At 70.2% G+C, this 57,671-nt stretch carries 44 protein-coding genes, 2 pseudogenes and 1 riboswitch; of the genes and pseudogenes, 20 read left to right on the forward strand and 26 right to left on the reverse strand.

What is annotated here, in order from left to right; genetic code table 11:
* Nucleotides 1-77: 77 nt before the first annotated feature.
* From ACFV9D_RS00005 to metH, 4 genes are all read right to left on the reverse strand, one after another.
* Nucleotides 78-1,661, reverse strand: a complete 1,584-nt coding sequence (locus ACFV9D_RS00005) for an ABC transporter substrate-binding protein (protein WP_385138381.1) — start codon at nucleotides 1,659-1,661, stop codon at nucleotides 78-80.
* 75 nt (nucleotides 1,662-1,736) lie between these two features.
* Nucleotides 1,737-3,326: an ABC transporter substrate-binding protein gene (locus ACFV9D_RS00010; protein ID WP_385138384.1), complete on the reverse strand. Its 1,590-nt coding sequence runs from the start codon at nucleotides 3,324-3,326 to the stop codon at nucleotides 1,737-1,739.
* A 553-nt stretch (nucleotides 3,327-3,879) separates the two neighbouring features.
* Entirely contained in the window at nucleotides 3,880-4,578 is a 699-nt protein-coding gene (locus tag ACFV9D_RS00015) for an HAD family hydrolase (protein WP_385138387.1), read from the reverse strand.
* Nucleotides 4,579-4,775: 197 nt separating this feature from the next.
* Nucleotides 4,776-8,285, reverse strand: a complete 3,510-nt coding sequence (metH, locus tag ACFV9D_RS00020) for a methionine synthase (protein WP_385138389.1) — start codon at nucleotides 8,283-8,285, stop codon at nucleotides 4,776-4,778.
* A 291-nt stretch (nucleotides 8,286-8,576) separates the two neighbouring features.
* Between metH and ACFV9D_RS00025 the strand changes: the two genes are divergently transcribed.
* The 6 genes from ACFV9D_RS00025 to ACFV9D_RS00050 all read left to right on the forward strand — a co-directional run bounded on the left by ACFV9D_RS00025 (nucleotide 8,577) and on the right by ACFV9D_RS00050 (nucleotide 16,048).
* Nucleotides 8,577-9,341, forward strand: coding sequence for an IclR family transcriptional regulator (locus tag ACFV9D_RS00025; RefSeq protein ID WP_385139386.1), 765 nt, complete (start codon nucleotides 8,577-8,579; stop codon nucleotides 9,339-9,341).
* Nucleotides 9,342-9,711: 370 nt separating this feature from the next.
* Nucleotides 9,712-10,500: an MIP/aquaporin family protein gene (locus tag ACFV9D_RS00030; protein ID WP_385138392.1), complete on the forward strand. Its 789-nt coding sequence runs from the start codon at nucleotides 9,712-9,714 to the stop codon at nucleotides 10,498-10,500.
* A 35-nt stretch (nucleotides 10,501-10,535) separates the two neighbouring features.
* On the forward strand, nucleotides 10,536-12,062 hold the full coding sequence (glpK, locus tag ACFV9D_RS00035) for a glycerol kinase GlpK (RefSeq protein ID WP_385138394.1): 1,527 nt from the start codon (nucleotides 10,536-10,538) through the stop codon (nucleotides 12,060-12,062).
* A 6-nt stretch (nucleotides 12,063-12,068) separates the two neighbouring features.
* Nucleotides 12,069-13,673, forward strand: a complete 1,605-nt coding sequence (locus ACFV9D_RS00040) for an FAD-dependent oxidoreductase (protein ID WP_385138397.1) — start codon at nucleotides 12,069-12,071, stop codon at nucleotides 13,671-13,673.
* Nucleotides 13,674-13,785: 112 nt separating this feature from the next.
* On the forward strand, nucleotides 13,786-14,847 hold the full coding sequence (locus ACFV9D_RS00045; protein WP_385138399.1) for an LLM class flavin-dependent oxidoreductase: 1,062 nt from the start codon (nucleotides 13,786-13,788) through the stop codon (nucleotides 14,845-14,847).
* 142 nt (nucleotides 14,848-14,989) lie between these two features.
* Complete coding sequence (locus ACFV9D_RS00050; protein ID WP_385138401.1) at nucleotides 14,990-16,048, forward strand: PAC2 family protein; 1,059 nt, start codon at nucleotides 14,990-14,992, stop codon at nucleotides 16,046-16,048.
* Between the two features lie 44 nt (nucleotides 16,049-16,092).
* Here ACFV9D_RS00050 and ACFV9D_RS00055 read toward each other — a convergent pair.
* From ACFV9D_RS00055 to ACFV9D_RS00085, 7 genes and pseudogenes are all read right to left on the reverse strand, one after another.
* Nucleotides 16,093-16,203, reverse strand: a pseudogene (locus tag ACFV9D_RS00055) (twin-arginine translocation signal domain-containing protein); the annotation flags it as partial.
* A 207-nt stretch (nucleotides 16,204-16,410) separates the two neighbouring features.
* Nucleotides 16,411-16,974, reverse strand: a complete 564-nt coding sequence (locus ACFV9D_RS00060; RefSeq protein WP_385138403.1) for a hypothetical protein — start codon at nucleotides 16,972-16,974, stop codon at nucleotides 16,411-16,413.
* A gap of 16 nt (nucleotides 16,975-16,990) precedes the next feature.
* Nucleotides 16,991-17,902: a carbohydrate ABC transporter permease gene (locus tag ACFV9D_RS00065; protein WP_385138406.1), complete on the reverse strand. Its 912-nt coding sequence runs from the start codon at nucleotides 17,900-17,902 to the stop codon at nucleotides 16,991-16,993.
* Nucleotides 17,899-18,906, reverse strand: a complete 1,008-nt coding sequence (locus tag ACFV9D_RS00070; protein ID WP_385138409.1) for a carbohydrate ABC transporter permease — start codon at nucleotides 18,904-18,906, stop codon at nucleotides 17,899-17,901. Before ACFV9D_RS00070 ends, ACFV9D_RS00065 begins: the two co-directional genes overlap by 4 nt.
* 11 nt (nucleotides 18,907-18,917) lie before the next feature.
* Nucleotides 18,918-20,201, reverse strand: a complete 1,284-nt coding sequence (locus ACFV9D_RS00075; RefSeq protein ID WP_385138412.1) for an ABC transporter substrate-binding protein — start codon at nucleotides 20,199-20,201, stop codon at nucleotides 18,918-18,920.
* Between the two features lie 122 nt (nucleotides 20,202-20,323).
* Nucleotides 20,324-21,832: an alpha-N-arabinofuranosidase gene (locus ACFV9D_RS00080; protein ID WP_385138414.1), complete on the reverse strand. Its 1,509-nt coding sequence runs from the start codon at nucleotides 21,830-21,832 to the stop codon at nucleotides 20,324-20,326.
* Between the two features lie 221 nt (nucleotides 21,833-22,053).
* Entirely contained in the window at nucleotides 22,054-23,097 is a 1,044-nt protein-coding gene (locus ACFV9D_RS00085) for a LacI family DNA-binding transcriptional regulator (protein WP_385138416.1), read from the reverse strand.
* Between the two features lie 309 nt (nucleotides 23,098-23,406).
* On the opposite strand from ACFV9D_RS00085, the gene ACFV9D_RS00090 reads away from it, so the two are divergent.
* The 5 genes from ACFV9D_RS00090 (at nucleotide 23,407) to meaB (ending at nucleotide 31,978) form a co-directional block, all read left to right on the forward strand.
* Nucleotides 23,407-23,853, forward strand: coding sequence for an SRPBCC family protein (locus tag ACFV9D_RS00090; RefSeq protein ID WP_385138419.1), 447 nt, complete (start codon nucleotides 23,407-23,409; stop codon nucleotides 23,851-23,853).
* Between the two features lie 190 nt (nucleotides 23,854-24,043).
* A riboswitch (cobalamin riboswitch) is annotated at nucleotides 24,044-24,264 on the forward strand.
* 162 nt (nucleotides 24,265-24,426) lie between these two features.
* Nucleotides 24,427-26,784, forward strand: coding sequence for a 5-methyltetrahydropteroyltriglutamate--homocysteine S-methyltransferase (gene metE, locus ACFV9D_RS00095; RefSeq protein ID WP_385138422.1), 2,358 nt, complete (start codon nucleotides 24,427-24,429; stop codon nucleotides 26,782-26,784).
* A 213-nt stretch (nucleotides 26,785-26,997) separates the two neighbouring features.
* Nucleotides 26,998-28,806, forward strand: a complete 1,809-nt coding sequence (locus tag ACFV9D_RS00100) for a methylmalonyl-CoA mutase family protein (RefSeq protein ID WP_385138425.1) — start codon at nucleotides 26,998-27,000, stop codon at nucleotides 28,804-28,806.
* On the forward strand, nucleotides 28,806-30,980 hold the full coding sequence (gene scpA, locus ACFV9D_RS00105) for a methylmalonyl-CoA mutase (RefSeq protein ID WP_385138428.1): 2,175 nt from the start codon (nucleotides 28,806-28,808) through the stop codon (nucleotides 30,978-30,980). The genes ACFV9D_RS00100 and scpA overlap by 1 nt, the downstream gene beginning before the upstream one ends.
* The gene (gene meaB, locus ACFV9D_RS00110) at nucleotides 30,977-31,978 is read left to right on the forward strand and encodes a methylmalonyl Co-A mutase-associated GTPase MeaB (protein WP_385138431.1); all 1,002 of its coding nucleotides are present in this window, start codon (nucleotides 30,977-30,979) and stop codon (nucleotides 31,976-31,978) included. The genes scpA and meaB overlap by 4 nt, the downstream gene beginning before the upstream one ends.
* 27 nt (nucleotides 31,979-32,005) lie before the next feature.
* On the opposite strand, the gene ACFV9D_RS00115 is transcribed toward meaB, so the two are convergent.
* Both ACFV9D_RS00115 and ACFV9D_RS00120 read right to left on the reverse strand, forming a co-directional pair.
* Nucleotides 32,006-32,416 carry a RidA family protein gene (locus ACFV9D_RS00115; protein WP_385138434.1) on the reverse strand — a complete coding sequence of 137 codons (411 nt, stop codon included), beginning with the start codon at nucleotides 32,414-32,416 and terminating at the stop codon, nucleotides 32,006-32,008.
* 106 nt (nucleotides 32,417-32,522) lie between these two features.
* Nucleotides 32,523-33,200, reverse strand: coding sequence for a TetR/AcrR family transcriptional regulator (locus ACFV9D_RS00120; RefSeq protein WP_385138437.1), 678 nt, complete (start codon nucleotides 33,198-33,200; stop codon nucleotides 32,523-32,525).
* A gap of 72 nt (nucleotides 33,201-33,272) precedes the next feature.
* On the opposite strand from ACFV9D_RS00120, the gene ACFV9D_RS00125 reads away from it, so the two are divergent.
* Together ACFV9D_RS00125 and thpR are read left to right on the forward strand one after the other, a co-directional pair.
* Complete coding sequence (locus ACFV9D_RS00125) at nucleotides 33,273-34,898, forward strand: FAD-binding oxidoreductase (protein WP_385138440.1); 1,626 nt, start codon at nucleotides 33,273-33,275, stop codon at nucleotides 34,896-34,898.
* Nucleotides 34,899-34,975: 77 nt separating this feature from the next.
* Complete coding sequence (gene thpR / locus ACFV9D_RS00130; protein WP_385138443.1) at nucleotides 34,976-35,560, forward strand: RNA 2',3'-cyclic phosphodiesterase; 585 nt, start codon at nucleotides 34,976-34,978, stop codon at nucleotides 35,558-35,560.
* Nucleotides 35,561-35,620: 60 nt separating this feature from the next.
* On the opposite strand, the gene ACFV9D_RS00135 is transcribed toward thpR, so the two are convergent.
* Nucleotides 35,621-36,124 carry a DUF5959 family protein gene (locus ACFV9D_RS00135; protein WP_385138446.1) on the reverse strand — a complete coding sequence of 168 codons (504 nt, stop codon included), beginning with the start codon at nucleotides 36,122-36,124 and terminating at the stop codon, nucleotides 35,621-35,623.
* A gap of 99 nt (nucleotides 36,125-36,223) precedes the next feature.
* Entirely contained in the window at nucleotides 36,224-36,985 is a 762-nt protein-coding gene (locus ACFV9D_RS00140; protein ID WP_385138449.1) for a hypothetical protein, read from the reverse strand.
* 277 nt (nucleotides 36,986-37,262) lie between these two features.
* Here ACFV9D_RS00140 and ACFV9D_RS00145 point away from each other — a divergent pair, with 277 nt between their 5' ends.
* Together ACFV9D_RS00145 and ACFV9D_RS00150 are read left to right on the forward strand one after the other, a co-directional pair.
* Nucleotides 37,263-37,400, forward strand: a complete 138-nt coding sequence (locus ACFV9D_RS00145) for a hypothetical protein (protein WP_385138452.1) — start codon at nucleotides 37,263-37,265, stop codon at nucleotides 37,398-37,400.
* Between the two features lie 194 nt (nucleotides 37,401-37,594).
* Complete coding sequence (locus tag ACFV9D_RS00150) at nucleotides 37,595-39,136, forward strand: UDP-N-acetylmuramoyl-L-alanyl-D-glutamate--2,6-diaminopimelate ligase (RefSeq protein ID WP_385138455.1); 1,542 nt, start codon at nucleotides 37,595-37,597, stop codon at nucleotides 39,134-39,136.
* A 243-nt stretch (nucleotides 39,137-39,379) separates the two neighbouring features.
* On the opposite strand, the gene ACFV9D_RS00155 is transcribed toward ACFV9D_RS00150, so the two are convergent.
* Nucleotides 39,380-40,033: a TOPRIM nucleotidyl transferase/hydrolase domain-containing protein gene (locus tag ACFV9D_RS00155; protein ID WP_385138458.1), complete on the reverse strand. Its 654-nt coding sequence runs from the start codon at nucleotides 40,031-40,033 to the stop codon at nucleotides 39,380-39,382.
* 319 nt (nucleotides 40,034-40,352) lie between these two features.
* On the opposite strand from ACFV9D_RS00155, the gene ACFV9D_RS00160 reads away from it, so the two are divergent.
* On the forward strand, nucleotides 40,353-41,549 hold the full coding sequence (locus tag ACFV9D_RS00160) for a hypothetical protein (RefSeq protein WP_385138461.1): 1,197 nt from the start codon (nucleotides 40,353-40,355) through the stop codon (nucleotides 41,547-41,549).
* Between the two features lie 93 nt (nucleotides 41,550-41,642).
* Here the strand turns inward: ACFV9D_RS00160 and ACFV9D_RS00165 are convergent, their stop codons facing one another.
* From ACFV9D_RS00165 to ACFV9D_RS00175, 3 genes are read right to left on the reverse strand one after another with little or no spacing between them, the layout of a single operon-like run.
* A complete protein-coding gene (locus ACFV9D_RS00165; protein WP_385138464.1) occupies nucleotides 41,643-42,692 on the reverse strand; it encodes an ABC transporter ATP-binding protein in 1,050 nt (349 codons plus the stop codon).
* Nucleotides 42,689-44,248, reverse strand: coding sequence for an ABC transporter permease (locus ACFV9D_RS00170; RefSeq protein ID WP_385138466.1), 1,560 nt, complete (start codon nucleotides 44,246-44,248; stop codon nucleotides 42,689-42,691). The genes ACFV9D_RS00165 and ACFV9D_RS00170 overlap by 4 nt, the downstream gene beginning before the upstream one ends.
* A gap of 49 nt (nucleotides 44,249-44,297) precedes the next feature.
* Nucleotides 44,298-45,317, reverse strand: a complete 1,020-nt coding sequence (locus ACFV9D_RS00175; RefSeq protein WP_385138469.1) for an iron ABC transporter substrate-binding protein — start codon at nucleotides 45,315-45,317, stop codon at nucleotides 44,298-44,300.
* A 225-nt stretch (nucleotides 45,318-45,542) separates the two neighbouring features.
* Here ACFV9D_RS00175 and ACFV9D_RS00180 point away from each other — a divergent pair.
* Nucleotides 45,543-48,104 (forward strand): annotated as a pseudogene (locus ACFV9D_RS00180) (AMP-binding protein); the annotation flags it as partial.
* 221 nt (nucleotides 48,105-48,325) lie between these two features.
* Here the strand turns inward: ACFV9D_RS00180 and ACFV9D_RS00185 are convergent.
* The 7 genes from ACFV9D_RS00185 to ACFV9D_RS00215 form a co-directional block, all read right to left on the reverse strand.
* Nucleotides 48,326-48,922 (reverse strand): dihydrofolate reductase family protein, encoded by a 597-nt coding sequence (locus ACFV9D_RS00185; protein WP_319194396.1) that lies wholly within the window; start codon nucleotides 48,920-48,922, stop codon nucleotides 48,326-48,328.
* A gap of 94 nt (nucleotides 48,923-49,016) precedes the next feature.
* Entirely contained in the window at nucleotides 49,017-49,226 is a 210-nt protein-coding gene (locus ACFV9D_RS00190; protein WP_385138472.1) for a DUF4287 domain-containing protein, read from the reverse strand.
* Nucleotides 49,227-49,282: 56 nt separating this feature from the next.
* Nucleotides 49,283-49,960 carry a DUF998 domain-containing protein gene (locus ACFV9D_RS00195; RefSeq protein ID WP_385138475.1) on the reverse strand — a complete coding sequence of 226 codons (678 nt, stop codon included), beginning with the start codon at nucleotides 49,958-49,960 and terminating at the stop codon, nucleotides 49,283-49,285.
* A 160-nt stretch (nucleotides 49,961-50,120) separates the two neighbouring features.
* A complete protein-coding gene (locus tag ACFV9D_RS00200) occupies nucleotides 50,121-52,397 on the reverse strand; it encodes a DPP IV N-terminal domain-containing protein (protein WP_385138478.1) in 2,277 nt (758 codons plus the stop codon).
* 118 nt (nucleotides 52,398-52,515) lie between these two features.
* Complete coding sequence (locus ACFV9D_RS00205; RefSeq protein ID WP_385138481.1) at nucleotides 52,516-53,187, reverse strand: DUF4097 family beta strand repeat-containing protein; 672 nt, start codon at nucleotides 53,185-53,187, stop codon at nucleotides 52,516-52,518.
* A gap of 237 nt (nucleotides 53,188-53,424) precedes the next feature.
* Entirely contained in the window at nucleotides 53,425-55,023 is a 1,599-nt protein-coding gene (locus ACFV9D_RS00210; RefSeq protein ID WP_385138483.1) for an MFS transporter, read from the reverse strand.
* Nucleotides 54,987-55,421, reverse strand: a complete 435-nt coding sequence (locus ACFV9D_RS00215; protein ID WP_385138486.1) for a VOC family protein — start codon at nucleotides 55,419-55,421, stop codon at nucleotides 54,987-54,989. The genes ACFV9D_RS00210 and ACFV9D_RS00215 overlap by 37 nt, the downstream gene beginning before the upstream one ends.
* A 65-nt stretch (nucleotides 55,422-55,486) precedes the next feature.
* Here ACFV9D_RS00215 and ACFV9D_RS00220 point away from each other — a divergent pair, with 65 nt between their 5' ends.
* The 3 genes from ACFV9D_RS00220 to ACFV9D_RS00230 all read left to right on the forward strand — a co-directional run bounded on the left by ACFV9D_RS00220 (nucleotide 55,487) and on the right by ACFV9D_RS00230 (nucleotide 57,354).
* Nucleotides 55,487-56,377 carry a LysR family transcriptional regulator gene (locus tag ACFV9D_RS00220; RefSeq protein ID WP_385138488.1) on the forward strand — a complete coding sequence of 297 codons (891 nt, stop codon included), beginning with the start codon at nucleotides 55,487-55,489 and terminating at the stop codon, nucleotides 56,375-56,377.
* 129 nt (nucleotides 56,378-56,506) lie between these two features.
* Entirely contained in the window at nucleotides 56,507-57,034 is a 528-nt protein-coding gene (locus ACFV9D_RS00225) for a LysR family transcriptional regulator (RefSeq protein WP_385138491.1), read from the forward strand.
* Entirely contained in the window at nucleotides 57,001-57,354 is a 354-nt protein-coding gene (locus ACFV9D_RS00230; protein WP_385138493.1) for a hypothetical protein, read from the forward strand. The genes ACFV9D_RS00225 and ACFV9D_RS00230 overlap by 34 nt, the downstream gene beginning before the upstream one ends.
* The last annotated feature ends 317 nt before the right edge of the window (nucleotides 57,355-57,671 follow it).

The following is a 57,671-nucleotide window of genomic DNA, read 5'->3' on the forward strand; positions in this document are numbered from 1 at the left end:
TGGGGCACTTTGGGCTGGGGCCCGGCCCCGCTGTAGGCGTGCCGGGCCCCTTCCCTCTGTGCGGCGGGTGGGGCCGGTCAGCCCTTCTTGATCTCCCAGAAGCGGAAGACGGTCGAGGCGTCCAGGGTCCACTCCAGGCCGGTGATGCCGTCGCGGGCGACGGCGTACTGCTTGCCCTGCCAGAGCGGGAGGATGGGCAGTTCGTCGGCGACGACGTCCTGGAGCCTGCCGAAGTCCTGCTCGGTGCCGGCGCGGTCGGCGGCGGCGGAGGTCTTCGGGAGGATGCTGCCGGTGATGGTGGCGTTCTCGTAGTTGTTGCCGAGGACGTTGCCCGCGCCGAAGAAGGGGGCGGTGAAGTTGTCGGCGTCGGGGTAGTCGGGGACCCAGCCCTTGACGTAGACGCCGTACTTGCCGGCGGCGATGTCCTTCTCGTACTGCTCGAACTCGACCGACTGCACGGTGGCGTCGAACAGACCGCTGCTGTTGAGCTGTTCGGCTATCGCCTTGAGCTCCTGGTCGGTGGAGGGGCCGTAGCGGTTCGGCGTGGACCAGAGGGTGAGCTTCACCTTGTTGCTGACGCCCGCCTTGCGCAGCGCCTTCTTGGCTTTGGCGGCGTCGGGGCGATCGCCGTAGGTGTCGAGGAAGGCGGTGTTGTGGCTCGCGACGCCGGCCGGGACGATCGAGTACAGCGGCGTGGCGGTCGACTTGTAGACGTTCTGGACGAGCGCGTCGCGGTCGACGAGGTGGGCGATGGCCTGGCGGACGCCGAGCTTGCCGACGACCGGGTCCTTGACGTTGAAGACGAGGTGCTGGACCTCGGCGCTGGTGCCCTGGATGACCTCGACGCTCTCGTCGGCCGTGGTGGCGGACGCCTCGAGTGCGGCGATGTCGTCGGCGGAGAGGCCACGGTAGGCGACGTCGATGTCGTTGTCGGCGAGGGCCTTGGAGAGGGCGGCGCGGTCGCCGTCGTAGAGCTTGAGGGTGACGCCGCTGTTCCTCGGCTTGGCGCTGCCCCGGTAGTCGGCGTTGACGGAGAAGACGGCTTCGGTGTCGCTGATGGACTCCAGCTTGTACGGGCCGGAGCCGACCGCCTTGCCGTCCGTGCGCAGCGCGTCCGCCGTGTACTCACGGTGGTCGACGATCGAGCCGGCGCCGGAGGCGATCTTGCTGGGGAACGTGGCGTCGGGGGTCTTGAGCCGGAAGACGACGGTCAGGTCGTCCGGGGTCTCGATGGAGTCGATCGAGGAGAGCAGCGGCGCCGGGCCGGCCGGGTCGTCGATCTTCAGCGCACGGTCGAAGGAGAACTTGACGTCCTTCGAGGTCAGCGGGTTGCCGTTGGAGAACTTCAGGCCCTCGCGCAGGGTGCAGCGGTAGACCTTGCTGCCCCCTTCGAAGTCGCACTTCTCGGCGGCTTCCGGTTCGGGCTCGGTGGTGCCCTTGGGGAAGCTGAGCAGGGACTGGAAGACGTTGTTGAACAGCAGCCAGGAACCGGGGTCGTAGCCGGCGGCCGGGTCGGTGGCCAGGACCTCGTCGGACATGCCGACGCGGACGTTGTCACCGGAGCTCGCGGCGCCGTCGCCCTGCTCCGTGCCGCAGCCGCTGAGCAGGGCGGCGGACAGCCCCGCGGCGAGGGGGGCCGTCAGCCACTTGTTGTGCTTCACAGAACGTGCCTCTTGATCTCTTGCCAGACCGGCGCGCGCCTGTGCGCGGCCGGAGTTACCGAGCTGGTTGCGGGGTCAGGCGGTGCCGCGGCCGAGCTCCCAGAGGAGCAGGTCCGAGGAGTTGTTCAGCGCCCATTCGACGCCGGTCACGTCGTCGCGTGCGGCGACGTACTGCTTGCCCTGCCAGAGCGGCAGGACGGGTACGTCCTTGGCCACGATCTTCTGGATCTGTCCGAAGACGGGGCTCACGGCGGTGCGGTCGGCCGAGCGGCGCGACTGCGGGATCAACTGGTCGCGGACGGACTTGTTGACGTAGGGGGTGTTGAGGAAGTTGTCGGCGTCGAGGAAGGGGGCGACGTAGTTGTCCGGGTCGGGGAAGTCGGGGAACCAGCCGAGGCCGTAGACGGGGTAGTCGCCGCGCTTCTGCGCGGGCCGGAAGGTGGACCACTCGGCGCCCTGGACGGTGACGTCGAAGAGTCCGGTGGCGTTGAGCTGGTCGCGCAGCGCCTCGAACTCCTTCTTGGTGCCGGAGCCGTAGTGGTCGGTGGTGTAGTGGAGGGAGATCTCGACCGGCTTCTTGATGCCGGCCTTGCTCAGGATTCCGGCGGCCTTGGTGGCGCTGGGTTCGCCGTAGCTGTCGAAGAAGGCGGTGGAGTGGCCCGTGACGCTGGAGGGGATCAGCGAGTAGAGCGGCTGGGCGGTGGTGCCGTAGACCGTGTTGATGAGCGCGCCGCGGTCGACGACGGCGGCCATGGCCTGCCGGACGGCCTTGTCCTTGACGGAGGGGTCGGCGGTGTTGAAGGCGAGGTAGCGGATCTCCAGGCCGGGGACCTCGGTGAGCTTGATGCCCTCCTTGGGCTTCTCGGTGAGGTCCTTGACCTGTTCGAGCGACATGGCGCGGGTCATCATGTCGATCTCGCGGTTCTCGAGCGCCTTGCCCATGGCGTCCGCGTCGGCGAAGGAGCGCAGTTCGATCTTGTCGTTGCGCAGGGTGATGTCGCCCTTGTACTTCGGGTTCTTGGTGAAGACGGCCTTGACGATCTGCTCGCCGCTGCGCTCGGTCTTCATCGTGTACGGGCCGGAGCCGTCGACGTCGAAGCCGGCGCGGAGCTCCTTGGCGCTGTACTTGTTCTTGCTGAGGATGCCGGCGACCGGGGTGGAGAGCTTGTACGGGAAGGTCGCGTCGGGGGTCTTCAGGTGGAAGACGACGTCGCGCTGACCGTTGGTCTCGACGGTGTCGATGTTGGCGAGGAGGGCGGCCGTGCCGTTGTCGGACTTGATCGCCAGCACGCGTTCGACGGAGAACTTCACGTCGTCGGCGGTGATGGGGGTGCCGTCGGCGAAGGTGAGTCCTTCGCGCAGCGTGCAGCGGTAGCTCTCGCTGGCGCGGTCGCTGAAGCGGCAGCTCTCGGCGGCCTCGGGTACGGGCTCGCCACCGCCGCGGGGCACGTGCATCAGGGTCTGGACGGTCTGCCGCAGGATGTTCCAGGCGCCGGTGTCGTACGCGAAGGCCGGGTCGAGCGGCGCGGGGGCTTCGGCGGTGGCGAGGAAGTGGTCCGTGGTGCCGACGACGATGGCTCTGGACTCGTCCGAACCGCCGCAGGCGACGAGCAGCGGGGCGAGCAGACCGGCGACGGCCGGCAGGGCCAAGGTCTTGCGGTTCATCCTGGACGTTCTCCTCATCCGGCACTGGGGTACAGCGGGTACGGACACTCCGCCGCTGCGCCCGGTCGGGGCGGGGATCGGGCCGGGATGGTGTGCGATCGGTCCTGTGTTCGCGGCGACATGGATGGGTCGCCGGTGCACGCGGATGTGCGGCGAAGTACTCGCGAAAGATTAGTGGGCGAGGCCCTATTGCCAGGACCGGGGGCGACCGGCCGCGGATGCGCATAGTGATCATGAATACGACGGGGTCGATAGTCATGCGGAGGAATGATTCGTCAGGGACTACGCGAATCAGGACACACGGGGAGGCCGGAATCACCGCGTTACGGACACCTGACGCAGGACGGCCACCCGCCGCTCGGCACGCTGAGTGACCAAGGTCACGTGCGCACCTTTTCGGCGGGTGGCCGAATCATTTCGAGACCGCGGTCACGGAAAATGCACGAATGAGTGCCCTGCGTCTCCGTAAGGGCCGCCGGGAAGAAATTCCCCGCGAAAGCTCAGGGCCCGGAAAAGCTCGCGCCGCTGCAAAGCTCAGGAAAAGCTCAGACGATCACGGGCCCGCGATCAGCGTGCGCAGGAAGGGAACGTTCACGTCCTCCAGGGAGCGGACCACGACCCTGCCCGCGGAGGGCGCGATGGGCGCGACGGAGGGCACGGCGACCACCCGGCAGCCGGCGGCCTCGGCGGCCGCCACGCCCGTCGCCGTGTCCTCGATGACGGCGCAGAGCGCCGGCTCGGCGCCGACTCCGCTCGCGGCGGTCAGATACGGCTCGGGATGGGGCTTCGTGCGGATCACCTCGTCACCGGCGACGGTGAGGGTGAAGCGGTCGCGGCCCAGGGAGGCGAGGATCCGGTCGATGATGCGCCGGTGCGAGGCGGAGACCAGAGCCGTCGGGATGTTGTGGTGGGCGAGCTCGGCCAGGAGCCGCTCGGCGCCGGGCATCAGCGGCACGCCCCGGTCGATGCGCTGCTCGAACTTCTCGTTGAGCAGGACCGTGAGCTCGGCGATGGTGATGTCGGCGCCGGTGGCCTCGATGAGATAGCCCGCGCTGCGGGTCATGGGGCCGCCGACGACGATGTCGCGCCATGCCTCGTCCAGCCGGTGCCCGAGGTCGGCGAAGACCTCCACCTCCGCGTCCCACCAGAACCCCTCGGTGTCGACGAGGGTCCCGTCCATGTCGAGGAAGACCGCCTGCAGGGCGGAGCTTCCGTTGGTGCGGAACAGGGACGCGGGGACCGTGCTGGTCATCCGGCACACCTCCATGGAGGGACGAGAAGGCCGGCCTCCCTCCCCGGTACGGGGAGGGTGACCGGCCTGCACTGGACCGACCAGTGTACGTCTCGATCACCGGGAACGCAGGGATATACGTCCTGACATGCGCCGAACGGTGTCGCCGGACGGTCGCGGGGCGACGCCCCGCGATCTCAGCGTGTCACCATGCGGTCTTAGCGCGCGTTGAAGTACTTCGCCTCGGGGTGGTGGATGACGATCGCGTCGGTGGACTGCTCGGGGTGGAGCTGGAACTCCTCCGAGAGCTGGACACCGATCCGCTCGGGCTGGAGCAGCTCGGCGATCTTCGCCCGGTCCTCCAGGTCGGGGCAGGCGCCGTAGCCGAGCGAGAAACGCGCACCGCGGTACTTGAGCGCGAACATGTCCTCGACGTCGGCCGGGTCCTCGCCGGCGAAGCCGAGCTCGGCGCGGACACGGGCGTGCCAGTACTCGGCGAGGGCCTCGGCCAGCTGGACGGAGAGTCCGTGCAGCTCCAGGTAGTCGCGGTAGGAGTCGGACTCGAAGAGCTTGGCGGTGGCCTCGCCGATCCGGGAGCCGACGGTGACGACCTGGAGGCCGACGACATCGGTCTCGCCGGACTCCTCGGGGCGGAAGAAGTCCGCGAGGCACAGACGACGGCCGCGGCGCTGGCGCGGGAAGGTGAAGCGGGTCCGCTCGTTGCCCTGCTCGTCGAGGATGATCAGGTCGTCGCCCTTGGACACACACGGGAAGTAGCCGTGGACGACGGCCGCCTCCAGCAGGTTCTCGGTGTGGAGGCGCTCCAGCCAGCCGCGCAGCCGGGGACGGCCCTCGGTCTCCACCAGCTCCTCGTACGACGGTCCGTCGCCGGCCCGGTTCTGCTTGAGGCCCCACTGCCCCTTGAACAGGGCGCCTTCGTCGAGCCAGCTCGCGTACTCCTTGAGCTGGATGCCCTTGACGACGCGGGTACCCCAGAACGGCGGGGTCGGCACCGGGTTGTCGGTGGCGACGTCCGAACGGCCGCCTTCCTCGGGCTCGTTGACCTCGAGCGACGTGGCGCGCTGGGCGACCCGGCGCTGCTTGAGCTCGGGCAGCGCCGCTCCGGGGACGCCTCGCTTCACGGCGATGAGGGCGTCCATCAGGCGCAGGCCCTCGAAGGCGTCGCGGGCGTAGCGGACTTCGCCCTGGTAGATCTCGTGGAGGTCCTGCTCCACGTACGCCCGGGTGAGGGCGGCGCCGCCCAGGATGACCGGGAAGTCGGCGGCCAGGCCGCGCTGGTTCAGCTCCTCCAGGTTCTCCTTCATGATCACCGTGGACTTCACCAGCAGGCCGGACATGCCGATGACGTCGGCGCGGTGCTCCTCGGCGGCGTCCAGGATCGCCGAGACCGGCTGCTTGATGCCGAGGTTGACGACGTTGTAGCCGTTGTTGGAGAGGATGATGTCGACGAGGTTCTTGCCGATGTCGTGGACATCGCCCCGGACGGTAGCGAGGACGATCGTGCCCTTGCCGTCCGCGTCCGTCTTCTCCATGTGCGGTTCCAGGTAGGCGACCGCCGTCTTCATGACCTCGGCGGACTGGAGCACGAACGGCAGCTGCATCTGGCCGGAACCGAAGAGCTCGCCCACGACCTTCATGCCGTCGAGCAGCGTCTCGTTGACGATGTCGAGGGCGGGGCGCTCCTGCAGCGCCTCGTCGAGGTCGGCCTCCAGGCCGTTCTTCTCGCCGTCGATGATGCGGCGCTTGAGCCGCTCCTCCAGCGGCAGGGCGAGGAGCTCCTCGGTCTTGCCGGCCTTCATCGACTTGGTGGTGGCGCCCTCGAAGAGGGCCATCAGCTTCTGGAGCGGGTCGTAGCCCTCGGAGCGCCGGTCGTAGATCAGGTCGAGGGCGGTGTCGACCTGCTCCTCGTCGAAGCGGGCGATCGGGAGGATCTTGGAGGCGTGCACGATGGCCGAGTCCAGACCGGCCTTGACGCACTCGTCGAGGAAGACGGAGTTGAGCAGGATGCGGGCGGCCGGGTTGAGGCCGAAAGAGATGTTGGACAGGCCCAGCGTGGTCTGGACGTCCGGGTGGCGCCGCTTGAGCTCGCGGATGGCCTCGATGGTGGCGACGCCGTCCTTGCGGGACTCCTCCTGCCCGGTGCAGATGGTGAAGGTGAGGGTGTCGATGAGGATGTCCGACTCGTGGATGCCCCAGTTGCCGGTCAGGTCGTCGATGATCCGCTCGGCGATGGCGACCTTGTTCTCGACGGTGCGGGCCTGGCCCTCCTCGTCGATGGTGAGCGCGATGAGCGCGGCGCCGTGCTCCTGGGCCAGTCGGGTGACCTTGGCGAAGCGGGACTCCGGTCCGTCGCCGTCCTCGTAGTTGACGGAGTTGATGACGGCACGGCCGCCCAGCTTCTCCAGACCGGCCTGGATGACGTCGACCTCAGTGGAGTCGAGGACGATCGGCAGGGTGGAGGCGGTGGCGAAGCGGCCGGCGAGCTCCTCCATGTCGGCGACGCCGTCGCGGCCGACGTAGTCCACGCAGAGGTCGAGCATGTGCGCGCCCTCGCGGATCTGGTCGCGGGCCATCTCGACACAGTCGTCCCAGCGGCCGTCCAGCATGGCCTCGCGGAACTTCTTCGAACCGTTGGCGTTGGTGCGCTCACCGATCGCCATGTACGAGGTGTCCTGGCGGAACGGGACCGTCTGGTAGAGCGAGGCGGCGCCGGGCTCGGGGCGCGGCTCGCGGACGGTCGGGGTGAGGTCGCGGACCCGCTCGACGACCTGGCGCAGGTGCTCGGGGGTGGTACCGCAGCAGCCGCCGATCAGGGAGAGTCCGTACTCGCGGACGAAGGTCTCCTGGGCGTCGGCCAGCTCGGCCGGGGTCAGCGGGTAGTGCGCGCCGTTCTTGCCGAGGACGGGGAGTCCGGCGTTGGGCATGCAGGACAGCGGGATACGGGAGTGCCGGGCGAGGTAGCGCAGGTGCTCGCTCATCTCGGCGGGGCCGGTGGCGCAGTTCAGGCCGATCATGTCGATGCCGAGCGGCTCGAGCGCGGTGAGCGCGGCGCCGATCTCGGAACCGAGCAGCATGGTGCCGGTGGTCTCCACGGTGACGGAGACGATCAGCGGCACGTCGACGCCGAGGGCGTCCAGGGCGCGGCGGGCGCCGATGACGGACGCCTTGGTCTGCAGCAGGTCCTGGGTGGTCTCCACCAGGAGCGCGTCGGCGCCGCCGGCGAGCATGCCCTCGGCGTTCTGCTGGTAGGCGTCGCGCAGGGCGGTGTAGGGGGCGTGGCCGAGGGTCGGCAGCTTGGTGCCGGGGCCCATGGAGCCGAGCACCCAGCGCTGCTGTCCGGTGGAAGCGGTGAACTCGTCGGCGACCTCGCGCGCGATCCGGGCACCGGATTCGGAGAGCTCGTACACCCGCTCGGGGATGTCGTACTCGCCGAGCGCGGCGAGGTTCGCTCCGAAGGTGTTGGTCTCGACGCAGTCGACGCCCGCGGCGAAGTACTCCTGGTGCACGGAGCGGACGATGTCCGGCCGCGTCACGTTCAGGATCTCGTTGCAGCCTTCGAGGTTCTGGAAGTCCTCGAGAGTGGGGTCCTGTGCCTGGAGCATGGTGCCCATGGCTCCGTCGGCCACCACCACTCGGGTCGCGAGTGCCTCGCGGAGGGCTGCGGCGCGGGTCCGGCTGTCGGCGGAAGGGGTTGGCGACGAGGCCATGGATGAGCTCCCTGGGATGCGACGGCTGTCGGCTTTGCACTCTCGGTGGAGGGTGCACGGGGCCCAGCGTAACCGTGTGCACGCCGGGGTGGACATGGCGTCCCACGGGCCGGACGGCATCCTGTGTCGCGGGACTCCCGATCGCGCGTGTTCGTGACCGACACTGTCAAGGTAAAGAGTGGTCGGCATCGACCGATAGTGTTCAGCATTGTCGAACAGCATGATCCACGGGATCCTGTCCGTAAGATCCACGGGACCGCCGGGATCGTGGACAGGGAGAAGGGCCGGGCGATGGCGAAGAACATCCAGTCGCTTGAACGAGCGGCGGCGATGCTGCGACTGCTCGCGGGCGGCGAGCGCCGGCTCGGCCTGTCCGACATCGCCTCGTCACTAGGCCTGGCCAAGGGCACGGCGCACGGCATCCTGCGCACGCTGCAGGCCGAGGGCTTCGTGGAGCAGGAGTCGGCGTCGGGCCGCTACCAGCTGGGCGCGGAGCTGCTGCGGCTGGGCAACAGCTATCTGGACGTGCACGAGCTGCGGGCGCGGGCGCTGGTCTGGACGGACGACCTGGCGCGCTCCAGCGGCGAGAGCGTCCACCTGGGCGTCCTGCACCAGCAGGGCGTGCTGATCGTGCACCACGTCTTCCGGCCGGACGACAGCCGCCAGGTCCTGGAGGTGGGGGCGATGCAGCCGCTGCACTCCACCGCCCTGGGAAAGGTGCTGTCGGCCTACGACCCGGTGGCCCACAGCGAGGGCCTCGAGGTGCCGCGCGAGAGCTTCACCCCCCGTACGGTCACGGACCTCGCGGAGTTCGAGTCCCTGCTCGACATGACGCGCGCCCGGGGCTGGGCCGCTGACGTGGAGGAGACCTGGGAGGGGGTGGCCTCGGTGGCCGCCCCGATCCACGACCGGCGCCGGATGCCGGTGGGCGCGGTGGCGATCACGGGCGCGGTGGAGCGGGTCTGCAGCGAGGGAGAGCTGCGCTCTGAGCTGGTGGCGGCGGTACGGGACTGCGCCCGCGCCGTCTCCCGCGATCTGGGCGCGGGGCGCTTCTAGCGGTCGTCGGGCCCGATTCGCAGGGCAGCCCCAGGACCCGCGAGGCCGCCCCTGAGGCCCTCCCCCGTCCCCCACGACCCGGCCCGGTCGCCCGATGGCGGCCGGGCCGTTCGCGTGTCCCCACGCGCGCGTGCGGAACCCGTCGGTAACGATCGGGTCATGCGGGACGCAATCGGCCACAGAACCCTTGACGTGCTGTTAACCAGGGGGCAAAACTTCCGTTCATCGGTCGGCATTGTCGAACACCTACCGGCAATACGCGCTAGAGTGTGGCAGTGCCAAGGGCCGGCAACGCCCTCATATGAGGGCGCGGACCACCGGAGGGACCCGGGGTTCGCCTTCCCCTGGACGAAGGACAAAGGAGTCGCGGGTGTCCAGCTCCGACATCTTCATCGGCGAGTTCATCGGTACCGCCGTACTCATTCTGCTCGGCGGCGGTGTCGTCGCCGCCGTGGTGCTCAAGCGCTCGAAGGCCCAGAACGCCGGATGGCTCGCCATCACGTTCGGGTGGGGCTTCGCGGTCATGACTGCCGTGTACATGACGGGTACCCTCTCGGGCGCCCACCTGAACCCCGCCGTCACGGTGGGCATCGCGATCAAGGACGGGGACTGGAACAACGTCCCGGTCTACTTCGCCGGCCAGATCCTGGGCGCCATGCTCGGCGCGTTCCTGGTCTGGGTCGCGTACTACGGACAGTTCCAGGCCCACCTCACGGACCCGGAGATCATCTCCGCGCCTCCGCACGAGGAGGGCATGGTCGACCAGAAGGCCGCGCCGAACGCCGGTCCGGTGCTCGGCGTCTTCTCGACCGGGCCCGAGGTCCGGGTCGTCTGGCAGAACCTGGCCACCGAGATCATCGGCACGGTCGTGCTGGTCCTCGCGGTGCTCACGCAGGGCCTCAACGACAGCGGCAAGGGCCTCGGCGTCATCGGCGCCCTGATCACGGCCTTCGTCGTGGTCGGCATCGGCCTCTCGCTCGGCGGCCCGACCGGTTACGCCATCAACCCGGCGCGTGACCTCGGCCCGCGCATCGTGCACGCCTTGCTCCCGCTGCCGAACAAGGGCGGCTCCGACTGGAGCTACGCCTGGATCCCGGTCGTCGGCCCCCTGGTGGGCGGCGCCATCGCCGCGGGTATCTACAACATCGCGTTCGCCTGAGCCGTCCTTCCACCCAGACTTCCTTGGAGCACACCGTGACCGACGCACACACCGCCGGCCCGTTCATCGCCGCCATCGACCAGGGCACCACCTCGTCCCGCTGCATCGTCTTCGACAAGGACGGCCGGATCGTCTCGGTCGACCAGAAGGAGCACGAGCAGATCTTCCCGAAGCCGGGCTGGGTCGAGCACGACGCCGCCGAGATCTGGGCCAACGTCCAGGAAGTCGTGGCCGGCGCCATCGACAAGGCCGGCATCACCTCCGCCGACGTCAAGGCCATCGGCATCACCAACCAGCGCGAGACCACCCTGCTCTGGGACAAGAACACCGGTGAGCCCGTCCACAACGCCCTCGTCTGGCAGGACACCCGCACCGACGCCCTCTGCAAGGAGCTCGGCCGCAACGTCGGCCAGGACCGCTTCCGCCGCGAGACCGGCCTGCCCCTCGCCTCGTACTTCTCCGGCCCGAAGGTCCGCTGGCTGCTCGACAACGTCGAGGGCCTGCGCGAGCGCGCCGAGCGCGGCGAGATCCTCTTCGGCACGATGGACTCCTGGGTCATCTGGAACCTCACCGGCGGTGTCGAGGGCGGTCACCACGTCACCGACGTCACCAACGCCTCGCGCACCATGCTGATGAACCTGCACACCATGGGCTGGGACGAGAAGATCCTGCAGTCCATGGAGATCCCGGCCGCCGTGCTGCCGGAGATCCGCTCCTCCGCCGAGGTCTACGGCACCGTCAAGGGCGGCGTCCTGGACGGCGTCCCGGTCGCCTCCGCGCTCGGCGACCAGCAGGCCGCCCTGTTCGGCCAGACCTGTTTCGCCGAGGGCGAGGCGAAGTCCACGTACGGCACCGGCACCTTCATGCTGATGAACACCGGTGACAAGATCATCAACTCCTACAGCGGCCTGCTGACCACGGTCGGCTACCAGATCGGCGACGAGAAGCCGGTCTACGCCCTGGAGGGCTCGATCGCCGTCACCGGTTCGCTGGTGCAGTGGATGCGCGACCAGATGGGCCTCATCAAGTCCGCCGCCGAGATCGAGACCCTGGCGTCCTCGGTCGAGGACAACGGCGGCGCCTACTTCGTGCCGGCCTTCTCCGGCCTGTTCGCCCCGTACTGGCGCTCCGACGCCCGCGGTGTGATCGCCGGCCTCACCCGGTACGTCACCAAGGCGCACATCGCCCGCGCCGTCCTGGAGGCCACGGCCTGGCAGACCCGCGAGATCACCGACGCCATGACGAAGGACTCCGGCGTCGAGCTGACCGCGCTCAAGGTCGACGGCGGCATGACCTCCAACAACCTGCTGATGCAGACCCTCTCGGACTTCCTGGACGCGCCGGTCGTGCGCCCGATGGTCGCCGAGACCACCTGCCTCGGTGCCGCCTACGCCGCCGGCCTGGCCGTCGGCTTCTGGCCCGACACCGACGCCCTGCGCGCCAACTGGCGTCGCGCGGCGGAATGGACCCCTCGCATGGACGCCGACAAGCGTGACAGCGAGTACAAGAGCTGGCTCAAGGCCGTCGAGCGGACCATGGGCTGGATCGAGGACGAGGAGTAAATCGACATGACCACCCTGCAGAGCGTCCCTGCCCTTGGGACGCGACCGGCTGCCGGTTCCCTGCCGAGCCGCGCCGAGACTCGGGAGCAGCTTTCCAAGGCGACGTACGACCTCCTGGTGATCGGCGGCGGCATCCTGGGCATCTCCACCGCCTGGCACGCCGCGCAGTCGGGCCTGCGGGTGGCCCTGGTGGACGCCGGCGACTTCGCCGGCGCCACCTCCTCCGCCTCCTCCAAGCTGCTCCACGGCGGTCTGCGCTACCTGCAGACCGGCGCCGTGAAGCTGGTGGCGGAGAACCACTTCGAGCGGCGTGCGGTCTCCCGTCAGGTGGCGCCGCACCTCGCCAACCCGCTCACCTTCTACCTGCCCGTCTACAAGGGCGGCCCGCACGGCGCGGCCAAGCTCGGTGCCGGTGTCTTCGCGTACTCCGCCCTCTCCGCCTTCGGTGACGGCGTCGGGCACCTGCTCAGCCCGGCGAAGGCCGCGCAGGACGTGCCCGAGCTGCGTACGGACAACCTCAAGGCCGTGGCCGTGTACGGCGACGACCAGATGAACGACGCGCGCATGGCGCTGATGACGGTCCGCGCCGCGGTCGACGCCGGCGCCGTCGTCCTCAACCACGCCGAGGTCACCGGGCTGCGCTTCACCCGCGGCCGGGTCACGGGCGCGGAGCTGAAGGACCGTACGAGCGGCGACGAGTTCGGCGTCACCGCCCGTCTGGTGCTGAACGCGACCGGCCCGTGGGTCGACCACCTGCGCACGATGGAGGACCCCAACGCGGCGCCCTCCATCCGCCTGTCCAAGGGTGCGCACCTCGTCCTCAAGCGGACCTCGCCGTGGAAGGCCGCGCTGGCGACCCCGATCGACAAGTACCGCATCACCTTCGCCCTCCCCTGGGAGGACATGCTGCTGCTCGGTACGACCGACGAGGAGTACGAGGGCGACCCCGGCCAGGTCGAGGTCACCGAGAAGGACACCGCCCAGATCCTGGACGAGGCCGCCTTCTCGATCCGCGACCAGCAGCTGTCGCGCGATCTGATCACGTACGCCTTCGCGGGCCTGCGGGTGCTTCCGGGTGGCCCCGGCGACACCTCGAAGGCCAAGCGCGAGACGGTCGTCACCGAGGGTCGCGGCGGCATGCTGTCGGTGGCCGGCGGCAAGTGGACGACCTTCCGCCACATCGGCCGTACGGTCATGAAGAAGCTGGAGTCCCTGCCGGGCCACCCGCTGGGCGAGGACTACGAGTCGGTGTCGACGCTGCCGAAGCGGCTGCCGCTGCCCGGCATCGCCAACCCGAACGCGGTCGCGCACCGGCTGCTCGTCGACGGTCCGGCGCCCGGCCCGCGGATGGCCGCCGACACCGCCAAGCACCTGGCGACGCACTACGGTTCGCTCTCCTTCGACATCGCGCGGATGGCGAACGAGAACCCGGAGCTCGGCGAGCGCATCCACCCGGACGCCCCGGAGATCTGGGCGCAGGTCGCCTACGCCCGTGACCACGAGTGGGCCGAGACGGCGGACGACGTACTGCGCCGCCGTACGACGCTGACGATCCGCGGTCTCGCGACGGACGAGATCCGCGGCAAGGTCGAGGACATGCTCGGCAAGTAGCGCCTGACCTTGTAAGGGGCGGTCTCCTTGGGAGGCCGCCCCTTACGCGTGCCCGGAGCCGTGCCATACGGCGGCCATACCGCCGCAACACCGGGCGGGAAGAGTTGCCCGCATGAAGTTTCAGGTGCTCTCCATCATCGGCCACGCCCCCCACCCCCTCACCGGCGAACTCCCGTCCGCCGCCGACCGGCTGGAGGAGGTGCTCACGATCGGCGAGGCCGCCGAGCGGCTCGGCTTCGATGCCTACGCGATCGGCGAACGGCACGCAGGGGCGTTCCTCTCCTCCGCCCCCACGGTGCTGCTCGGCGCGCTGGCCGCCCGTACCTCCCGTATCAGGCTGCTGACCGGTGTCACCGTCGTCGCGATCCTCGACCCGGTCAGGGTCGCCGAGGACTACGCGACGCTCGACCAGATCTCCCGGGGCCGGGTCGAGTTGGTCATCGGCAAGGGCGCGGAGGCCGGCCATTTCGACCTCTTCGGCCTGGACGAGGAGCGGCAGTGGGATCTGCAGAAGGAGAAGTACGAGCTGCTGCGCCGACTGTGGAGTGAGGAAGGCGTGGACTGGGAGGGCGAGTTCCGGTCCCCGCTCAAGGACGTGACCACCGTCCCACGGCCGTACGCCGGAGTCCCTCGCGTCTGGCACGGCTCGGCCACGAGTCTCAACTCCCCCGAACTCGCGGCCAGGCACGGCGATCCGCTGTTCACGGCCAACGCGATCCAGCCGCGCGAGGCGTACGCGAAACTGATCGCCCACTACCGCGAGAAGTTCGAGGAGTACGGCCACGACCCGGCCCACGCGCGCGTGGCGGCGGGTTCGGGCGGCCTGCTGATCGCCGACACGGCCGAGCAGGCGGTTGCGCGGTACAAGGAGCTGTACGAGGCGCGGGTGCGGCAGAATTTCAAGCCGCATCTGGAGGGGAAGGCCGGCTACAACACCCCGTTCCGGACGATCGAGGACGCGATCGAGGACGGTCCGCAGCTGATCGGCTCGCCGCAGCAGATCATCGACAAGATCCTCGGCTGGCACCAGGTCTACGGCCACGACCTGCAGTCCGTCACGGTCGACGGCTTCGGCCTGTCGACCGCCGAGCAGGTCGAGACGCTGCGGCGGTTCGCCGAGGAGATCGCGCCGGTCGTGCGGAGGGAGGCGCCCAGCACCTTGTGGGAGGCCTGAGCCGGGCCGTGTGCCGGGCGGGGTTCGTGGGTAGTCGATCAAGGCCGCTTTCGCTCCCGGTGGTGCACGAGGGCTGCGGACGGACCACCGGAAAGCCGTAAGGTTGGTCCGTACGACAGGAACTTCGAAAAGGAGGCGCTGGGTGATCGAGCTCGAGGGGGTTCCCGAGCTGATCGACCCGGTCATGGTGGCCGCGTTCGAGGGCTGGAACGACGCCGGCGACGCCGCCTCCACCGCGGTCGCCCATCTGGACCGGGAATGGAAGGGCGAGGTGTTCGCGGCGCTCGACGCCGAGGACTACTACGACTTCCAGGTCAACCGGCCCACGGTGTGGCTGGACGGCGGCGTCCGGAAGATCACCTGGCCGACGACCAGGCTCTCCGTGGTCCGGGTCGGCGGCGAAAAGCCGCGCGACCTGGTCCTGGTCCGCGGGATCGAGCCGTCGATGCGCTGGCGCTCGTTCTGCAACGAGATCCTGGGCTTCGCCCATGAGCTGGGCGTGGAGATGGTGGTGATCCTGGGCGCGCTGCTCGGCGACACCCCGCACACGCGGCCCGTGCCGGTCAGCGGGGTCACCTCCGACCCGGACCTGGCACGGACGATGGACCTGGAGGAGACCCGCTACGAAGGCCCCACGGGCATCGTCGGCATCCTCCAGGAGGCGTGCACGCACGCGGGCGTGCCCGCGGTGAGCCTGTGGGCCGCGGTGCCGCACTACGTGTCGCAGCCGCCCAACCCCAAGGCGACGCTGGCGCTCCTGAACCGTCTCGAGGACCTGATCGGCCTGCGGATCCCGCTGGGCGAACTGCCCGAGGACGCGCGGGCCTGGCAGCTGGGCGTGGACCAACTGGCCTCCGAGGACAGCGAAGTGGCGGAGTACGTCCAGACGCTGGAGGAGGCCCGGGACACCGCGGAGCTGCCGGAGGCCTCGGGCGAGGCGATCGCCCGGGAGTTCGAGCGGTATCTGCGGCGGCGGGACGGCGGACCGGGCCCCGGCCAGGGCCCCGGGCTCGCGACGGACGGCGGCGACGCCTCGTATCTGCGGGACACCGGCAGCGGCCGGACGCGGCCGCCGAAGCCGGAGCAGCCGGGTCCGGAAGCAGCGCCGGATTCCGCTCCGGAGGGCTCCGAGCCGGAGACACCCCGCGAGGGATCCGAAGGATCCGGGGACGAGAGCTCCGGGGGCGACGCCGAGGAGTGAGCTGTACGAGAGGGGGGGGGGGCCCGCCCGCCCCCCCCCGCCGCGGCGCCCCCCGCGGCCGGGGCGCCCCCCCGGCCGAGCGCCCAGCTGAACTGGGCGGCGGCACCGGCGACGGCTGCGGCCTTGAGCAGGGACCTGCGAGGGATCGGAGACATGAGGTTCCTTCCATGGACAGGACAGTCGCCGTTCGTCGGCGAGTCGGCGAGTCGATGAGTCGATGCGTGGGCAGGTCGGCGAGTGGGCAGGTCGAGGCGAACTCCGTGGCCGGGGCCGGCCACAGGGGCCGGCCGGCCCGAGGGATCGGAAGCCAGAGGGCGGGTGGGGCCGGTGGGGTCGTGCACCCCGAGCGGTGGCCCCGCCTCTCACGCCATGGCCATGCGCCGTTCGACGGCGAGGGTGGCGGCCACCACCATGCCGAGCGCCGGGGCCGCCAAGGGGGCCGCGAACCAGGCCGAGGCGGCGATCACGGCGAAGCCGCAGACGATCAGCAGGGAGCCGGCGGGGTCGCGCACGGTGCGGCGGCCCGCGGCGGAGAGCAAAGCGCGCCAGGAACTACCCGGGCGCCAGGCCGTACAGGCCCGCAGACAGGTCACGACCAGCGCGAGCATCGCCAGGACCCCGACCGCGCCAACGAAGGGGCCGCCCGGGAGCCCCGCCCGTACGATCGCGATGTCCGCCCGGAGCAGTGCGAGCGCCGCCAGGCCGCCGACACCCACCGCCCAGCCCCTTCGCACGGCGCGCCGGAAGTCGGCCACGAACTCCCGCCAGCCGCCCTCCTCCTCACCGGTCCAGCGGCGCAGATGCGCCGCACCGGCGGCCAGCGCGGCGGGCAGCGTGACCACGGGGACGGACGCGACGGCGATCCACACCCCCACGAGCAGACACTCCGCGAACACCCCGAAGCGCTCCAGTACGTGCGGCTTCACGGCTCCCCTTCCCCCCTCAGCCCTTGAGTCCCGAGGTGGCCATGCCGTCGATGAGATAGCGCTGGAAGGCCAGGAAGAAGGCGAGCACCGGCACCAGCGCGACCAGCGACATCGCGATCATTCCGCCGTAGTTGGCGACGCCGTCCTGGTCGACGAACATCTTCAGGCCGAGCGAGACCGTGTACTTCTCGGGTTCGTTGAGATAGATCAACGGCCCCATGAAGTCGTTCCACGCGTTGATGAACGTGAAGATCGCACTGGTGATGAGCGCGGGCCGGCACAGCGGCAGCACGATCGACCAGTAGATCCGCGCATGGCCGCAGCCGTCCAACCGCGCCGCCTCGTCCAGCTCCTTCGGCAGCGCGCGCATGAACTGCACCATCAGGAAGACGAAGAAGGCGTCCGTCGCCAGGTACTTCCCGAGCAGCAACGGCGTGAACGTGTTGACGAGTTCCAGCTTCTGGAAGAGGACGTACTGCGGGATGAGCAGCACGTGGTAGGGCAGCAGCAGCGTGCCGATCATCACGGCGAAGAGCACCCCGCGCCCCGCGAAGCCGATCCTGGCGAAGGCGTAGGCCGCCAGCGAGCAGGAGAGCAGCACCCCGACGACCGAACCGACCGCGAGGAAGAGGGAGTTGGAGAAGAAGGTCGTGATGGGGATGTCCGCGATGCCGTCGGCCAGCCTGCGGTAGTTGTCCACGATCGGGTCGGTGGGAAAGAGCTCCAGGCTGCCGACGATCTCGTCGTTCGGCTTGAAGGAGCCACCGATCACCCACACCACCGGGTAGAGGACGATCGCGAGGACGGCGAGCGAGGACAGATGCCAGGCGGCCGAGCCGAGCGGCCACCCGCGCCCGGCCGTCGTCGCCGCCCTGGTCGCTGTCGTCGCCACCGTCTCCGTCTCCGGCTTCGTACGGGTCGGGGTCATCGCGACGTCTCCTCGTAGTGCACCCAGCGCCGCTGGGACCAGAACAGCACCGCGGTCACCAGACCGACGGCGAGCAGCAGCATCCATGCCATCGCCGAGGCGAAGCCCATCCGGCTGTTCTCGAAGCCCTGGATGTAGAGGTAGCAGGTGTAGACGAGCGTGGCGTCGGCCGGTCCACAGGCGCTGCCCTGGCCGCCCAGGATGTAGGCGGAGCCGAAGATCTGGAACGAGTGGATGGTCTCCAGGAGCACGTTGAAGAAGAGCACCGGCGAGATCATCGGCAGCGTGATGTGCCAGAAGCGCCGCCAGGGGCCCGCGCCGTCCACCTCCGCCGCCTCGTACAGCTCGCGCGGGACCTGCTTCAGACCCGCCAGGAAGATCACCATCGGGGCGCCGAACTGCCAGACGGTGAGCGCGACCAGGCTGTAGATGATCCGGTCGGGGTCGCCGATCCAGCCGCCGGCTTCCATGCCGAACAGCTGCTGCGTCCGGTCGACGACGGCGTCGTCGGAGAAGAGCGCGCGCCAGACGATGGCGACGGAGACGCTCGCGCCGATGAGCGAGGGCGCATAGAACGCCGCCCGGTAGAAGCCCTGGCCCCGTCGCTTCTGGTTGAGCAGCAGGGCCACACCGAGCGCGGCGGCCAGCTTGAGCGGCGTGCCGATGACGACGTACCAGCTGGTCACCTCCACCGAGGTCCGCCAGCGCGGGTCGGCGAACATGTCGGTGAAGTTCCGCAGACCGATCCACTTCGGGGCGTCGAAGAGGTTGTAGTCGGTGAAGGCGAAGTAGAGCGAGGCGACCATCGGTCCCGCGGTCAGCAGGACGAAGCCGGCGATCCACGGCGACATGAAGGCGTATCCGGCGAGGTTCTCGCGCCGGGCCCGGCGGCGGGCGGGGCCGGACCGCCGGGCATCGCCGCCGCCGCCCGAGGGACCGGCCCCGGCCGTGGAGCCCGGCGCTTCGGACTCGACGGCCGGTGACGACTGTCGTACGTGTGTCACGGTGGGTCCCATCAGGAGCCGAGCGCCGTCTTGGCCTCGGTGAAGTACTGATTCACCGCGTCCCCGACCGAGCGCTTGCCCAGCGCCATGTCCTCCGCGAGACGCAGGAAGGCGGCCTCGCAGAGGTCGGCACCGGCGGGGTGCGGGGTGATCGTCTCCAGGACGCGAGTGTCGACCAACTGCTTCTCGTACGCGGCGATCTGCTGGGCGACCGGGTCGCTGGGCTTGAACGCCTCGTACTGCGCGGTGGTGGCCGGCACGCCCCGGTCGAAGCCCATGATCTTCGCGACTTCGGGGTCGTGGACCATGAAGTCGATGAACTGGGCGACTTCCTTGGGGTGCTTGGTGCGCCTCGAGCCACTGAGCATCAGCGAACCGAGGTACTGTCCCGTCCTCTTGCCGTCGGTCGTCGGGATGGGCGCAAGCCCGTACTGGCTCCTGCCCTCCGAGGTGTAGCGGACGGTGAAGTTGTCCCAGGTGAACTCGGCGGCGGCGAGTTCGGCGGCTACGGCCGACTTCGGCTTGACCTGCGCGACCTTCTTCGGGTCGGAGTGGAGGCCCGCCTTCACCCCGGCGTACCCCTTGGTCCACCAGTCGGTGAGGTCGGCCTCGGTGAAGCCGAGACCGTCCGTGGTGAAGAACGCCTTGCCCTGCTGCCGCAGATAGAGGTCGTAGAGGTACATCACGCCGTACATACCGCTGTCGCCGGCCCGGCCCTGGGTGTCGCGGATCTTGGCGAGGGCGGCGTGGAACTCCTCCCAGGTCCAGCCGGCCTTCGGGGAGACACCCGCCTTGGTGAAGACGGGCTGGTCGATGACGAGGGCCATCGAGTTGCTGCCGACCGGGACGCCGAGCAGCTTGCCGTCGACCTCCCCGAACTTCTCCAGACCGGCGCGGAAACCGTCCAGGCGGAGGTTGCCGGCCTCGACCTGCTCGCGGAGGTCGAGCAGCACGTTCTTCGCCTCGTACTTCCGCAGGAAGCCGACCGCGTTCTGGAAGACGTCCGGCGGGTTGCCGCCCGAGGCCTGGGTGTTGAACTTCTTCCAGAAGTCGAGGTAGGGCTGGAAGTCGGTCTTGACCTTGATCTTCGGGTACTTCTTCTCGAAGAGCGCGATCGACTGGTTGATCCGCTTGGCGCGGTCGTCCGAGCCCCACCAGGCATACCGGATGGTGACCGTCCCGTCCCCGGAACCGCTTCCGCTGCCACACCCTGCCGCGGTGAGGCCGACAGCGGCCAATGAGCCGCCCGCGAGCTTGAGCAGCCCCCGTCGGTCAACCGTGTTGGTGGTACGCACCGTTCGTCCTCCCGCACATTGAAACGTTTTAGGAAAGCGCTTGCTGGGACAACGTATGGACACCCGCGCGTCACGTCAACGGTTGGGACAGGGATGCGTGATGAAAGGATTCAAGCCTGGCGTCAAGCCAGCCTGATGACGTTCCAGGACAGTGGTGCGAGTACGGCGTGCAGGGTGCCGTCCACGAGCGCCGTGCCGTGTACCGGGTGAGGGGCGACCCGCTCGGGGTCGTCGACGGTGTTGCGAGCCTCGGGATCCGCATCGGCGAGCGCGCTGTGCTCGACGATCCGGGTCAGGTCCAGCCCGCGCACGGTCACGTCGAGCGGAAGAGGCTCCGTCTGGCCGCGGTTGACGGCGAAGACGGTCACGCCGCCGTTCTCGTCCCGTACGGCGGTGGCGTGCAGCAGCGGCACCTCGCCGAACCTCGCCGTCTCGTACGTCGGCGCATCCACGCGTACGTCGAGGACCTCGCCGCGCCCGTACCGGGAGGTCAGGGCGAACGGGAAGAAGGTGGTCTGCCGCCAGGCCGCCCCGCCGGGTTCGGTCATGATCGGGGCGATCACGTTGACGAGCTGGGCGAGGCAGGCGACGGCCACCCGGTCGGCGTGGCGCAGCAGGGCGATGAGGAGCGAGCCGAGGACGACGGCGTCGGTGACGGTATAGACGTCCTCCAGGATGCGGGGCGCCTCCTGCCAGTCCTCGACGGGGTGCGGGTTGGGCCGGCGCTGGTACCAGACGTTCCACTCGTCGAAGGAGAGCGTGATCTTCTTCTCGGATTTCAGTCGGGCGCCGATGTGGTCGCAGGTGGCGACGACCGCATCGATGGAGGCCTCCATGTCGACGGCGGAGGCGAGGAAGGAGTCGCGGTCGCCGTCCACCTCCTCGTAGTAGGCGTGCAGCGAGATGTGGTCGACGTCCTCGTACGTCTCCGCCAGGACGGTCGCCTCCCAGGCGGCGAAGGTGTCCATCGCCCGGCTCGAGCTGCCGCAGGCGACGAGTTCGAGTCCGGGGTCGTACTGACGCATGGCACGTGCGGTCGCGGAGGCGAGCCGTCCGTACTCCTCGGCGGTCTTGTGACCGGTCTGCCACGGGCCGTCCATCTCGTTGCCGAGACACCACAGCCGGATCCCGAAGGGGTCCTTGTCGCCGTGTGCGATCCGGCGGTCGGAGAGCTCCGTGCCGGACGGGTGGTTGGCGTACTCCAGGAGGTCGACTGCTTCGGCGACCCCCCGGGTGCCGAGGTTGATCGCCATCATCGGCTCGGCCCGCGGGCCGATCTTCCGGAGGAAGGCGATGAACTCGGCGAGCCCGAAGCGGTTGGTCTCGGTGGACCGCCAGGCGAGGTCGAGACGGCGGGGCCGCTCCTCGACCGGGCCGACGCCGTCCTCCCACCTGTAGCCCGAGACGAAGTTCCCGCCGGGGTAGCGGACGGCGGTGACGCCGAGCTCGCGTACGAGCTCCAGCACGTCGGTGCGCAGTCCGTCCTCGTCGGCGGCGGGGTGGCCGGGTTCGTGGATGCCGGTGTGGACGCAGCGGCCGAGGTGCTCGACGAAGGAGCCGAACAGCCGGGCGTCGACGGCCCCGACGGTGAAGTCCGGATCGAGGGTGAAGCGGGCGGTCGGGTGGGACATGCGGTTCCCTTCCGGAGGCGAGGCAGACCTTTTGTTCGAGATATCGAATGACGCTCGTCACTTCGAACGGGACCGTAAAGTCGAACATCATGCGCGTCAATGCGTCGGGCCGACATTCGGCAGAATCCCGAACCCCGTTCGGCACGGAGAACGACCATGAGGGCGCCCGCTCTTGGGGATCAGGAGGTCGGACGCGCCGTTCTCCGGCGGCCGGTTCGCGCTCAGCGCCTGAGCAGGGTGGACCCGCGGACGACCAACTCGGGCTGGAGCACGACTTGTTGGTGCCGGTGCGCGGCGACGGCGGCAGCGTCTCCGCCCTCCTCGAGCAGCAGGTCGGTGGCCATCGCGCCGAGCACGGCGGCGGGCTGCCGAACCGAGGTCAGGGGTACGGCCGCCGCGGCGGCGAACTCGATGTCGTCGTACCCGACGATCGCGATGTCCTCCGGCACCCGGACGCCGGCCGCGTACATCGACTGGAGCACACCGAGCGCGAGGAGGTCGTTGGCGCAGAAGACGGCGGTCGGCCGCTCCGCCGCCCCCAGCAGCCGCGCCCCTGCGTCCCGGCCGGCGTTCACGTCCAGTCGCTCGCCGCCGATCTCGTGGAGCGCGTCCGGGGGCAGTCCGGCTTCCGCCAGGGCGTGATGCGCGCCGGTGCGGCGGTCCTGGACCTGGAGCAGGTGGGGCGGTCCGCTGACGTAGGCGATCGAGCGGTGACCGAGGGAGAGCAGATGGCGGACGGCCATCGCGCCGCCCGCGACGTCGTCCACGGAGACCGAGCACTCCGCCTCGCCGCCGGCCACCCGGTCCACGAGCACGAAGGGGATGCCGTGCCGCCGGAACTCCCGAAGGTTGCTCCCACTGGGGTCGGCGGGGGTCACCAGGACGCCGTGCACCCGCTGCTCGGCGAAGAGGGAGAGGTACTCGGCCTCGGCGGCGGGGCTCTGGTCGCTGTTGCAGACCATCACACTCAGTCCGGCCGCGCGGGCGGTCCGCTCGGCGCCCTTGGCCAGGTCGACGAAGAAGGGGTTGCCCATGTCGAGGACGAGGAGGGCGAGGATCCGGCTCCGGCCGGCCCGCAGCTGGCGAGCGGACTCGCTTCGGATGTATCCGAGCCGCGCGATGACGTCCCGCACATGGCGGCGCGTGCGCTCGGAGACGAGATCGGGCCGGTTGATCACATTGGAGACCGTGCCGACCGAGACCCCCGCCTCCCGGGCCACGTCCTTGATGCCGGCTCCCCGCCCCGTGCGTGTCGTGCGACTCACCTGGCGCGCTCTCCGTCCCGATCGTCGGCCCCGACCGTCCGCTGCACTCGCTTCACTCGCTACCGATTGGATCGTATCAACGCCGGTTGGGAGCAACACCCTGGGCTGTGTGCGGTCGTGACTCGATCCACAGGTCGCAACACCCCCCAGGTCCCTAAAACGATTCATGCATTCGGCCCCGGGCCGGTGGCCGTAGGGGATTCGCCGCCCATGCCCGGAGCACTCCGTTCGGACCTGTCGGACTGCGCGGGCGGACGGACGGTACAAGGCTGGAGGCCAAGCCCATCCTCCCGAAGGAGCGTGATCGGCGTGGCCCGGAACCGCCGTCTGATCCTGAGCTCGCCGTCCGAGGTCTGGCGCCTGCTGTCCGAAGGCAAACGCTACGGGGAGTGGGTGACGGGCACCCAGCAGGTCCTCGCCGCGGACCCGCACTGGCCGGAGGTGGGCGCACGACTGAAGGTACGCGTCGGTGCCGGCCCCTTGACCCTCGACGACACCTGCGTCGTCCGCGTCTGCGAACCGGAGCGGCGCCTGGAGCTGGAAGCGAAGGCGGATCCCTTCGGGGCGGCACGCATCGCCATGAAGCTGATGCCCTGGGGCGAGAACACCCTCTTCACCCTTGACTGGCATCCTCTCCGGGGCCCCGGCACCCGGATGCACGGTCTCCCCGTGGACTACATCGTCGCCGTCCGCAACGGCATGATGCTGACGAAGCTGGCCGAGATCGCGGTACGCGAACACTCCGCGAAGGTGTGAGCACTCACGTAGCGTCCCCCACCGGTACGGCACGAAGGTGCTGCTGCTCTCGTCCACGGCGAGCGCTCGACCGAGCGGCGGGACCGCGCGCCGAGAGCATTCCAGCGCGGAGCCGCTCCGAGTCCGGGGCGTGTCTCACCTCACCATCCGAATCGTGAACATCACCCGCCCCAGCGCCGAGTGGCCCCCTACGCTGGCCGGTGCAGCTGGTTCGCCCCGTCCGCCAGGCGGGATGCGTCGTAAGAGGGAACCCGGTGGGAATCCGGGACTGCCCCGCAGCGGTGAGCGGGAACGACCGCCGTCATACGCACTGGATCCGGTACGGGTCTGGGAAGCGACGGCCACTAGGTGTCCACCCTTGGGTGGACGTGCCCGCGAGTCCGAAGACCTGCCCGTTGCCCGCGTGCGAACGACTCGTGCGCGGACATTCCGGTGACCTCGTGGGCGGGTCGGCGTACATACCAGGCGGGGACCGGCGCCCATGGCGCGCGAGGTCGATCGTCCGGTACGTCCCCTTCGCGCTCTCGTCCCGTCTCCGGGATCTCAGGGATTCATCTCGCGAAGGAGATCTCCGTGACCACCAAACCCGCAGCAGCGGCAGCACGGGCCACCGTGTACGGCTACCCCCGGCAGGGACAGAACCGGGAGCTGAAGAAGGCGATCGAGGGTTTCTGGAAGGGCCGCGTCACCGCCGACGCCCTCCGGGCCACCGCCGCCGAACTGCGCCGGGCCGCCTGGCAGCAGCTCGCCGGGGCCGGCATCGACGAAGTCCCGACCGGTGACTTCTCCTACTACGACCACGTACTGGACACGACCGTGATGGTCGGCGCGGTCCCCGAACGCCACCGGGAGGCCGTCGCCGCCGATCCTTCCCCGAGCTCTCGACTTCGCTCGAGCAGGGGATGCCCCATGGACGTGTACTTCGCGATGGCGCGCGGCACGCAGGACGTCGCCCCGCTCGAGATGACCAAGTGGTTCGACACCAACTACCACTACCTGGTGCCCGAACTGGGCCCTGACACCGTGTTCCGGGCGGACTCCACCAAGCAGGTCGCCGAGCTGAAGGAAGCCCTCGCCCTGGGGCTGACGGCCCGTCCCGTCCTGGTCGGCCCGGTCACCTACCTGCTCCTGGCCAAGCCCGCGCCCGGCGTGGCCACGGACTTCGACCCGCTGACGCTGCTCGACCGGCTGCTTCCGGTGTACGCCGAGGTCCTCGCCGACCTGCGTGCCGCCGGCGCCCGGTGGGTACAGCTCGACGAGCCCTCCCTGGTGCAGGACCACACCCCGGCCGAGCTGAACGCCGCCACGCGCGCGTACCGTGAACTCGGCACCCTCACGGACCGGCCGAAGCTGCTGATCGCTTCCTACTTCGGCCGCCTGGGCAAGGCCCTGCCCGTCCTGGCCAAGGCTCCGGTCGAGGGACTCGCGATCGACTTCACGGAGTCCGCCGCGGCCAATCTGGACGCCCTCGCCGCCGTCGGCGGTCTGCCCGGCAAACGTCTGGTCGCCGGGGTGGTCAACGGCCGCAACATCTGGGTCGACGACCTGACGAAGTCCCTCGCCACCCTCGGGACCCTGCTCGGCCTCGCCGACCGGGTCGACGTGTCGGCCTCCTGCTCCCTGCTGCACGTCCCCCTCGACGCGTCCGCCGAGCGGGACATCGCACCGCAGATCCTGCGCTGGCTCGCCTTCGCCCGCCAGAAGACCGCCGAGATCGTCACCCTCGCCAAGGGCCTGGCCCACGGTACCGGCGCGATCACCGCCGAACTCGCCGCCAACCGGGCCGACCTCGCCTCCCGCGCGGACTCCCCCCTCACCCGCGACCCCGCCGTGCGCAGCCGTACGGGCGCGGTCACCGACGCGGACACGCGCCGCTCCCAGCCGTACGCCGAGCGGGCCACCGTCCAGCGCACCCACCTCGCTCTGCCGCTGCTGCCGACCACCACCATCGGCTCCTTCCCGCAGACCGGCGAACTGCGCGCCGCCCGCGCCGACCTGCGGGCGGGGTGGCTCGACACGGCCGGCTACGAGGAGCGCATCAAGGCCGAGATCCAGGAGGTGATCTCCTTCCAGGAGAAGTGCGGCCTTGACGTCCTCGTGCACGGCGAGCCCGAGCGCAACGACATGGTCCAGTACTTCGCGGAGCAGCTGACCGGCTACCTCGCCACGCAGCACGGCTGGGTCCAGTCGTACGGCACCCGCTATGTCCGTCCGCCGATCCTGGCCGGCGACATCTCCCGCCCCGCACCGATGACGGTCCGCTGGACGACGTACGCGCAGTCCCTGACCTCCCGCCCGGTCAAGGGCATGCTCACGGGCCCGGTCACCATGCTCGCCTGGTCCTTCGTCCGCGACGACCAGCCGCTCCGGGAGACCGCCCGGCAGGTCGCGCTCGCGTTGCGCGACGAGGTGAACGACCTGGAGGCGGCGGGCACTTCGGTGATCCAGGTGGACGAGCCCGCGCTGCGGGAGACCCTGCCGCTGCGCGCCGCCGACCACGCCGCATACCTGGCGTGGGCGACGGAGGCGTTCCGGCTCAGCACCAGCGGTGTACGGCCGGACACGCAGATCCACACGCACATGTGCTACGCGGAGTTCGGTGACATCGTCCAGGCCATCGACGACCTCGACGCCGACGTGATCAGCCTGGAGGCCACCCGCTCCCACATGCAGGTCGCCCGGGAGCTGGCCTCGCACGGCTATCCGCGCGAGGCGGGACCCGGTGTGTACGACATCCACTCCCCGCGCGTCCCGAGCGCCGAGGAGGCGGCCGAGCTGCTCCGTACCGGTCTCGAGGCCATCCCCGCCGAACGGCTCTGGGTCAACCCCGACTGCGGCCTGAAGACCCGCGGCTGGCCCGAGACCCGGGCCTCCCTGGAGAACCTGGTGGCGGCGGCCCGCACGGTCCGCGGCGAGCTGGACGCGTCCTGACGGGGAGCCTCCCCAGGGCCGGGGCACCCGTCGGGTGCCCCGGCCCGACGCGCGAGCCGCGTTCGCGGCCAGGCGGATGGAGTCGGACGTCCCGGTACCTCCAGATCGTCCCGTAGAACGGATACCTGTGGTGCTGCAAGGTCAACCAGGAGAGGGCAAGGTCACAGCCGTGCGCACTGCTGCTCCTTTGTTCGCCTGACCTAGCATCCGAGCATGACAGTCCTTCCCGACGACGGGCTCAGCCTCGCCGCCGAATTTCCCGACGCGACCCGTGAGCAGTGGCAACGCCTGGTGGCAGGCGTGCTGAGCAAGTCGGGCAAGGACGTCGAGGGCACGGCCGCCGAGGACGCCCTGTCCACGACGTTGGAGGACGGACTCCGCGTCCGTCCTCTGTACGCGGCCGGCGACACCGCACCCGATCCCGGCTTCCCCGGCTTCGCCCCCTTCGTGCGGGCCGGCCGTGCCGAAGGGAACGTCCTCGGCGGCTGGGACGTGCGGCAGCGGCACACGACCGTCGACGGCGACGCAGTGCTCGCGGACCTGGAGAACGGCGTCACCTCACTGTGGCTGGCCGTCGGCGACCAGGACATCCCGGTGTCGTCGCTCGGCAGGGTCCTCGACGGCGTCTACCTCGACCTCGCCCCCGTCGTCCTCGACGCGGGGAGCGAGGTCGACGACGCCGCGCGGGAGTTGCTGCGGCTGTACGAGGAGCGTGGGGTCACCAAGGAGGCGGCGCGCGGCAACCTGGGAGCCGATCCGCTCGGCTTCGAAGCCCGCACGGATCGGTCGTTCGACTTCTCGCCCGTGGCCGGCCTCGCGCGGCGCTGCGCCGAGGAGTACCCGGGCCTGCGGGCGCTGACCGTCGACGCGCTTCCCTTCCACGAGGCCGGCGGTTCGGCGGCGCAGGAGCTGGGCTGCTCGCTGGCGACCGGAGTCGCGTACCTGCGGCAGCTCACCGACGCGGGCCTGAGCATCGAGCAGGCCTGCGGACAGCTCGAGTTCCGCTACGCGGCCACCGCCGATCAGTTCCTCACGATCGCCAAACTGCGGGCTGCGCGCAGGCTGTGGGCCCGGGTCGCCGAGGTGTGCGGGGCGAGCGGTGCGGGCGCCCAGGTCCAGCACGTCGTGACCTCGCCGGTGATGATGACCCGTCGCGACCCGTGGGTGAACATGCTGCGCACGACCGTCGCCACCCTGGCCGCCGGTGTGGGCGGAGCCGATTCCGTCACCGTGCTGCCGTTCGACCACGCGCTCGGCCTGCCGGACGCGTTCGCCCGGCGCATCGCGCGCAACACCTCGACGATCCTCATCGAGGAGTCGCATCTGTCCCGGGTGATCGACCCGGCCGGCGGATCCTGGTACGTGGAGCGACTCACGGACGAACTGGCCCAGGCGGGCTGGGAGTTCTTCCAGTGGATCGAGCGGATCGGCGGTCAGGCGGAGGCCCTGCGCTCGGGCCACCTCGGCCAGGACCTCGCGAACAACTGGGAGGCGCGCAGCTCGAAGCTCGCCAAGCGGCGCGAACCCGTCACCGGTGTCAGCGAGTTCCCGAACCTCACCGAGAAGCCCGTCGTCCGCGAGCCCGCGCCCGAGCCGCCGGCCGGCGGCCTCCCGCGCGTGCGTCGCGACGACGCGTACGAGGCCCTGCGGGCCCGCTCCGACGCCCACCTCGCCGCGACCGGCACCCGGCCGCGGATCTTCCTGGCCACCCTCGGCCCCGCCGCCGCGCACACGGCGCGAGCCACGTTTGCCGCCAACCTGTTCCAGGCGGGCGGGATCGAGGCCGTCACGGAGGGCACCTTCGAGGAGAGCGGGGCGAGCGAGGCATGCCTCTGCTCCAGCGACGCGCTCTACGAGGAGCAGGCCGAGGCCCGGGCCGAGGAGCTCAGGTCGACGGGCGCCGGCCACGTGTTCCTCGCGGGGCGGCCCGGACAGTACGCGGGTGTCGACGCCTATGTCTTCGCCGGCTGTGACGCGGTCGCCGTGCTCACCGCCACCCTTGACCGGATGGGAGTGTCCTGATGTCCGTCCCCGATTTCACCGGGATCGAGCTGGGTACCCCGGCCGCCGACGGCACCGCCGACGAATGGCGGACGGCCGTCAAGAAGGCCGCGGGCGGTGACGACCTGCTCTGGGAGACCCCGGAGGGCATCGCGGTCAAGCCGCTCTACACCGGGCAGGACCTGGAGGGCCTGGACTTCCTGGACACGTACCCGGGCGTCGCTCCGTATCTGCGCGGCCCGTACCCGACGATGTACGTCAACCAGCCCTGGACGATCCGCCAGTACGCGGGCTTCTCCACCGCCGAGGAGTCCAACGCCTTCTACCGGCGCAACCTGGCAGCCGGTCAGAAGGGCCTGTCCGTCGCCTTCGACCTGCCGACGCACCGGGGCTACGACAGCGACCACCCGCGGGTGACCGGTGACGTCGGCATGGCGGGCGTCGCGATCGACTCGATCTACGACATGCGGCAGCTCTTCGACGGCATCCCGCTGGACAAGATGACCGTGTCGATGACGATGAACGGCGCCGTGCTTCCGGTGCTCGCGCTGTACATCGTGGCGGCGGAGGAGCAGGGCGTACCGCCGGAGAAGCTCGCCGGGACCATCCAGAACGACATCCTCAAGGAGTTCATGGTCCGCAACACCTACATCTATCCGCCGAAGCCGTCGATGCGGATCATCTCCGACATCTTCGCCTTCACCTCGCAGCGGATGCCGCGCTACAACTCGATCTCCATCTCGGGCTACCACATCCAGGAGGCGGGTGCGACGGCCGACCTGGAGCTGGCGTACACGCTCGCCGACGGTGTGGAGTACATCCGGGCCGGGCGGGAGGCGGGCCTCGACGTCGACGCGTTCGCGCCCCGGTTGTCCTTCTTCTGGGCCATCGGCATGAACTTCTTCATGGAGATCGCCAAGATGCGGGCGGCCCGGCTGCTCTGGGCCAAGTTGGTGAAGCAGTTCGATCCGAAGAACGCCAAGTCCCTCTCCCTGCGCACCCATTCGCAGACCTCGGGCTGGTCGCTGACCGCACAGGACGTCTTCAACAACGTGACGCGTACGTGTGTGGAGGCGATGGCGGCCACGCAGGGCCACACCCAGTCGCTGCACACCAACGCCCTCGACGAGGCGCTCGCCCTGCCCACCGATTTCTCGGCGCGGATCGCCCGCAACACCCAGCTCCTCATCCAGCAGGAGTCGGGCACGACCCGGGCCATCGACCCGTGGGGCGGCAGCGCCTACGTGGAGAAGCTGACGTACGACCTGGCGCGCCGTGCCTGGCAGCACATCCAGGAGGTCGAGGCGGCAGGCGGCATGGCCAAGGCCATTGACGCGGGCATCCCCAAGCTGCGCATCGAGGAGGCCGCGGCCCGCACCCAGGCCCGCATCGACTCCGGACGCCAGCCCGTCATCGGCGTCAACAAGTACCGCGTCGAGACGGACGAGCAGATCGACGTCCTCAAGGTCGACAACTCCTCCGTGCGCACCCAGCAGATCGAGAAGCTGCGGCGGTTGCGCGCGGAGCGGGACGAGCGGGCGTGCCAGGACTCGCTGGACGCGCTCACCCGGGCCGCCGGGGGCGAGGGCAACCTGCTGGAGCTGGCGGTGAACGCGGCCCGCGCGAAGGCGACGGTCGGCGAGATCTCCGACGCACTGGAGAAGGTGTACGGACGGCACGCGAGCCAGATCCGTACGATCTCCGGTGTGTACCGCAACGAAGCCGGCGAGTCCCCGTCCGTCGAACGCACCCGTACCGTCGTGGACGCCTTCGCCGAGGCCGAGGGACGGCGTCCGCGCATCCTGGTCGCCAAGATGGGCCAGGACGGCCACGACCGCGGCCAGAAGGTGATCGCCACCGCCTTCGCCGACCTGGGCTTCGACGTGGACGTCGGCCCGCTGTTCCAGACCCCGGCCGAGGTCGCGCGCCAGGCCGTCGAGGCGGACGTGCACATCGTCGGGGTGTCGTCGCTGGCCGCCGGTCACCTCACTCTCGTACCGGCGCTGCGGGAGGAACTGGCGGCGGAGGGCCGCGAGGACATCATGATCGTGGTCGGCGGTGTCATCCCGCCGCAGGACGTGCCGACCCTCCTGGAGATGGGCGCCGCGGCCGTGTTCCCGCCCGGGACGGTGATCCCGGACGCGGCGTACGACCTGGTGCGGCGACTGTCGGACGGCCTCGGGCACGAGCTGTGATCGACCTCGACGTCTATGTGAAGGGTGTACTCGACGGGAAGCGCGCGATCATCGCGCGCGCCATCACGCTCGTCGAGTCCACCCGGCCCCAACACCGCTTGCTGGCACAGCAGTTGCTCACCGAGCTGCTGCCGCACAGCGGGAAGGCGCGGCGGATCGGGATCAGCGGTGTTCCGGGCGTCGGGAAGTCGACGTTCATCGACGCGTTCGGCACGATGCTGACCGGCCTCGGCCACCGGGTCGCGGTGCTCGCCGTCGACCCGTCGTCGAGCCGGACGGGTGGCTCGATCCTGGGCGACAAGACGCGGATGGAGCGGCTCGCCGTGGACCCGGCGGCCTTCGTGCGGCCCTCCCCCACGGCCGGAACGCTGGGCGGCGTCGCCAAGGCGACGCGTGAGTCGATCCTCGTGATGGAGGCCGCGGGCTACGACGTGATCCTCGTCGAGACCGTCGGTGTGGGCCAGTCCGAGACCGCCGTGGCCGACATGGTCGACTCCTTCCTCCTGCTCACGCTCGCGCGGACCGGCGACCAGCTGCAGGGCATCAAGAAGGGTGTCCTGGAGCTGGCGGACGTGGTCGCCGTCAACAAGGCGGACGGGCCGCACGAGCGCGACGCCCGCGCCGCGGCGCGGGAACTGTCGGGCGCGCTGCGGCTGATGCACGGCGCGGACGGCGCGTGGACCCCTCCCGTCCTCCACTGCAGCGCCCGCGAGTCGTCCGGCCTCGACACGGTGTGGGAGCGCCTCGAGCAGCACCGCGTCCTGCTCGACTCGACCGGCCGCCTCGCCGCCCGCCGCCGTGACCAGCAGGTCGGCTGGACGTGGACGATGGTCCGGGACGAGCTGCTGGGCCGCCTGCACGCGGACCCCGCCGTACGCGCCCTGACCCCGTCCCTCGAACAGCAGGTCAGGGACGGCGAGTTGACGGCGACCCTGGCAGCGGAGCGCATCCTGCGCGCGTTCGAGGAATCGGGCTCGGCCGCCGCGGACGCCCCCTGACCGACCGAGTGTCCGTGGTGGCCGACCTCAGCGGACGAGCCCGATGGCTTCGATCTCGATCATCCACTCGGGGTCGGCGAGCGAGGACACTTCCACGAACGACTCCGCGAGGTGGGGCTTGTCCGGGAAGTGTTCCGCGCGCAGCTCGGCGAAGACGTCCTGGTGCGCGATGTCGGTGACGAACACGGTCGCCTTGACCGTGTCGGCCAGGCTGGACCCGGCGTTCGTCAGCACCGTCGACAGGTTCGCGAGCGCCTGACGGGCCTGAGCCTCGAAGTCCCCGGCGCCGACCGTGGCCCCGTGGGCGTCGATCGGGGCCTGCCCCGAGGTGAAGACCAGGTTCCCGACCCGGATGCCGAGCGAGATACCGGCCGACTCGTACCAGTCCGGCTCCGCGGAGACGCGCACACGCTCGACGGCGGGCTGTGTGACGGACATGCTGACACTCCCTCAAAACGACACGCACGAAGCCGGGTGGCCACGATCGCCACCCGGCAAGATCCACATACGACAGCCGAGGGACGCCGGGATTCATTCCCGAGGACTACGGGTGGGGGTGTCCGCGTTGAGGCGGCCGACCGGCCGGGGGTGAGGGCGCCTCGTGGTCCGGGGTGAGGGCGGCGGCGGCCGCGAACAGGCGGGCGCAGCGTTGGGTCATGGCCTCCGGGGACTGGTCGGGGTGCTTGACCCACCAGCGGACGAGGGTGGCGACCAGGTCCCGCCAGACGTATCTGAGCGCGTCGGCGTCCAGGGGGTCGGTGGACCCGGCCGCGCGCAGCAGGTCGGCGGTGCCGCCGGCCGCGAGCCGGTCGATGGCCGACCAGTACTCCGCGGCCCGGCGGGCGGCCTTGCCGTCGGCGGGCAGGGAGGTGTCGTACAGCACGAACCACGCCTCCCGCCGGCCCTCCAGGGCGGTGAAGATGCTCTCGAGCACCCGCAGGGGCGTGTGCGCGGTGGTCCCGTCCGGCCCCATCGCGGTGCGGATGGCGTCGAGGAGACGGTCTCCGACGGGCACCAGGCAGGCGAGGTACAGGTCCTCCTTGGTGCCGAAGTACTGGTGCAGCAGTGTCTTCGTGACGCCGACGCGCTCGGCGATGGCGGCGAGGGAGGCGGCCGCGTAGCCGTGGGTGCCGAACTCCTCCGTGGCGGCGTCCAGCATCTGCCGTTCGCGGTGGTGTCGCGGAACTCCCTTGGTGCCGGCTTTCGAACGTGGGGTTGCCATGAGCCGATATTATCAGTAAGTAATTTACCGCAAGGTAAATTCGTTCGGTTCCCGCGACCTCTGGAGCGCACCATGACCGGCACGCCGACGCAGCCGACCTCCCGCACGCGGTCCTGGTGGGGATGGGGGTGGGAGGACGCGCATCCCGACGACGCCGAGTGCGCTGCGATGGGCGCCCTGGTTCCCGGTACCCTCGCCCGCCCCCTCCCCGTCCCCCGCGTCCGCGACCTGCACGTCGAGAGCCCCGCCGTCGAACCCCCGGCGAGTCTCGCGCACCTGGTCGACACCGACCCCGAACAGCGCGCCGCCCACGCCATGGGCAAGGCGTACCGCGACGTCGTACGCGCTCTGCGCGGGCGCCCCGGCCGCATACCCGACCTCGTCGCCCGCCCTACGGACGACCGGGAGGTGGCCGACCTGCTGGACTGGGCCGGTGAGCGGCAGATCGCGGTCGTGCCGTACGGCGGAGGGTCCTCGGTCTCGGGCGGCGTGGAGTACCGCGGTGACGCCCATCGCGCCGTGCTGTCCCTCGACCTGACCGCCATGGACCGCGTCCTCGAGGTCGACACCGTCGGCAGGGCCGCCCGCATCCAGGCCGGGACCCTCGGTCCGAGCCTGGAAGACCAACTCAGGCCCCATGGCCTGACGTTGCGCCACTTTCCGCAGAGCTTCGAGTTCTCCACCCTGGGCGGCTGGCTCGCCACCCGGGCCGGCGGCCACTACGCCACCGGCCGGACGCACATCGACGACTTCGTCCAGTCCTTGCGCGTGGTCACCCCGGCCGGCATCAGCGCCTCGTGGCGGCTGCCCGCGTCGGGCGCGGGCCCGTCCCCCGACCGGCTGTTCCTCGGCTCCGAAGGAGCACTGGGCGTCATCACCGAGGCATGGGTGCGGCTACAGGAACGCCCTGTGCACAAGGCGTCCGCCTCCCTCGCCTTCGCCGATCTCCACGCCGCGCTGGCAGCGGTGCGCGCCATCGCACAGTCGGACCTCTCCCCCGCCAACTGCCGGCTGCTCGACGCCGGCGAGGCCGCGCTCTCCGGCGCGGCGCACGACGGCTCCGCCGTACTCGTCCTGGGCTTCGAATCCGCGGACGGACCGGTCACCGGTCGGCTCGCACAAGCCGTCGACCTGGCCCGCTCCCACGGCGGCACGGGTGGTGCGGGTGGTGCGGGCGGCACGGGTGGTGCGGGCGGCACGGGTGGCGCGCCCGCCGACGCGGCCGTGAGCGCCTGGCGCTCGGCCTTCCTGCGGATGCCCTACCTCCGCGACGGTCTGGCCAGGATGGGCGCCGTCGCGGAAACCTTCGAGACGGCGGCCACCTGGGACAGGATCCCCGGCCTGATCGACGCGGTCCGCAAGGAGGTCGGCGAGGCGGCCCTCAAGGCCACCGGCCACCCCGCCACCATCAACTGCCGCCTCACCCACGTCTATCCCGACGGCGCGGCCCCGTACTTCACCGTCCTCGCCGCCGGCCGCCCCGGCGACGAGGTGGCCTTCTGGGACGACCTCAAGGCCGTGGCGAGCGATGTCCTGAACCGCCACCGGGCCACGATCACCCACCACCATGCCGTCGGCCGGGACCACCGCACGGGCTACGACCGCCAGCGCCCCGACCCCTTCGCCCTCGCGCTGCGCGCGGCCAAGGGCGCGCTCGACCCGCGGGGCATCCTCAACCCAGGTGTGCTCGTCGACTGAAGTGCGGCGCCCGCTGCACACTGGCGGTACGGACAGAAAGATGACTCGACCAGCCGAGATGCGGTACGAAGACTCCCGTGAACGAACAGATCCAGGCCTCGACCGTTCGGGTGTTCATAGCGCTCGCACCGCCCGACGATGCCAAGGAGGAGCTGGCGCGGGCGCTGCGGCCGGCCTACGAGGCGTACCCGGACATGCGGTGGAACCGCATCGAGGACTGGCACATCACCCTGGCGTTCCTCGGGGAACTACCGGTTGCGACCGTTCCGCTCCTGCGACCGCCCCTCGCCGAGCTGGCAGTGGCCCGCGGTCCCGTCGAACTGTCGCTGCGCGGCGGCGGGCACTTCGACGAGCGGGTGCTGTGGAGCGGGATCGACGGGGACCTCGAAGGCCTGCACCTGCTCGCCTCCGACGTGCGCGCCGTGGTCAAGGAGTGCGGGGTCCCCTTCGAGGACCGCCCGCTGCGCCCCCATCTCACGCTGGCCCGAGCCCGCCGCAACGATCTCGCCGACGTGGTGGAGGCCGCCGCCGGACTCGACGCGTTCGCCGGCCGCCGATGGCAGGCCGCACGCCTGCACCTCGTCGGCAGCAACTTCGGCCGCGGCCCGGGACCGATCCGCTACCGAGACATCGAAGCCTGGAGCTTCGGCGACGAAAACTGAAAGAGCGTTTTGTCCCGTCAGGGGTGTTTGGGAAGTGCGAGTGTCGGCGGGCGTCGCGACTCAACGCTTCCGGCTGGGACTCCACTCGTAAGCCATGGGAGCCGTCTCTACGACTTCACTCGGCCAGGCGTCTCGAACGCGCTCAAGTCGCTGGTGGTGCTCCTGTATCCAGTTCTCTCGCGGCCGGAGCCACAGCATGGCGGTGAGGCGGTCAGGGTCCTCAACGGTCAGGGACAAGGAGCGGTCCTCGTGCATGTGGAAGAAGAGGCTCAGTCCGCGGTCGCCACCGATGCTCGCGTCCGTGCCCGGTGCGAGTCGGGTCAGGTCGCGTTGCCAGGCGTCGAGGTCCTCTTGAAACAGGAAAAGCTCAAGCCGGGCGTCGACGAAGTCGGCCGAGGCCAGGACATCGGCCCTCAGGATGTCGTGGCCGGTCAGCACCCCCGGCTGGAAGCGGCCGGTCACTCGGACGACGCAGCTGCTGCCCTCCGCGTCTTCCAGGTTGATCAGGTCCACCGCGTCCGGTTCGGTCACCGCCGGCCTCGCTTTCTCGTGCTGGTCTGACATGCATCCTCTCGTATCACCGGCTGGGACACCTCCACCACACCGGAGGTCTTCGCCGTGATCAAGACCCGGCACCGTTATCAACGCTCGTGATCAATACACCTAGTCGTCCTTGCCGTCCTCCCGGGTGCAGAGGTGCCCTGCCGGGCAGGCGTCACATCCCTTGAAGTCGACGTAGCCAGATGCTTCGGCGGCCGCAAACAGTTCGCGGGCATGGTCAGGACCGTTCACGCTCGCGTGCCGGCCGTACTCGTCCGGGTCCGGCTCCCGAAGCTGCGACCGACAGCTGCGCAGGAACATGACCGCGGTGGCGACGTCGCTGGGGATCTCGCCCCACATTTCGGTGGGTACGCAAGTGGTGGCCACGGCGACGCCGGGCTCTCCGGCGAAGTGCCACTTCTCTCCCGGCTCACTGGGGCGCTTGGCAACCATGCGCACGTAGGAGACCTCCTGCTCCTCGCTGTCCTCGACGAGCAGTGCACCCACCGAGTGCAGCTGGTGAATGGACTCGCGAACCTCTTCCCGGCTCGCTCCGTGCTGCCGTGGTGCCAGTTCCTCAACGGGGATCATCGTGCCCGTGCCGTCGGGGCCGATGATCGGGAGCCGGCCGGTGTCGATCAGCTGGTCGAGGCTGAGCGCGGCCCGGGGGACAGAGTTCCCGTAGACCGGTCCCAGCACGGCGAGCCGGCGCATCAGGTCCGTCGCCTCCTCCGAGAGGCTGGGGGCGTTGAGTTTCGTGGCGTCCATGCCGGGCTGGACCTGGAACCACTCCCTGTAGGCGGTACCCGGCGGGTTCAGTTCGCGAAGCGAGTACTGCCGAGGTACGCGGATCCGGCGCGGTTTGCCGGGCTTCTTCCTGCCCATGGGGCTGTTCCTTTCGATCGGTGCTGCTCGATCCCTCTCTGCCGTGCACTAACTGGGGACGCGCGGAGTTGATACGGCCGCGCCTCACCGAGTCGCACCGGTGACCCGTCCAGAGCGTGGCGTCGAAGAGGGGGCGCCTGCGAAGCGGGGGGTGGTGGTCTTCGACCTTGTGCCGTCCATAGGAACCCATCTTGGGATCTCCGGCTCAGGCCATCGGGTGACCAGGGCGGTCGGCGAGGTGGGCGGCGGGCCGTCGGAACGGCCGTACACTCGCTCCATGGGTCGCGCGAGTTCGACGAGGCAGTGCCTGCGGCAGGCCGCGTCCGGCGTGCGTCCGGCCGTCGTCGACCCGGCCACCGCCGCTGACGTCGAGGCGCCCCGCACCCGCCGTATCGCGCTGCACGGCCACGGCTAGCGATCCTCTCCCCCGGCGCGCCGCTCTCTGTGCCGCACGCCAGGCCTCTCCCCCGGCCGAGTCCGCCGCGCCCGCCTGCCGCCGGGCGGTCTCCGCCCCCGCTCCACGTCACCACAGCAGCCTTCCGGCACTCGCCGGCGCTGCCGCCTGGCTACGGCCGCACGACCGGGCCGGGCCACCTCGAAGGGATCATTGTGAAGCTGAGCGATTTGCTGGCCGGGCAGGAGCACCACGTACTCCAGGGTGACCCGAGCGGAACGCTGATCACCGCGGGGACGACCTTCGACGTGGACCGGGTGACTCCGGGTTGCCTCTTCATCGCCGTACCAGGACACCGGGAGGGCGGGCCCGGCTCCGTGGCGCCCGCGCTCGCCCGCGGGGCGGCCGCCGTACTCGTCGACGGCACCGCGCCAACGCCGTCGGTGTGGCCTCCGGGCGCGTGTGCCGTGCGGGTGCCGGACGTCCGGAGGGCGGCCGCGATCGTGACCGCCCGCTACTTCGGCGAACCGGGGCGGCAGATGGACGTGGTCGCGATCACCGGCACCAACGGCAAGACATCGGTCTCGTACATGGTCGAGTCCGCCCTGCGGATCTCCGAAGGCGCGAAGGTGGGAGTCATCGGGACGGCCGGCAGCCGGATCGGCGACGAACTGATCCCGATGCCACGATCGGTGCTGACCACCCCGGAGTCGCCGGACCTGCAATATCTCCTGGGGTGCATGCGCGACAGCGGGACCGGCAGTGTGGTGCTGGAGGCTACGTCGATGGGCCTGCTGACGCACCGGGTGGACCGTACGTTCATCGACGTCGGGGTGTTCACGAACCTGACGCAGGACCACCTCGACGACCACGGAACGATGGCGAACTACCGGGACGCCAAACTCCGCCTCTTCCAGGGGTTGTGCCGGCGCGCGGTGGTCAATGCCGACGACCCGGTGGGCGCTGGGATCGTGGCGATGATGCCGGGTGCGGTGACCACGTACGCCCTCGACGTGCCGGCGGACTACCGGGCGACCGACCTCGCCGTCAGCTCTTCCGGCACACGGTTCACTCTTCACCACGCAGGGCGTACGTATCCGGCGTCGATCCCGGTCCCGGGCCGGTTCTCGGTGGCCAACGCGCTTGCCACCCTGGCCGCCTGCCACGTCCTCGGACACGAGCTGGGCGCCCTCGTCGCCGCACTCGACCGGATGCCGCCCGTCCCCGGCCGGTTCGAGCGCTTCGAGACCGCGGGCGGTACCTCCGTGATCGTGGACTACGCCCATTCCCCGGACTCCCTGGACAAGGTCCTGACCACCATCCGCGGCTACGCGCGAGGCCGGGTGATCACCGTCTTCGGCTGCGGCGGCGACCGGGACACGACGAAGCGGGCCGACATGGGGCGGATCGCCGGGGCCCACTCCGACCTGTGCGTCCTCACCTCGGACAACCCTCGCAACGAGGACCCGCAGGCCATCCTGGACCAGATCGTCCCCGGCCTCGCCCTGACCGGCACACCGTTCGAGCGGATCGCCGACCGCCGCGAGGCCATCTCGTTCGCCCTGTCCGCGGCGGGCCCCGAGGACACCGTCCTGATCGCCGGCAAGGGCAGCGAGCCGCACCAGATCGTCGGCGACGAGCTGCTGCCCTTCAGCGACATGGCCACCGTCCGTGAACTCACCTTGGAATGGACGGCCGCCGCATCCCGCGCCGTATCCGCCGGCCGTGCCCGGGTCACCCAGCGCTCGGCCACATGACGCATGAGGGGCCGGGCGCACCGGTGCGATCCGGCGGGCGGCACCATCCGGTCCCCGGGCAGGCCTGTGGCGCCGACGTGGCGTGAGGCCCGACGCCGGCCTGGCCCCATGAGGGTCACCGTTCCCCCCACGGCGCGAGGCCTGGGCGCCGGGGACCTCCGTACGGGCCTCGCCGCCGTGAACACGGCCGGCTTCACCTTGACCTTGACCGCCGCGATGGGCGTTCCGTCTGCGGCAGTCGAGTCAGACGTGTGTGAGGAGGCGGGCCAGCGGCCGGGGAACGTGCTCGAGGTCCAAGTGTGCGACCAGCGCCTGCGCGTAGAGCGCCTTGCGACCGCTGTGCGTACCCATGAAGCGCCGCAACTGGTGCTCCACGGGCCGTTCCCGCTGTGCCGGCTGTCCCCGGAAGGTGCGGTAGGGGCGCATCTCTCCCTGGGCCTCGATCACCCGCTCCACGCCCTCGGCCCCGTGAGCGCGGATCAACTCGTCCTCCAGGTCGGCGACGCACACGTGGAACCCGAGTGACTCCAGGCCGGCGTGCTCGAGACCGGTGCCGAGCCCGACCCGTTCCAGATGGCGCCGGAAATGCCGCTCCTCGCCGATGTCGCAGAGACCAGCCAGCGGGAGGCCCAGGCCTGGAGGACCGCACACGTCCAGGAAGCGCCCGATGTTCGTCGCGCCTCCGAGCGGTACTACCGCGACGCCCTCCCCGCCGAGGTCGCGGCCGTGGCGCGTGGCGAGCGCTTCGAGCGCGACCTGATCACTGCTCCCCTCGACGAGCACGATCGTCCGCACGTCGCCGGCCAACTCCCGCGCCGCTCCGGCGGCTGCATCCGCCCCCGCTCCGCCGGCTGCCCATGCGGCAAGGGCCAGGCGGAATCGCCTCAACTCGTCCACGAGACCTCGCTTCCCGACGCCATCCTGGCACGACCGAGATCCCGTACGCACTCACGTTTTTGCTGGGTGTCCGGGTTCGAGAACCAGCACGTGGCCTTGGGGAAGCCGCGACGGCCTCAGCCGAGTCGATCAGCTCGATCGCTCGATCCTGCGCAGGATCACCGCGGCCTCATCTGGGACAGACCCTCGACGTGCTGGCGACCGATGACAACGCGGCGAGCCTGCGTGCCAGACGCCGCGAGCCCGGCATGACCCGGAACCCCCTAGCATGTGCACGCCATTGACCAGGCATCACACACCGCCCAGACGAAAGCGAACCATGCACTTCAAGCGGATACTCGCCGCGACCGCGACCCTCGCCGCCCTCGCCACCCTCACCGCCTGCGAGGACGGCGACTCCGACCGTACGACGGGGGTCACCGGCCCGACTTCGTCCGCCGACGGCGGAGCCGACGCCGACTCGCTGGAGCAGGCTCAGGTGTACGTCCAGCGGTACGCCTCGTGTGAGCGGATGGGTACGGACCCGAACGACAGTCGGCTGCCGCTCACCGACCTCACGACCGTCGGGAAGTGGGCGGTGACCGCGCGAGGTGTGTGCAGCGACCGCGTCGAGCGCGGCGAGATCATCTTCTACCTGACCTCCGACATGAAGGCGTTCCAGGAGGGATACAAGCAGCGGGTACTGGCGAAGATCGCCGCCGGCGACGCCACGTACGGCCTGTTCAGCCGCGTCCTCGTCGGCAAGAACTTCGCCGTCACCCCGACCGAGACCAAGACCGCGCTCAAGCTGTCGCGATCGGACCTGCGCGTCCTCACCTGCAACCCGACGGCCCCCGTGCCCGAGGGGTACAAGCGGGAGAAGGCGCTCGTCGACGGCTGCGTCCTGAGCGACTTCGTCGCGAGCGCGGACGGCGACGGCAGCCCGAACTTCGAGACCCCGCAGGACCCGGCCGCCGGCGGCTCCGCGTCCGGGAAGCCGTCCGAGAAGCCGGGTCAGCCGGCCGAGGGCAGCCTGGGCCTGCCCCGCGCGGGGAGCCTCGCAGAGCTGAAGGAGCTGGTGCACCCGCACACCGTCGACTGCACGAACTACTCGACAGCCCCGGACGCGCTGGCGATCGAGTCGATCGACTACCAGCCGGTCGTCACCGGCGACCACCGTGCCTGGGGGGTGGAGGACCGGGCGATCTGCGGCGACCCGGGCGGGGCGCAGCGCGCGCACAACCTCAACTGGCTCGACATGGTGGATGACATGACGACCCTTCAGGAGCGGGCGAAGGCGGCACAGCAGGAGGACCTCAAGGACGACAACCGCGTCCGGGCCACCGCGAGCAAGCTGCTCGTGGGCCAGAACATCGCCGTGGAGACCAACAACCCCGACATCCGACACGGCCTGTACCAGCTCCAGTTCCTCTACCTGAACTGCGAGCCGGGCTTCTCCGCCCCGGCGGGCTACCGCCTGGAGAAGTCGAACGTCGCCGGGTGCGTCCTGACGAACTACGAGCCCGGAACCGACTGAGAATACGACAGCAGGCCGCCACCGCGGCGGCGGCCTGCTCCCTGTGGCCTCATCGCGCTCGCCGAGGCCGCCCAGGCGGTGTCGGCGGGCAGCTCAGGCCGCCGGGTCCGCGTGCAGCGTGGCCTCGCCCGACACGCGGACACCGACCCGGTCGCCCGGGCGCGCCGGCGCGCCGCCGGAGGTGCGGACGTCGATCTGCCGGTCGTGACCGTCGACGGCCACGCTGATCATCGCGTCGTGGCCGTAGAAGCAGACACCGGTCACGGTTCCCTCCGCGCCCGCCGAGTCCGGGGCGGTGAGGTCGAGCTGTTCGGGTCGGAGGAGGACGAGGCCCTCGTGCAGACCGGCCGGGGCGGCGGCAAGGGGGATGCGGCCGAGGGCGGTGACGGCAGTGCTCTTCTCGACGGTGCCGGTGATGAAGACGGCGTCGCCGACGAACGAGGCCACCCACGGGTCGACGGGGCGCCGATAGAGCTCTTCGGGAGCTGCGCACTGGGCGACGCGGCCGTCGCGGAGCACGGCGACGACGTCGGCCGTGGAGAGGGCCTCCTGCTGATCGTGGGTGACAAGGACGGCGGTGGCGCCGCTCGCGCGGAGTACGGCGCGGACATCCGCGCGCACGGCTCCGCGCAGTCCGCTGTCGAGGGCGCTGAACGGCTCGTCCAGAAGGACGAGATGGGGTTCGGGGGCGAGGGCGCGGGCCAGGGCCACGCGCTGCTGCTGCCCTCCGGAGAGTTCGTGCGGCATCCTGTCGCCGTAGCCGCCGAGGCCGACGAGGTCCAGCATCTCGGCGACGCGCTTCGCGCGGGCGCCGCGCTCCGTGCCGGTCAGTCCGAAGGCGACGTTGCGCGCCACGCTCAGGTGCGGGAAGAGGGCGCCTTCCTGGGGGACGATGCCGATGCGGCGGCGTTCGGGCGGGAGGTGGACACCGGGGCCGGCGAGGGTGCGACCGGCGACGGTGACGGTGCCCGCGTCGGCGCGCAGGAAGCCCGCGATCACGCGCAGCAGAGTGGTCTTGCCGCAGCCGGACGGGCCGAGGACGGCGGCGAGGTGCCCTCCCTGGACGGTGAGGTCGAGGCCGTCGAGCACGGTGGCGTCGGGGCCGTAGGACGTGACCAGGCCGCTGACCTGAAGGTCGTTCATGTGCGGTGCCTTCCGAGGAGGTAGCTGGGGACGGCGGCCAACAGGATCAGGGCGGCGGCGTACGGGGCCGCGGCGGCGAAGGACCCCGTGCCGGTCTCGGTCCACAGCCGGGTGGCCAGGGTGTCCATGCCGGTGGGGCGCAGCAGCAGGGTGGCGGGCAGTTCCTTCATGCAGACGACGAAAGTGAGGGCGGCACCGGCGGCGACGCCCGGTGCGGCGAGCGGCACGGTGACCTCGCGCAGCACGCCCAGGGGTGTACGACCGAGGGAGCGGGCGACGTCGTCGAGTACGGGTGGCGCCTGGAGTACGGCGGCGCGGGTGGCGGCCACCGCGACGGGCAGGAAGAGCACCGCGTAGGCGCAGATCAGCAGCGGGGTCTCCTGGTAGAGCGGCCGGGCGTAGCGGACCGCGAAGAAGACCAGGGCGAGCGCGACGGTGATGCCGGGTACGGCGTGCCCCGCGTACGCGGCCTGTTCGAGGAGGTGGGCGAGTCGGCCCCGGTGGCGTGCCGCGATGACACCGATGGGCAGGGCGAGCAGGGTGGTGAGCGCGGCGCCGGCGGCGGCGACGCCGAGGGTGGTGAGCGCGGTGCTGGTGAGGGTGGCCGGGTCCCAGGTCGCGGAGGAGCCGACGGCGAGCCAGTACCCGAGAGTGGCGAGCGGGAAGCCGACGGCGGCCGCGACGACGGCGCCGCACCAGGCGAGGGCGGGCATCCGCAGTCGGCCGAGCGTGGCGGGAACGGTACGCCGGGCGGTCCCCGCTCCGGTACGGGAGTACCCGGCGCGGCCGCGGGTGCGGGTCTCCGCGGCGACGAGCGCGACGGTCATGAGGACGAGCACGGCGCTGAGGGCGGCCGCGGGGGTGCGGTCGAAACTGGCGCGGTAGGACGTGTAGATGCCTCGGGTGAAGGTGTCGTACCGCATGAGGGACACGGCGCCGAAGTCGGAGAGGACGTACAGCGCGACAAGGAGTCCTCCGCCCGCCGCGGCCGGCCGCAACTGGGGCAGGGTGACGCTCAGGAAGGTGCGCAACGGGCCGCGCCCGAGTGAGCGGGCGACCTCCTCGTGCCCGGGGTCGGTGCCGCGCAGTGCGGCGGCGACCGGCAGGTACACGTAGGGAAAGCTGGCGAGGGTCAGCGCGAGGGCGGAGCCGGTGAATCCGGCGAGCGAGGGAGCCGCGGACAGCCAGGCGAAGGCGGTGACGTAGCTGGGAACGGCCAGGGGCAGCGTGACGAGGACCGACCAGGCGCGGGCGCCGGGGAGGGCGGTTCGCGTGGTCAGCCAGGCCAACGAGATGCCCACGAGCAGGCAGGCCGCGACGACGGTGGCGGTCAGACCGAGGCTCCGCAGGAGCAGGTGTCCGGTCCGGTCGTCGGCGATGACGTCCCAGGCGAAGCCCGGGCCGCGTTCGAGGGCTCGTACGGCGAGGTAGCCGAGCGGCAGGACGGCGAGGGCGGCGGCGAGGCAGGCGGGCACGATCAGGACCCACGAAGGCCTGGCCGCCCGGTCGGTACGGCCCGCGGCACGCTTCCGCCCGGCGGGCGCGGAGGCGCTCACCGGGCGGGTGTCGTGCCGCGTCCGGACGGGGGAATCCGGTGAGGTCACGTCAGACCAGTCCGGCTTCCTGGAGCATGGCCAGGGTTTCCTTCAGCGAGTCGAGCTTGCCGAGGTCGATCTTCGGCGGCTGGAGGGTCTCCAGCGGGGGCACGCCCTCGGCGGTCTTCACACCGGCGGCCAGCGGGTATTCCTTCGTCTCTTCGGCGAAGTATGTCTGGGACTCGGCGGAGAGCAGGAAGTCGACGGCCTTCTGGGCGTAGGCGGCCTGCTTGTCGTCGGCGCCCTTGAGGATGCCGACGCCGGCGACGTTGACCAGGCCGCCCGGGTCGCCCTTGGGCAGGTAGTGGATCCTGGCCTTGATCTTGTCGGCGCCCTTCTCGGCCACCTGCTCGTACCAGTAGTAGTGGTTGAGCAGGCCGAGGGAGACCTCGCCCTTGTCGACGGCTTCGAGGACCTTGAGGTTGTTCTCGTACGACTTGGGTTCGTTGGCCTTGAGGCCCTTGAGCCAGGTGCGGGTGGCCTCGTCGCCCTCCAGGACGCGCATGCCGGTGACGAACGCCTGGAAGGAGGCGTTGGTCGGCACGAAGCCGATCTTGCCCTTCCACTCGGGCTTCACGAGTTCGTGGACGCTGTTCGGCGGCGTGGGGACCTGAGCGGGGTCGTACCCGAGGACGCGGACGCGGCCGCTGACACCGGTCCAGTCGCCGGCCGAACCGCGGTAGGCCGGGGCGACCTTGTCCAGCGTGGACTTGGGCAGCGGGGCCAGGCGGCTCTCCTTCGAGAGCGCTCCGAGGGCTCCCGCGTCCTGGGAGAGGAAGAGCCCGGCCTCGGTCTTGTCGCCCTCTTCCAGGAGCTGGGCGGAGAGCTCGGCGCTGTCGCCGTAGCGGACCTCGACGTTGGTGCCGAGGTGCTTCTCCAGCTTCTCGATGAGCGGCTTCACGAGGTTCTCGTTACGGCCGGAGTAGATGACCAGTCCGGCCGGTTCGTCGCTGCCGCAGCTCGCGAGCGCGGGGACGAGGAGGGCTGCCGCGGTGAGCGCGGCGAGCGTGCGGGCCAAGGGGCGGCGCATGTGAGGTGATGCCTTCCTGCCGTGCCGATCGCTGCCCCTCGCCCACGGCGACGGGTCGTGCGACGAGCGACGAAGAACTACCGGGAGAACCTGTGAATACCGTATTGATAAGGTAAAGCTAACCTAATGGTCAAGGCAGGCTTTGATAACGGACCGGCCGCAAATGAGCATCCGGTGACCACACCCCCCCTTCTCGATTAGGAAAGCCTTACCTACGATGCGCCCGTGACGCTCCTCCCTGCCCCGCCCGCCGGTGGCCACACCCTCCCGCTCGCCCACGGCCTCGCGCTGCACGGCGAGCGCGCCGCCCTCGTCACCGCCGAGGGCGAGGTCTCCTACCGCGAGTTGGCCCGGCGGGTCGAGGAAGCCGCCCGACGGCTCGGTCCGGGGCGCCGCCTCGTGCTCCTCCCCGCCGCCAACACCGTCGGCGCCCTTGTCATCCATCTGGCCGCCCTCTCGTCGGGTCACCCCGTACTCCTCGTGCCGGGCGACCACCCCGAGGCCGCGGAGTCCCTGACCGCCGCCTACGATCCCGACGTCGTCGTCCGTCCGGGCGCCGGCGAATGGCTGATCGAGGAGCGGCGGACCGGCTCCGCCCACGAATTCCACCCCGACCTCGCCCTCTTGCTGAGCACCTCCGGTTCGACCGGCTCCCCCAAGCTCGTCCGGCTCTCGTACGAGAACCTCCAGGCGAACGCCGAGTCGATCGCCACGTACCTCGGCATCCGTGACACCGACCGGGCCGCGACGACCCTGCCGATGCACTACTGCTACGGCCTGTCCGTCGTCCACAGCCACCTGCTGCGCGGCGCCGGACTCGTCCTCACCGACCTGTCCGTGGCGGACGCCTGCTTCTGGGACCTCTTCCGCACCGCCCGCGGTACCGCCCTCGCCGGAGTCCCGTACACCTTCGACCTGCTCGACCGCATCGGCTTCGCCGAGATGGACCTGCCGCACCTGCGGTACGTCACCCAGGCGGGCGGCCGTCTCGCCCCCGAACGGGTGGCCCACTACGCCGAGCTGGGGCAGCGGAGCGGCTGGGACCTCTTCGTCATGTACGGCCAGACGGAGGCGACCGCCCGTATGGCCTACCTGCCCCCGGAGCTCGCCGCCGAACACCCTGAGGCCATCGGTGTGCCGATCCCGGGCGGTGCGTTCTCCCTCGAACTCGTCGAGGACTCCGTCGGAGAAGGCGTCGGTGAGCTCGTGTACAGCGGGCCGAACGTCATGCTGGGCTACGCCCGCACCCCCGACGACCTCGCCCTCGGCCGCACCGTCGACACGTTGCGCACCGGCGACCTGGCACGGCGCACCGAGACGGGCCTGTACGAGATCGTCGGCCGTCGCAGCCGGTTCCTGAAGATCCTCGGCCTGCGGATCGACCCCCAGCAGGTCGAGACGATGCTCGAACGGCACGGACTGCACGCGCTCTGCGCCGGGGACGACGAACGGCTCACCCTCGCCGTCGTACACAAGCCCGGATGGGAGGAGCGACGGATCCGAAGACGTGTCGTGGACGAGTGCGGCCTCCCCGCCCGCGCGGTCTCCGTCCACCTGCTGCCCGATCTTCCCCGCCTGCCTTCAGGAAAGCCCGACCGCCAGGCCGTCCGTGCCCTGGACCGGACGGCCGCCGGCCGTTCCCCGGTCGGCGAGGCGGACGGCGACGACCTGTGCGCGCTGTACGCGAGGATCCTGGACCGTCCGGACGTGACGCCGGACAGCACGTTCGTCGGGCTCGGCGGCGACTCCCTCTCGTACGTCGAGATGTCACTGCACCTCGAAGAGCGCCTCGGTCATCTGCCGGCGAGCTGGCACACCACACCGATCCGTGACCTCCGCACACCCGAGCGGAAGGCCCCCTCACGAGTCCGGGCCCTGGAGACCAGCGTCGCCCTGCGCGCGGTGGCGATCGTGTGCATCGTCGGCTCGCATGTCCGGCTGTTCGAGATCCGGGGTGGTGCGCATCTGCTGCTCGCGGTGGCCGGGTTCAACTTCGCCCGCTTCCTGCTCACCTCCGCCGAGCGACGCGAACGCGTCCGCCGTGCGGGGCGGAGCATCGCGCGCATCGCGCTGCCGTGCATGGCCTGGACCGCCTTCGCGATCCTGATCGGCGCCGACTACGACCTGACCAACCTCCTCCTGCTCCACAACGCCCTCTTCCCGCAGGACATGGGCCCGGGGCTCCACCTGTGGTTCGTGGAAGCACTCGTCTACATCCTGTTGGCCACCGTCGCCCTGCTGGCCCTGCCGGCCGCCGACCGGGCGGAACGACGCTTCCCGTACGGTCTCCCCCTCACCCTCGTAGGACTCGGTCTGCTCACCCGCTACGAACTGGTCGGCCTTCCCGAGCGCTCACACATCACCGACGCGGTCACCGTCTTCTGGCTCTTCGCCCTGGGCTGGGCGGCCGCCAAGGCCCGCACGACGCCCCAACGGCTGCTCGTCACCCTCGCCGCGCTCACCACTGTCCCCGGCTTCTTCCCGGCCGAACCCCGGCGCGAGACGTTCGTCCTCATCGGCTTCGTGCTGCTCGTGTGGTTCCCCACGCTGCCGAGCCACCACAGGGTGAACCAGGCTGCGGGACTCCTCGCCGCCAGTTCGCTCTCCATCTACCTGACGCACTGGCAGATCTACCCGATCCTGGACGACGTCTCCGAGCCCCTGTCGCTCGCCACCGCCATCCTCTTCGGCATCGGCTACGCCAAGGGAACGGACCGCCTGATCCGAAAGCTGCCGGCGCTGCCCCGGCTCGGTCGCCGACGGCAGGGTCCACGTCGAGAAGCAGCAGATCAGCGCACTCTTCCCCGCGGCTTCAACGGGGTCGCCGGAAGCTCCGGGGCGGGAAGCGGGGCGCCGTCGTAGCCCTTCACCTCGCCGAACCCGGTGCTACTGACCCAACTGCCGGATGGCCCTGACAGTGCGCCACCGCGCCGGCAGGACCGGATGCCCACGGAGGCGAAGACCCGAACGTCTCCCGCCTGGTCGGCATTGGCCCGTACGCCTGCCGACTACGCCCCGGCCTTCGGCCGGTAGGTGCACACATGCACTCCGGTGCCGCTGACGACCGTGGAGACCAGTTCGAACGTGCGGAGGTGACCGTCGGCCGGGTAGATCGTCTTACCGCCGCCGACGAGCACCGGCAGGATCATGAGCCGAAGCTCGTCGACCAGTCCCTCGGCCAGCAGGGTTCGGGTGAGGGACGCGCTGCCCATGACCACCAGGTCACGGCCTTCGGCTTCGCGCAGCTTCTTGATCTGGTCCAGTGCTTGGTCGCCGGGGATGCGTGTGGTGTTGTTCCACGTCAGTTCGTCTTCGCCGAGGGTGCTGGACACGACGTACTTGGTGACGCTGTTCATGTGGTCGGCGAACGGGTCGCCGGCCCGGTCCGGCCACGCCGCCGCCATGGTCTGCCAGGTGCGGCGTCCGAACAGCAGGGCCTCGGTGCTGGTCTGCCACTCGGTCAGAGCGCCACCCATCACCTCCGGGTCGAAGAACGGGTGGCTCCAGCCACCGTGGGCGAACCCGCCGTCGGTGTCCTCGTCCGGGTGCCCCGGGGCCTGAACGACGCCGTCCAAGCTGATGAATTCACCAATCGCAATGCGCATGGGGATGTCTCGCTTCCTGATCCGTTGGGTTCAGATGGGATGGCAGGTAATTGCAATGATCTGGGTGTGAACGCTCCGTGGCGGCCGGTGTGGACTACTCCGCCTTGTCCTCCGCGAGAGTGTGGGCGACCAGGGCGTTGGCGTGGCCGTGACCCAGGCCGTGCTCGGACTTGAGCCACGAGACGAGTTCCATGTGCTTGGTCAGGGGGGAGGTGCGGATCAGGTCCTTCCATTCCGCGATCGGACGGCCGTACTTCTTCTCGATCGAGGGGAAGTACGCGGCGCCCTGCAGGGAATCCGACATGTCGTCCGTGCCTTTCGTTCGTTCCGGTGTGCGTGAGTGCGTGAGTGCCGGTACGGCTAGAGGCGCGCCAGCCGGGCGGTCACTGCGGCGAGTCCGGCCAGGCCGAGTGCCGCCCCTGCCGTGAAGGAGAGTACGGAGGCACCGGATCCGACGAACCCGGCGAGGACGCCCACCGGGAGCAGGCGGCAGGCGATCGCCCAGCCCCGCTGCCCCTCGACGGCGAAGCGGCGGGCCAGGAACAGGAAGGCGGCGCACAGCGCGAGGTAGCCGACCATGCCGCCGGCCATGTGGACCGCGCCGTGCACGCTCAGCGCGGCGGTCGCGGAGTCCGGCGTACCGGCCGGGAAACCGGCCCCGGGGTCGGCGGAGAACACGCCGCTGACCAGGAAGGACGCCCCGAACACCCCCACCAGCCACGGCGCCGCGCGGTGACCTGGCCCCTCGGAAGCCGAGCGCCGTATCCCGACCGCACCGGCGATCAGCAGGGCGCCGGCGACGAAGAAGTTGGCGATCTGGATCCAGCCCAGGTCGCCGAGGCTCAGCTGGCTGATGGCGTTGCGCGTGAAGTCGAAGCCCTCACGCGTCAGGCCCTGGGCGATCCCCACGCCCAGGAACAGCGGCCCCGCCACCGCTGCGCCCTTCAGCAGCACCCGCGCCGAGGAGGCGGACCCCGCGGTGGCGGAAGCAGAGGCCGAGGCGGAAGCGGTGGCGGAGGAGCTGATCGTCTGGGTCATCCCATGCCTTCCTCGTGTGCCGCCACCCAGCCGGGGGCCGGGCCTGCGGCGCTGGAATCTCGTTGCATGTAAGACCGTGAGGGAGGCCCGAACTCATCGGCCCTGCTCGCGTGAACTGAGTCACACGAGCAGGGCCGATGTCACCGACGCAGGCTCAGGCTCAGGCGAACAGCTCGGCGAGCAGCTCAGGGCCGATGGCGATGGGAGCGGGGCGGTAGGCAGGAGGCTGGGTGCCCAGCAGCTCGCGGACCAGGAAGTCCCAGCAGCGAGTACGGACATAGGCCAAGTGGTCGATGAACGTGTGCTCGGCGCCGGGCACGATGAGCAGCTCGAAGTCCTTGCCGGCGGCGATGAGCCGGTCGGTCAGGCGGAGGGTCTGGTCCGGGTGGACCTGGTCGTCCATCTCGCCGTGTATCAGGAGTAGCTTGCCCGCCAGGCGGTCGGCGAGGTCCATGTTGGAAGTGCGACCCCAGGCCTCGGGGTTGTCCGCGCCGTCGTAGGTCTCCACGAAGCCTGCGTTGAAATGGCGGGCGTCGTGCGAGCCGGAGAGTGCGGCTCCCACCTTGTACGTCTCCGGGAAGTCCAGCATCGCGCGGGCCGCGGCGAACCCGCCTCCGGAGTGGCCGAACACGCCCACCCGGTCCAGGTCCATCCACGGCCGGGTCTCGGCCAGCTGCCGCAGCGCCGTGACGTGGTCGGCCAGATTGCCCGCGTCGGCCAGGTGGCCGTAGGAGGCGTCGTGGAAGGACTTGTCCCGGCCCGGGGTGCCGCGTCCGTCCAGTGCCACGACTACGAAGCCCAGTGCGGCGAGGGGTTCCGCGTCGAGGCCCAGACCGCCGGGGTCGAAGGACGGGGCGACCCGGTTGAGCTGCGGGCCAGGGTAGACGTTGTCGATCACCGGGTAGGAGCGGGCGGGGTCGAACTCCCGCGGCCGGTACAGCACTCCGTAAATGTCCGTCACCCCGTCGGCCGCCTTGACGCGGAACCGTTCCGGCGCTGTCCAGCCAGTGGCGGCGAGCTTGCCGATGTCCGCGCGCTCCAGCTCCACCAGCACCCGCCCGGACCAGTCGCGGACCGTCGTCACCGGTGGGGTGTCGACGGTGGACGCGGAGTCGATGAAGTGCTGCTGGTGGTCGGGGAGGGTGACGGTGTGGTCCTGGTCGTCGTCCGTGAGCTTGGCGAAGCCGGAGCCGTCCAGGGCGACTCGGCACACCGTGCGCCGGTAGGGGTCCTCGTCGACCAGCCCGGAGGCGGTGAAGTACACCACCCGCTCGGCCTCGTCGACGCGCAGGATCTGCCGCACCGCCCACTGCCCGGAGGTGACCTGCCCGAGCAGCGCGCCGGTACGCAGGTCGTACCGGTACAGGTGGCCCCAGCCGTCTCGCTGCGAGTACCACAGCACCTCGTCGGCCAGCACCTGCACGATCGGCGGCTCATACGCCCACTGGTTGGGCTCGACACGGGTCGCCCCGGTCTCGCTGAACACCGTGGTGACCTCGCCGGTGGCCGCGTCCAGCCGGTACAGGGTGAGCTTGCGCAGGTCGCGCGGCCGGCCGAGGTAGTACACCGCCGAGCTGTCCGGGGCCCACCAGGCCCACTTGATCGTGATCGGCGACAGTGTCGGCATGAGCAGCGGCTCGGCCTGGGCGCGGACCACCGTGCCCGCGGCGACGTCCAGTACGACCAGCTCGGCCAGCGGTACGTGCTCGTCCCCGGGGTAGGCGAACCGCTGGGTGTGCAGCACCGGGGCGCCACCGTCGACGGGCCTGGCCTCCAGCAGGTGGGTCTCCCGGACCTCGCGCTCGTCGGTCCGGTGCGCCAGCACCTTCGTCGAGTCCGGCGACCAGGCCACCGCAGGCGGCAGGTACGGCAGGCCGATCTTGCGCAGCAGGGTGCTGTTCGCCGTGCACTCCGGGACGGTGCCGTACTGGTGGCCGGGCGCGCCATCGGCGGTCAGTGCCCACTCGCGGCCGTCGGACAGCGAGCGCGCCCACAGGTCGTGGCCCCGCCGGGACACCGCGAACTTCCCGTCGGGTGACGGTACGTCGAGGGGGCTGCCCGGCGGCGTGAACTCGGCCCGCTCGCACACGTAGTCGTCCAGGCGGCACCGCCAGTACTCGCCGAACGCATCGAACTCGACGGCGTTCCCTCCCAGTTCTATCGCCGAGGCCGGCAGGAACTCGGGGTCGACCTGCTGCCCGGAGGCGGCGGCCAGCGCGGCGGCGAGCCGGGAGTGGTCGAAGGCCGGCTCACGGGTTCCGGCCGCAGGGTCGACCAGCGCGAACCGCTTACCGACACCGTTGCTCACGGCGTACCAGAAGCGGGCCCCTCCGTCGATCCACTGCGGCCGGACCTTGTCGCCGACGACGAGCTCGCCGGGGCGGGCGGGCCGGCGCAGAAGCTGTTCCGCAGCCTGGTAGTCCTGAGTGGTGCTCATTCTTCTTATCCTTCTTCGGTGTCGGTTTGGGCATGGTGATGCCACGGTGGCGCCATCACGGCAGACGTGATGTGGCCGGGGAGGGCTGAAGCGAGGGCGCCGTTCGGAGCTACGGGGGTCAGAGGCTGCGGGCGGTGATGTCGCCGTAGGAGGTGGTCGCGTGGATGTTCAGGCCGGAGGCGGCACCGTCGGCGTTGTTGAGCGAGTTGTGGATCCGGCCGTAGCTGGTGCCTGCCTCCAGAGAGGCGGAGACCCCGCGGGCGGCGCCGACCGAGATATCGCCGTGCTCGGTGCTCAGGGTGACCGTGCCGGTCATGGCCTCCGCGATGTGGATGGCGCCCTTCTGGGTGCTGATCCGGGCCGGACCGCCCAGGCGGCCGACCGAGACGTCGCCGGCCTGGAGGGTGAGGCGGGCGCTCGCGGTCTCGTCGAGCTCGACCGTGCCCTGCGCGCCCTCGAAGGCGACATCGCCGAGCCGTCCGACGCCCTGGAACTCGGCGCTGGCCGTCTTCACCTCAATGCGGGAGTCGGCGGGCAGGTGGACGGTCACCTCGACGGATCCGGAGTTGCCGAGGATCTGGTTCTTCGCCTCCGGGGCCGCGATCCGCAGGACGCCCTCGCCGTACTCGACCGTGGTCTCCTTCGCCGCCTGCGCGTCGCGGCCCTTCGAGGCGTCCGCGGGCAGGACCTCGACGGTGGTGTCGGCGCGGTCGGCGGCGATGAACCGGATGCGTCCCGCCGGGATGTCGAGGACGGCGGCGATCGGGGCAGCGGTGTCGAACTTCTGCATTGTTCTATCCTTCGAGTCGTTGTTTCCTGCGAGGGAAAAGCTACGTTGCGTTCAGCGATCCTTCAATATCTTCGTTGCGGTAAATCGTCATCAGTGCAGGTAGAAAGCAGTAAATCATTGCAACAGCCTTCAGGTTAACGCAACGATGGCCATCCTGGCCGTTGCAATGGATTGAAGGTGAACGCTCATGGCCTCAGCCAGTGGTGGCCGGGACGTGGAGCGGCCGTACGTCGTACGTCAGGGTCCGGCGACCGTGGCGAACTGATCCTGGGTCCGGGCGGCCTCCTTCGCGGCCGCTTCTGTCGCGCGGTTCTGCATGAGGAAGAGCGCCAGCACCGCGGCACCCAGTACCCCGCAGGCACCGACCAGGAAGGTGGCGGACATCGCGGCGGTGAAGGCCTCCCGGGCGGCGGCGGCCAGCCCCTCGTCCCCGGTGCGTGCGGCCAGGACGAGCGCTTCGGAAACGGCGTGACGCGCGGCCTCGGGCGCGCCGGCCGGCATCTCGGAGGTGTACGTGCTCGACAGGACGGCGCCCAGCACGGCCACACCGAGGGCGGCGCCGGCCTGCTGGATGGTGTCGTTGAGCGCGGACCCGACACCGGCACTCTCGGCCGGGACCGCCCCCATCAGGGCGCTGGTGGCCGCGGGCATCACCAGTCCGGCACCCGCTCCGATCAGGATCATCGCGGTGGTCAGCGGTCCCCAACCGTCCCCCGAGGACAGGCCGGTCAGAAGTCCGGACCCGGCCGCGATCAGCAGCAGGCCGAGGACCACCATGATCCGGGTGCCGGTCTTCGCCAGCAGCGCGGCGCCGATGCCGTTGAAGGCGAGCGCGGCGACAGCGAGCGGGGTGAAGGCCAGGCCGGTCTCGGTGGGCGTGTAACCGAGGACGAACTGCAGGTACTGGGTCAGTACCAGCAGCAGGCCGCCGTTGGCGAAGGTCAGCAGCACCAGCGACAGGCTGGAGCCGGTGAAGACCCGGTTGCGGAACAGCGACAGCGGGACCATCGGGTGTGCGGTACGGGTCTCCCAGACCGCGAATCCTGCCAGGCTCAGCGCCGCCACGGCGAGCGTGACCTGGGTACTCGTACGCTCCAGGCCCTCCTTGGGCAGCTCGGTGATCGTCCACACCAGCGCGGTCATCCCGGCCACGGACAGCACCATGCCCAGCGGGTCGGCCTTGCGCCAGGGCCCCTTGGACTCCGGCATCAGGGCCAGTGCCGCGATGATGGCCAGGGCCGCGATCGGGACGTTGATCAGGAAGACCGCACCCCACCAGTACGCGGCGATCAGCCAGCCACCGAGCAGCGGGCCGCCCACCACGCCGAGCATGGACACCGAACCCCAGGCGGCGATCGCCTTGGGACGCTCCTTCTCGTCGAAGACGGTGATCAGGATGGACAGCGTGCTCGGCATGATCAGCGCGCCGCCGACGCCCATCAGTACGCGAGCCAGGATCAGCTGAGCGGGACTGTCGGCGATGGTCCCGAGGACCGAGGCCGCGCCGAACAGCGCGAGCCCGATGACCATCACACGGCGTCGGCCGAACCGGTCGGACAGGCTGCCCGAGGTGAGGAGCAGTCCGGCGAAGACCAGGATGTAGGAGTCGATGATCCACTGAATGTCCTGCGCGCTCGCCCCCAGGTCCTCGGCGAGCGGCGGGATGGCCACCGTGAGCACCATGTTGTCGATGACCAGGACCAGCGCGCTCAGGCACAGCACGACCAGGATGAGCCAGCGGCGTGGATCGGGCCGGTGCGACTCTCGTACTTCGTCCACGAAAAACTGAAGCCCTTCGACTAATTGCGTTCGGGGGCGCCGGCCGGCGGCACCCATTCGGTGAGCCGGACCACAACGCCATTGGGATCGGTGAGCTGGAACAGCCGCTCACCCCACGGCTCTTGGCGGATCGGGCCGGTGACGGGGGCGTCTTCCCGGCGCAGCCGTTCGTACTCGGCCGCGGCATCCGTGACGGTCAAGGTCACGGCCAGATCTGCCAGCCCCTGGCCCCGCCAGGCCTGCGGCGGCAGCTCGGGGTCACGCTCGGACAGGGCGATCTCGGCAGAGCTGTCGTCCCGGCGGAGACAGACGTAACCCTCCGCCGACTCGACCTCACGAAAGCCCAGATGGGTGGTGAAGAACCGGCTGGAAGCGCCTACGTCCTCCACGGTCAACGACACCTTCGTAGTGACGACGTTCATGCACTGAGCATCCGGTGTGGACAAGTTGATCATCAACGGTCGATCATGCAACGTCGATTAAGCCAGGGGTTAACGAACAAGCGGGGGCGTGGGGGCGCGTGGAGCTGCGCGACATCGAGATCTTTCTGACGTTGTCGGAGGAGCTGCACTTCGGACGGACGGCCGAGCGACTGCACGTGTCAGCGGCGCGGGTCAGTCAGGCGATCAAGAAGCAGGAACGCTCGATCGGGGCGCAACTCTTCGAGCGGACCAGCCGCCACGTACGGCTCACACCGGTGGGCGAACAGTTGCTCGGTGATCTGCGGCCGGTATTCCAGAGCCTGAAGGCGAGCGTGGACAGGGCGCGGCTCACAGCCCAGGGCAAGGCGGACATCCTGCGGATCGGCCTGATGGTCACCAACGGCCACGAACTGCGGCCCTTCTGGGACGCCTTCCGTTCGCAGCATCCGCAGTGGGGTCTGCGACTGAGCCACAACGGCTACACGGACCCGTTCGCCCCACTGCGCAACGGCGAGATCGACCTGCTGCTGTCATGGCTCCCGGTCGAAGAGCCCGATCTGACCGTGGGGCCAGTGCTCTTCGACGAGCCCAGGGTCGCACTGGTGGCCGCCGACCACCGGCTGGCCGGCCGCTCGTCGGTCACCTTGGAAGCGTTCGCGGACCACGGTGTCGTGGGGCCGGACGGACTCCAGCCCGAGTACTTCGAGAACGCCTTCGTTCCGTTCTCCGCGCCCAGCCGTCGTGCCATCGAACGGAAGTTCCTGGTCACGACGCTGGACCAGCTGTACACGTACGTTGCCGACGGGGAGGTCATCCACCTCCTTGGCCATCAGGTCACCCGCTTCTATGCCCGCCCCGACGTCACGTACATCCCCGTTCGTGACACGCCCCTCCTGCGGTGGGGCCTGGTCTGGCGCTCGGACAACGACAGCCCGATGGTCCGGGCGTTCGTACGCATCGCCCGGGAACTCGGGACGATGTCGCTGTGAGTGACATGCACGTTGATGATCAACGGCCGACCGCGTAAAGCCGGTTGAGGCCGGAGTCAGTGAACAGATGGGGCGTGGGGGCGCGCGGAACTGCGCGATATCGAGATCTTCCTGACACTGTCGGAGGAGTTGCACTTCGGGAGGACGGCCGAGCGGCTGCACGTGTCGCCGGCACGGGTCAGTCAGGCCATCAAGAAGCAGGAACGGTCCATCGGGGCGGAGCTCTTCGAGCGGACCAGCCGCCAGGTCCGGCTCACGCCCGTCGGTGAACAGCTGCGCGACGACCTACTCCCCGTCTACCAGGGGTTGAAGGCGAGCATGGACCGGGCGCGGCTCACCGCCCAGGGCAAGACGGACATCCTGCGGATCAACCTGTTGGTCTCCAACGCACACGAACTGCGGCCCTTCTGGGATGCCTTCCGCTCCCTGAATCCGACGTGCGGGATCCGACTCCGCTACAACGGCTTCATCGATCCGTTCGGGCCGCTGCGCAGGGGCGAAGCGGACCTGCTGCTCGCCTGGCTCCCCGTCGAGGATCCGGATCTCACCGTGGGCCCAGTGCTGTTCGAGGAGCCCCGGGTCGCAGCCGTGGCCTCCGACCACCGACTGGCGGTCCGCCGTCGGTGTCCCTGGAGGTGTTCGCCGACCACGGCGTGATCGGCGGGGAGTCGCTGCAGCCCGACTACTGGCAGGACGCGTTCATGCCCTTCTACACGCCCAGTGGCCGGACGATCAAGCGGAACATCTGCGTCGCCACTGATCTGGACTCGCTGTTCGTGATCATCTCCTCGGGTGAAGCCGTCCACTCCTTCGCCGCCCAGGTCACCCGCTTCCACGTCCGCCCGGACATTACGTACCTGCACCTCCACGACGCCCCGATGCTGCGCTGGGGCCGGGTCTGGCGTTCGGACAATGACAACCCGATGGTCCGGTCGTTCGTAGCCGTCGCCCGCGAGCTCGGCACGATGTCCTTGTGAGGGGCTTTCGGCCAGCCTCACGCACCGACCCCCGGCCGAGGAAGTGCCGAACATCGGTCGCGAGATCACGATGAGGACGAAGGCCATGTGGATTCCGGTTCCGGGGCGACAACACGTACAAGGCAAGAGGGGCCGGTCCCTGCCGCGCGAGGAGCACGCTCCACAGGGCTCCGTGAGCCCGGCCGCAGCGCCGCCGTATCCGACCCTCGGATCCCCTGTCCGCGGACGGCGGCGTCGAGCGCTCCTGTCCGAGCCGCTCGGGGCCTGTTTCAGCCGTTCGGCGGCGCCGGACCGCGCGGTCGATGTGAGCAGGCCGC

Origin of the sequence: Streptomyces sp. NPDC059875 (genome assembly GCF_042731085.1) — a bacterium.
In the GTDB taxonomy this organism is placed as follows: domain Bacteria; phylum Actinomycetota; class Actinomycetes; order Streptomycetales; family Streptomycetaceae; genus Streptomyces.

Coding starts and splice junctions, on each gene's coding strand:
- ACFV9D_RS00010 (WP_385138384.1), bottom strand. CDS start 3,326: ATGAACCGCAAGACCTTGGCCCTGCCGGCCGTCGCCGGTCTGCTCGCC.
- ACFV9D_RS00015 (WP_385138387.1), bottom strand. CDS start 4,578: ATGACCAGCACGGTCCCCGCGTCCCTGTTCCGCACCAACGGAAGCTCC.
- metH (WP_385138389.1), bottom strand. CDS start 8,285: ATGGCCTCGTCGCCAACCCCTTCCGCCGACAGCCGGACCCGCGCCGCA.
- ACFV9D_RS00025 (WP_385139386.1), top strand. CDS start 8,577: ATGGCGAAGAACATCCAGTCGCTTGAACGAGCGGCGGCGATGCTGCGA.
- ACFV9D_RS00040 (WP_385138397.1), top strand. CDS start 12,069: ATGACCACCCTGCAGAGCGTCCCTGCCCTTGGGACGCGACCGGCTGCC.
- ACFV9D_RS00045 (WP_385138399.1), top strand. CDS start 13,786: ATGAAGTTTCAGGTGCTCTCCATCATCGGCCACGCCCCCCACCCCCTC.
- ACFV9D_RS00065 (WP_385138406.1), bottom strand. CDS start 17,902: ATGACCCCGACCCGTACGAAGCCGGAGACGGAGACGGTGGCGACGACA.
- ACFV9D_RS00080 (WP_385138414.1), bottom strand. CDS start 21,832: ATGTCCCACCCGACCGCCCGCTTCACCCTCGATCCGGACTTCACCGTC.
- ACFV9D_RS00100 (WP_385138425.1), top strand. CDS start 26,998: ATGACAGTCCTTCCCGACGACGGGCTCAGCCTCGCCGCCGAATTTCCC.
- scpA (WP_385138428.1), top strand. CDS start 28,806: ATGTCCGTCCCCGATTTCACCGGGATCGAGCTGGGTACCCCGGCCGCC.
- ACFV9D_RS00115 (WP_385138434.1), bottom strand. CDS start 32,416: ATGTCCGTCACACAGCCCGCCGTCGAGCGTGTGCGCGTCTCCGCGGAG.
- ACFV9D_RS00120 (WP_385138437.1), bottom strand. CDS start 33,200: ATGGCAACCCCACGTTCGAAAGCCGGCACCAAGGGAGTTCCGCGACAC.
- ACFV9D_RS00125 (WP_385138440.1), top strand. CDS start 33,273: ATGACCGGCACGCCGACGCAGCCGACCTCCCGCACGCGGTCCTGGTGG.
- ACFV9D_RS00135 (WP_385138446.1), bottom strand. CDS start 36,124: ATGTCAGACCAGCACGAGAAAGCGAGGCCGGCGGTGACCGAACCGGAC.
- ACFV9D_RS00140 (WP_385138449.1), bottom strand. CDS start 36,985: ATGGGCAGGAAGAAGCCCGGCAAACCGCGCCGGATCCGCGTACCTCGG.
- ACFV9D_RS00145 (WP_385138452.1), top strand. CDS start 37,263: ATGGGTCGCGCGAGTTCGACGAGGCAGTGCCTGCGGCAGGCCGCGTCC.
- ACFV9D_RS00160 (WP_385138461.1), top strand. CDS start 40,353: ATGCACTTCAAGCGGATACTCGCCGCGACCGCGACCCTCGCCGCCCTC.
- ACFV9D_RS00165 (WP_385138464.1), bottom strand. CDS start 42,692: ATGAACGACCTTCAGGTCAGCGGCCTGGTCACGTCCTACGGCCCCGAC.
- ACFV9D_RS00175 (WP_385138469.1), bottom strand. CDS start 45,317: ATGCGCCGCCCCTTGGCCCGCACGCTCGCCGCGCTCACCGCGGCAGCC.
- ACFV9D_RS00185 (WP_319194396.1), bottom strand. CDS start 48,922: ATGCGCATTGCGATTGGTGAATTCATCAGCTTGGACGGCGTCGTTCAG.
- ACFV9D_RS00190 (WP_385138472.1), bottom strand. CDS start 49,226: ATGTCGGATTCCCTGCAGGGCGCCGCGTACTTCCCCTCGATCGAGAAG.
- ACFV9D_RS00195 (WP_385138475.1), bottom strand. CDS start 49,960: ATGACCCAGACGATCAGCTCCTCCGCCACCGCTTCCGCCTCGGCCTCT.
- ACFV9D_RS00200 (WP_385138478.1), bottom strand. CDS start 52,397: ATGAGCACCACTCAGGACTACCAGGCTGCGGAACAGCTTCTGCGCCGG.
- ACFV9D_RS00205 (WP_385138481.1), bottom strand. CDS start 53,187: ATGCAGAAGTTCGACACCGCTGCCCCGATCGCCGCCGTCCTCGACATC.
- ACFV9D_RS00210 (WP_385138483.1), bottom strand. CDS start 55,023: ATGGGTGCCGCCGGCCGGCGCCCCCGAACGCAATTAGTCGAAGGGCTT.
- ACFV9D_RS00215 (WP_385138486.1), bottom strand. CDS start 55,421: ATGATCAACTTGTCCACACCGGATGCTCAGTGCATGAACGTCGTCACT.